We start from the raw sequence: 52,699 nt of genomic DNA on the forward strand, positions 1-52,699 counted from the left end.
ATTGACGCTCGCCGCTCAGAATAGTTGACGCCGGGCACTCCCGGGTTCTTCTGCTCGCAGGAAATCGGGTTGACGGCAGCGGTGCGGCGTCGGATGGCAATTAGGAAGCTGTCGGAGCGCGGTCGGAGAGGATGCATAGGCATCGGTGACAAACCGACGCGGACAGTGTGGATGGACGAGATTGACGGGGTGAGCGGTGCTTGGAAAGCTCAACCCGCTCAGCTCCCGTCTACGGCCTACTCCCGCTGACATTCGAAAGGCCGACGTTTCACGACGTCGGCCCTTTTTTTGCCTTGGTGGGCCAGGCTTAACCGAACTGAACGCAACGCATGCTGAGCGTCCCGGATTGAAAGCCTTCGTAGATGGTTTGCGCGCGCTCACCGCCGCCTGCGGCTCCGAGCGGGTACATGAAGGGGTAGTAGTGGTCGGGCGTCGCTACGGCAACCGATGCCCCGTCGAGCTTGCTGAAATTGATGAGGGCCTTGTCGTCCCTTCCGGCGAGTGCAGCCTTCACGGCGTCATCGAACGACTGCGCCCAGGGCCGGCTCGCCGTGAGCGCGTCCGCGACCCCTCGGTCCGTGGCACGAAGGTTGTGCACCACGTTGCCGCTTCCGAGAATGAGAACGCCCTTGTCCCGAAGGGCGGCCAGCTCACGGCCGACTGTGTAATGAAACGAAGCCGGCTTCTCGTAGTCGACGGAGACCTGGAAGACCGGCACGTCCGCCTTGGGGTATAGGTGTTTGAGGACTGTCCACGTGCCATGGTCCAGGCCCCACTGCTGCGTTGGGACCACGCGCCCCTGCTTGACCAAGCCAGCAGCAAGATGAGCCAAGACAGGGTGGCCTGGCACGGGATACTCCATGTCGAAGAGTGCCTGGGGGAAGCCCCCGAAGTCGTGGATGGTCTTTGGACGCTCTTGAACGCCTACGCCCGTGGCGCCTTGGGTGAGCCAGTGCGCGGAGACGCTGAGGATGGCAGTGGGTGTCGGCAGAGCTCGGCCCCACGCAAACATCCGGCGGGTGAACTCGTTGTCGCGAATGGCGTTCATCGGGCTGCCATGCCCAATGAAAACTGTGGGCATGCGAGCAACGGATTTGCCGCGCTTCTCCGCCGCCGCATGGGCGAGGCTCGAGAGCGATGCAAGGGCGGCCGTCGCGCCATGCGCAGACGTTTGGAGCAGAAAGCCGCGGCGGCTTGAGTCGGCAGAGAACATGTTTTCAGGAGACTTGCTCGAAGCAGAGCAGCAGGCGAAGGGGCTCGGAACGGGACGGAATTCGTATAGCCGGACGCTTTGTATGGGCCCGGCCGCCCGCGGGGACAGGGCCGAGGCCCTCCCGCCGATTGTAGGTGCGGACCTGGACTCGCAAGGCCGCGCGTTTTCTTGGGAAGGAAGAAGCCCCGCATCCACGAAGGAATGCGGGGCTCACGAATCAGCTGCTTAGAGCGGTCGGACGGAAAGGACGAACCAGCTCTCAATCCCACCACCGTCGTGCTCGAAAGCCCACGACATAGCCAGGTCATTTGCCCTTGCCCAGGTTGCGAAGCCTTCCAGATTGGGAAATAGGCATGAGCTGGTGCTTCAACCCCGGCCCTTTCTATCTCCGGGCGTAGGCCTCAAGGGGCGAGCACGCGGTGCGGTTTCGACCCTTGCCGGGGCTGGGCCTCGGGCACGACTTCGAGGTCTTTGACGGAGACCTCGAAGAGACGCATCTCCTTGCGGCGACCATCCTTCGGGAAGCTGACGATGGGGGCGACAGCGCCCATGCGGTAGCCAGTGACCTCGCCGGTGCGACCTGAGTAGCGCTTGGACTCCGACGGTCCCTTACGAACTAGGGCTTCAGCCGTGAAGCGCACCTTCGTGCCTTTTTCAAAAAACATGTATTGCTCCTTTGTCCTCTGACGTGTAGCTCGTCATGCCCGCTCAGGCGAAAACGAAGGCGCTATACGAGCGCCTTCGGTGCCGTAATGGCAATCAGCTGATGCGCTTGATTCCAAGCGCGTGGTACAGGTCCGGACGATTGGTCTCCAGCCAGTTGAGGGCTTGAGGGACGTCTAGCCGAAAATCGACGCCGCAGGCAAGGCCCGGTTTACGCTTCCTTGCCAGAAAGTGCTGCTCGTGCGCCGCAAGGGCGTCTGCCTGGCCTCCATCGAGGAGAGACTTCAGCACGAAGGCAGCGGCCTCACCCTGCATCCCATTTCCGACAAGTTCCATGATGGCCTCGTCTCCGGCCTTGACGAACCACGAGGCGGGCGTCTACGTTCACGTCCTGGCTGCCCGGAGTGCCCGGAACTGTGAGGTACCCATTGACGGCAAGGGGAGCGTCCTGGGGAGAAGCGGTGAGCACCGGAATGTCTCGCGCCGCTGCGCAGTCCCATCCTCCTTCGTCATCAACTCCCCGGCCACGCAGCTCCGTAACGAGCTGAGGGAGCAGGTCGGCGAAGCCCTGTCCCCTCTGCAGAGTCATGATTTCCCGAGGGGCATAGCCCATCTCGAGGTCCCGCTGGGCGGTCGCATAGGCGACGTTCCTACAGAGAGCAGGTCAACTCTCTTAGGAAATGCCATGAAATGGCTTGCTCTCGTTCTCTCTTTTGTTTTTTCGCATCTTCATGCTGCCGAGGTAGTCGACATCGCTCTCGATGCACGTTTCGACGTGTCCGTGGCGGAGGTCGGCTCCGTCAAGCCCCAGGAATTCAAGCACTTTGGGGTCTACATGGGCCAGCCGGTCGATGTCAGCAAGGAAGTCGTGCTCTTCGTGCACGGGTCCTCTGGCTCACCTCGAGATTTTGTGGACGTTGCAGGCAAGCTGGACACATCCAAACAGCAAGCCTGGTATGCCTACTACGCAAGTGGTGACGCTGTCGCAGTGAGTGGCGGACGCCTTGCAAAGGAAGTCCTTCGCTTGATGGACGAAGCGGGCATGCAACGTATCCGAGTTGTTGCTCACAGCATGGGCGGCCTTGTGGCTTGGCATCTTGTCAAGGCGCTGGAGCAGCACATGCATGTCGACCAACTCGTCACGGTGGCCACCCCTTGGGGCGGTCACTGGGGCGCGGGTATCGGCTCAATGATGTCGTTTTTGACGCCCTGCCGTGATAGCTGGCACGACCTCTCGCCCGGGAGTCGGACGCTGCAATCCATCTACGGCAGTCAGCTCGAAACGCACTTCACGCTGGTTTACGCAGTTACAGAGGACAGCGCTGAGTCCGACGGCGACGGCACCATCAGCCGTCAAAGTCAGCTTGCGCCTGGCATGCGGCTTCAAGCCGAGCAGGTCATCAGAACTGTCGCGACGCACGCATCCGTTCTTACCGGCTTGCCGGCTGAACGTATCGCATCGTTGCTCAAGGATAAGGCCTAGGCCTCAATCCTCATTCTAGAAGCCCGACCGCATCCGCGGTTGGGCTTTCTTTTGCCTTGGAGAAACGTTTTAGGCTGGTCGCATTCAAGTACCGTATTTTCTATACAGCCTTGTAGGTCAACTCAGGAACAATCAAGATGCAAAACAAAGCTGGCACGCCTCCCACGAGGTCGCCATCCGAGGATGGCTCCACTCTTGAAGTGCGCGTGTATGAGGGACGTTTGCTGCCCCAAATCGTGTGTGTTGTTGCCCATCAGGCAGAGCCTAGGACGCAGGGCGTCAAGGTGACAGGTCTTCGCTACGCGGACCGTCGATTGCGCGGCCCGGGACACGGACGTCCGTGATTCCTCTCAAGCCCCTCACCGGATTCGTTGAGGGGCTTTTTTTTGAGCTCAAGCTTCGCTGCCAAGGCAAAAAAGGGCCCACGAGGGAATCGTGGGCCGAGAATCAGTCCTTGCGCGGGATGGTTTGCATTGCGTAAACGACGCTGACCCCGCCGCGCGTCACCACCTTGAAGTAGTCATCCGCACCGCCCTTAGTGGGGCGGATATCGCAGAGCTGGAACGACTGTTCGCTGCTTCCTGCCAGGAAGGGAACTCCTTCGCCGGTGGAGGCAGCCAGCGCTTCGGTCGCGGCGATAGCCTGGTCGAGGGTGAGCATCGCCGTCGGTTCCGACGAGCGGAGCGCAACGATGACAGGACGCCCGCCCCGGCTGACCCCCTGAAAGGGGTTGACCATCGCAGCTCTGAGCTCCACGATGGTGCAAGCCTGCATTCGGCCGAAGACGGCCGCCTGAACGAGAAATGGACTTGCGCCACCGATTGCGCTCCGGACCTGGTTCATGCGCTTGAGCGCCTGCGTGGCGGATAGCCACGGCTCGTTCTTCTTGGACATTGGTCTTTCCTGGTTGTTTACCTTGTGTGTATAGCGCTCCGCGTCCATTCGATTTGTATGAGCGCCTTCAGGACCGGTGTGACTGGTGCCGCCGTACGGGAACCGATAGCCTAGCACTGGAGAGCGTAAGGAAATGGCCCCGGAGAGGAGCCTTGAGGAAAGAATTTAAAGGGGATGCCTGCCGCTAGGGCCCCCGGCGCACTCGAAGGAAGGCCTCTCGGAATGGAGTGACCTTGTGAATCCACCTTCCGGCTCAGGTACGTCACGGGGTGAAGTCACTCGGCCCGAACGCCGCGGCTGGAGAGCCAGAGTTCCACCTCTGCCAAGCACTCATCGCGGCCGCCGCCGCAGGTTTCGACTCGAGTAGAACATCCAAACTGGGATGCCCGCGGCGAGACGCTGCTTGATTTCAGCTACCAGCGCGCGGAGGATGCCAGAGGCAATGCTGTCGCGGTAGCACGTTGCACGTCGACGACGACGAGGTCCTGATGGTTCGTTGTGTTTTCCTGAGTTGATGTGCCTCGTCTAGCCACCTATAGGGGGGATAAGTCCCGTTGGCTACAGGTGTTGAACGCGCTCGCGGAGCGCACACCAGGAAGGACACATGTCAAACGACAACCAAATGGTCGTGCTCAATGCCGACCAGAAAGCTGTATTCAAGCGCACCCTCACCGAGGTCGTGAGCGGCTTGAACCACCTCCACCAGATGGCCGCGGGCGACCAGCTCTCTCGGGACCATGGACGCAACGTCCTGTACGTCGCCGAATCCAGCCTCGCCGAGGTCGGCAAGTTAACCGGCATCGAAACCGATGCGGCCGCCGTGCGAGAAGAGCGATATGCGGCGCTTCGCGCCGCGAATCAGCGGGTCCTCCAGCTCGAGCGCAGGCTGGGCGAGCAGGTCACCGCTGAAAACGTGGAAGCGGCAGTCAAGCGTCTCGGCGACCGTATCGACCGCTGGTGGGACATTTACGGCTTCGGGCACATCTCCGACATGTCGTTCAGCAAGTACGGCAGTGTCCACCTCAAGTTGAGCGGCAGCCTTTTCGGCACCACCTCGTTGACGTTCTCGGCGACCCCCGTCTCGGACAAGGTTACTCGAGCCACCTGGCTAGCCAGCCTTGTCGAGCGGGGCTTTGTACTTGAAACGTCCGAGGGCTCCGGCCACGAAGGCTTGGTCGATTGCGAGGCGAGTCGGAACGCGCTCATCGAGCTCATCGAGTCACACTTTCCCTCGGCACGGGTCACTGGTTTCGAGAGCCATCGCAATCGCGCCGGCGCGACTGTCCTCCGTACCATCGACGTGCATATCGCGAAGCTGGTGGACATCGAGAATCTCGACCTGCCTCCGATGAGCGTCGACGCAGCAAGCTAGGTGCCGGGAATGTCGAAGCGCTGATTCAAGAAAACGCGGCCCTCGGCCGCGTTTTCGTACGCTGGGGTACCGGCTAACTGGGCCGCGGCCCCTAGCCGAAGAGGTCTACCAACGCCTCGCCAAGCCCTTTTCCGGGACCAGGCTCCGGAGGCGCGTGGCTTCGTGCTGCGCCCCCGGCCCGGCGAATCTCCTGGTTCTCCGCTTCGATGCGCCTAGCACGCTCTTGAGCGCCCGTGGCAATCATTTGTGCCTTCTCAAGGTCCGCTTGGAGCTTGCGGAACTGCTTGTCGCGGGACAGGTCAAGCTCCTGCGTTGCGCGGCTTTCCAGCCTGTTGAGCGCGGCGGCTAGCTCCTCGGAAAGCTTGCCAACCAGCACAGCCAGGTTCGTCGCTTGGCCGATTGCGGGCCCCACAGCCTCGCGGCAAAGAGCTTCGACTGCGTGTCTCCATTCCTCTTGCGCCAGCAGGCTTCGAACCAAGAGCGTCCATTGCGCTTCGGAGAGGGCTGGCACCGGGAGCTTGCAGGTCGCGAACTCAGCTTCGACCTTGGGCCGAGCCTGGACCAGCGCATTTTCCACCGCGCCCATCACTGGTTCCATGCGCTCTTCGAGTGTTCCATAGCCCTCAAGCATGGTATCCAGGGCGGACGCCCGCAGCCTTGCATTGCTCGGGACCCGCATGAAGCCAGACTCGCTGACAAGGTAGATTTGTTCGAGCCCGTCCGTGTGCCGCAGGAATGCAAATGCAAAGGTCAGGTCTCTCGCAGGCGGCCCTCCCACTCTGTAAGGGCATACCCAAAGGGCCACTGCCCGCGTCGCTTCGCTCCTGCGGAGTGCCGATGCCATGCGGGCGCGGATTCCATCAGGGCCTCCTGAAATGAAGCTCGGGTCGCCGGGCTCCACGAGCGACCCCGCCCATCCGCCCTCGTCGCCAAGGCCCGTCAACCGCACGACCTGAATCCGAGGGGGAAATTCTGGCTCAAACTCGGCCTCTGCGACCGCCTGGCGGCAAAGCTGTGGAAAGCAATTCTCTTCCAGGAAAAGCACGTCCTTCGCGGCATCGGAATCGCCGATGCCCATGTTCTGGTCGGACATCAGCTTGTCGGCAAGGCTGCTCACAATGCTTCGCAAGAGGTCGTCCTGGGTGAGCCTCCCGGCAGGCGACTTCGCGCGTCCTGATTTGGTTCGTAGTTTCGCCATGATGTCAGCTGAGACTGTTCGCAAGATGGGCCACGCCGGAGCCGACTACAACGCGACCCGACTCGGCGTCCCAGAAAAAGTACAAGCGCATGCAATAGCGCTCGTCGCGCCCGCCTCCCTTGAGCAAGTGGAGGTCAAGCATCCTGCGACGTCCGTCCCATCGAACGAAGTAGGCGCTTCCCTGTTCACCTGCAATGCTGGCTCCTACGGAGCCTTCCAACTTCAGCCCGTGGATGGACATAGCCGCGTCCAGGTCTTCGGCTTTCGCGAGCCCTAGGCGGGTGTCGCGGTATGTGCCGGCAAGTAGCTCAAACGCCGCGCAAACGACCTCCGGCCGCTCGTAACGCGACTTCTTTACACCGTTAAGCGCACGCGGCAGGACCACGATGCGTTCGCGGTTCTCCGCTGCCCAGGCTGGCAGTGACTCCAAGTCGGGCAGCCTTCCGTCGATGTCCACGACCACCTCGTCGGCTTGCGCATCTGCGTTGCCTGTGGCGGCTTCGAGGCTCCGGAGGCGAGCCCTGTATTGCTTGAGCTGCCGCTTCTGCTCGTCCAGCAGCGTCAGCAGGTAGTTCGCCTCATCCTCTTGGGCGTTGAGACGCGCAAGCAACTCCGGGTTGGTGGATTTGACGCGACCCTCGCCACAAAGCGTCGCCAGAAGTTCTACGAACGTCGGCAGGGTCCCCGTTCCAATAGGCGCTCCCGTCGCAGTTGCTGCCGACCACCAGGCCGGAGTTTCCAGTCGGGTTCCGCCACCATCCGGGGCGTGGACCGGGCTTAGCGGACCCGCGTACCGCCTTATTCGATATCCCGTTCGGGCGGCTATTCCCTTGGGCTGTACGAAGAACGTTTCGTGCTGTGCGAGGCCGTTTTCGTCTACACAGGCCCATCGAGCAGCAACAAAACGCTGGGAGCGTTGCACGGCCAATGAAACCGGCACACCGCCGCTATCCACGTCGCCCACGCCATCCGGCAGGGATTCGCCGGACTCGAGCTGCAAATGCCCCGCGAGCGCCTCGAGGAAGCTCTCGAACACCGCGGCGCTGATACTTTTGTGTAAGGTCTGTGACTGCATAGTGTTAATCCTACGCCTCCCAAGCCCACCTTTCAGGGCAGCGCAGGAAGGCGCGGCTGGCTAGCGAGGAGTTTTGCGCGCTTGAGCAGCTCCCGGCTGGTCACAGCCACGGCTCCCCGAGATGTCGCCACCTGGCGTTGCTCGGCCGTGACGTCGTAGTGCGGGTGGCGCGTACCACGGTGGTACCAGCAGCGGTTGATGCCACACTCGCTGGCGAAAAGATGCAGCTCCTCGAGCGAATCCGCGGTCAGGTGAAAGCGCGGCTTCCCCTTGAAAAGAATCGCAGCGTCATCGACATAGGCTGTCACGGGTTTCGCTGCCTCAGATGGTCGATGGCCAGAAGGCAACCTCCGACGTGGCACAGGCCGATGTACAGCGACGCGAGCTCAACGCCGACGTCGATAAGCCCCCAGTCGAGCTCGCCTGTGAACAGGGCGTAGCCGATTGAGAGCAAATGAAGGGCCATGAGGCCCCCGAATACGGCCACGGTAGCCTGCAACTGCCGGACCGGAACGCCGGACTTTGGGTGTCGATTCAGCGAGAAGACGTACAGGTACGTCCATGCGACCAGGGCGACAGGGTACGTGAGGATGGGCACAGGCGGTTCCGGGGTTGATGAATGCGTTCTGTAGCCACCGTCTTTAGCCGCGGCTAAAACCATCATCGCTATACCGACGGCAAAGGGACTGCCTCTCGAGGGGCACCGGTCTCGTCAACGAACTAGCAATCGCCGAATGACATTTGACCGAATCAAAGGAGTGCTGGATGGCCATTAGTTTCACAACTACTGGAGCCTTCCAATGCACACGATTCCGCCCTATCAACCGGGCGTGACCCTGCGTCATCGCAGCGGCGCAAGCTACGAATATCCGTCGCTCGAGGCAGCGTTCCGAGCCCTTGGATACTGGTGGCTGAGCCAAAACCTAGGGCTGGACTTCACGTCGCCCTTCTACTGCTCCCGCCTGCTGTCCTGGGTGACCGCAGACTGGATGATGGTTACTGACTTCGGCGCGCCTGTAGTGGCCGCGGATTTCGAACGGTTTCGCGGGCCACCCCGACGCCCCTTCTGGGCCTCGAAGCACGACTACTGCGGCTACGGACCCGTCCCAGGGACAGGTCGTCGTCACGGCGGGCACCACTTCCGTCGCGTCCATCACATCAACGAACGCCGCAGTGCCGTGCTCGTCCTTCAGGAGGATGGCGAGGTCGCGCCTCGAGGCAAGCGAGCCGCTGCCAACCTTCCGACCCCGTGGGACGATTACGCGATTGCGGCGCGCGAGGACCGCAGCTGGAAGCTTTGCCGCAAGACCCGGTGGAAAGTCCGGAGTTGAGCGGTGCACCGCTGTATGCCGGCGGTCTCCAGTCACCCGGGCGCCCTGGCCCGGGCCGGTCTGGAAGGACCGGCTATAGGCTTCGACAACGGGGGCGGTAGCTATGCGTAGGACACCACACCTCGCTCACCTCATGCGCAACCTCTCTCCCAAGCTCGGTTTCCCTCACGTCCCTGTGGGGCCAGCGACTTCCGCGACCCGGGAGGCGCTCACGCTGCACCGTTTGGTCGCGGAGGTGCTGCCGTGCAATGCGGTGAACTCGTCGGCTTCGATGCGTCCTTTGCCGGGCACACATGATGGCGAAACAGTCGGCTACTTCCACATCCTGAGCCCTGGGCGGCTGGGCCGGCCCGCAGAGGCAATCGCGCGCACCTTTGCCATGGATGCAGCGCCGTGCGAGATGTTCTGGCATCGCTCATTCTTGTTTGACGAAACCGGCGCACTTGAGGAGTCGCTCCCGCTATTCACAGCGCTGGACGAGCCGGCTTTGCGCAAGCTGGCCGCCGAGGCGCCCCTGGGGGTCGTCAGCAGCCTGGGAGGCAGTCGGCACATCGCATTCGCGCAAGGCACGCAATCCCCAGAGGTGGCGGCCTTTGTCGACTTTTCCCTCGTCATCCGCCCGGAGGTGGACGCGCAAGAGGTTCTTGCGGCCCCCTGTAGAGCCGGCGGTGTCCGGTTTGAGGTCAGCCTCAATCAGCTCGTGACCCGCGCCACCATGCGGGGTGCCGGCGCCGCGGCAGCCCTGGTGGAGTTCGTGGTCGATGTCGTACAGGCAGAACTGGAGGCGGCCCTTGCCCGCCTGAAGCCGGTGGCCGATGCAGCAGGCCTGACTCTCGTCGGAAACGTGTGTGTGAGTACGCGCCGCGACAGCCACGCAACGCTGATGGTTCAATCTCTGCTGGAGGCGGCGCTGACCCACGCCATGCTCGCGCTTGCCCATTCCGCGGAGATGCCGTCCTTCGCTGTCGACATCGAGTTCGACGGCAATACCGTCAACTAGGCTATCCATCCGCGCGGGCCGCTTCGCAAGCGGTGCGGGGCTGAGTCAGGTGCAGTTGTGCCGTCCAGCAGGCGTGCGAGCGGCAAGCCCAGCGCATCAGCGAGCTTAGACACGGACGCCAGGGTCGGGTTGACCACCTGGCGCTCAACCTGGCTCACGTAGGTGCGATGAACTCCGGCCCGGTCTGCCAGCTCCTCCTGCGAGAGACCGGCGCGTGTGCGGAAGGTACGCAAGTTGGCCGCAAGCGTGAAGGAGGCGGACGTCGGATGTCTCGTGGCGGGCATGCGGCCGCAGCTTGCCGTCCTGTGATGAAAAAATCTCTACAGCCAGCCCATCTACCGCCTATACGTCTCGCTCGATGCCCCGGGCCTCGATGCCGCTTAGACTACCTGGCGGAGGTGCAGGCATGGCTCGGTTGATTGTTGATTCGCGTGAGTCCCGCAGTGGGCTGGCTCAGCTGCTCGCGCAGCGGGGCGCAGACGTGGTCGTTGAAGAGCTCGAAGTGGGCGACTACGTGCTGGCGGACGGCCTGGCCGTCGAGCGAAAGGCCGCAAGCGATTTCATCCTATCGATTGAGAATCGTCGCGTCTTCGCCCAACTGGCGACTCTGAAGGCCACCTACGCGCGGGCCTTCATCGTTGTGGAGGGAAACCTCTTTGCCACCAGGTCCTCGATGGCCGAGGACGCTCTTCTGGGAGCCATGTCCTACATCTCGCTGCTCGAGGGCGTTCCTATCCTCACAACTGGCACCACCGCGCAGACGGCAACGCTGCTGCTGACAATGCAGAGGCATGCCCTGGAGGGGCTCGGGTACGAGATTGCATTGCGTGCCGGGAAGCCGCGTGACCGCCTTGCCCAAAGCCAGTACCTTGTGGAAGGACTGCCCGGCGTCGGGCCGACCGCCGCGCGCAAGCTTCTGAGTCATTTTGGTAGTGCGCATTCCGTTTTTACGGCGCAAGCCGAGGAACTACGCCAGGTGGCCGGCGTCGGTCCGAAGACAGTAACGATGGTGCGGGAAGTACTTGAGTTCGATACGCGGGGCGTTTCGATTCCTAAGCCACCGCCCACTTGAGGGGCTCGGCCCCACGGGCGCGACGTGGCTTTATGGAGCCGGGCGTTCGACAGGTCCTCGCTACACGGGAGCAGGACCACTCGAACGGAAAAGACACCATGGAATCTCTCGAACTGAAGTATCGCCGCCTTCCCGCGGACGCCAGCGATAGCTGGGAGCCATTGCCCGGCACCTTCAGAAGCGCCGCAAACAACTGGCTGGTCGTGCACGACCTGTTCCACCACCTTCCCCATGACCGCGGTTCGCTCGCGGAGGAACTCGCGACCCTAGGGGCGGAGTACTACGTCAACTACGAAGGCTCGGGCCTGCTGGGCGCCTACGACACGGCAGCCGCCGGCTTGCCCACGCCGGGCCTCAACGCCCTGACCCGCTCAGCGGCTGGCGTCGTAGGCATGGCCTATGAAGCGGGCGAAGGGCCGGAGGTGTTCGACCTCCGTCCGAGGACCGCGCCCGTGGCGTGCGAACTGGCCGAATCGGTGTTCGTCGCAACGGAACGCTCAGCGGTCGCCGAGCTCGAGCATCTCCTCTGGGGAATGGGCAACGAGCCGGAATGGCAAGCCGCCAAGAATGCGTTTTGCACACCCGGCCTGGTCGCCAGCTGGGTTCGACAGGGCTATCAAGGCGCGAAAGCGCGCTATCCGGACCAGGCGCGCGCTCGCGCAGGCTGGAACGAGGCAGTTGAGTTGCTGTTCACCGTAGGCTCCAAGGCCCAACCTGACGCCGTGCTTGTTGCAAGTCGACGCGGCTACTCGGCCTCCTTCGAGGTCGTTGCCTGACCCACCTTCGCGCCCCGAACTTTCGGGGCGCTTTCTTCTGTCTTCGGCCCTCCACGGCAACCTTAGGAGACACCTTCCCTTCGGGAACGCGCCGGTGGCCTCCAAGAGCACGCCTTGCAGTTCCGGGTGGCGTACGGGCGCTCGCTATACGTGTGCAGGACATTATTTCAAAGGACACCCATGTTCGGAATGAAGCGAGCACTTGCCGCTGTCGTGCTTTCCCTTGCTGCAGGTGCTGCAGCCTGCGCGGTAGACAGCGCGCTCAGACCTAGTCCCGACGAGTGGGCACTGGACTCCACCGTGAGGGGCTGTACGCTGGCCGATATTAGCCATGAAAACGAAGACGTGGTCATGGTGTTTGCATGTGCGGACAAGGCCACTGTGCTGCATCTCTCTGCGAACCTCGGTGGGACGATTCGTCGGACCGCCGAGCACTTCGAGCACCCGTGGATTCGCCAAAGAGAAGTTGCGACCAAGGAGTTGACCGAGCGCCTGGAGGAGCACCTGAGAAGTGTGCGAAATCCCGCCCTTTGACGTCGTGCTCGAGCTTCCTGCCACCAAGTGCGTTTTTTCCCTTCTTCAATCGGCCCGCCATCTGGTGGGCCGATTTTCTTCTTGAGGGTCCACCCGAGGATGTCGTCGTGCGCCATCCCTATAGGCCTTACAGGCAACTGCAAGTTCTAGGAGAACCATGAGGAATAGAGACGATTTTCAAGATGGCGCGCCGTCGCGCCAGGGCTTCTACGAGGTATTGCTGCAGGACGAGACGACCACCATCGCAGAGTGGCGCCAGCGCGACAAGCGTATCGGCAAGACCTGGTGGGAGCACCGTAGCGAGCATCCCTCGATTGCGAAAACTCCGCAACCGCTAACCAGGGTGAAGGGCTACCGGAAGGCATCCGCCCAGGCCATCGAGCAGGCTTTGCATAGGGAGCTTACCGAAGCCGAGCAAGTCGAGGTTGCTTACAGGAAGCTCCGTGGAAGCAATTTGGACCGGCTGGCCGTGCGCATGCCGGTTGTAGAGCGCCGCCGTCTGCGACTTGGCATGGCCGTTACATTCGGCGCCTTGCCAGAATGTGTTGTGGTCGGGCTGCATGAGGACGACGAGTACGTGACGATTCGCTACCGCAACCTCAAGCGTGAAAGCGGGCAAATGGTGGGCGCCGGCTTTGAATACCTGACGTCGCACTGGCTGGAGGTCTTTGAGACGGCCGCCGAAAAGGGTACGTCCGTCTGCCGCCCGTCGCTCCTGGAGCGGACGGTCTTTAGCAATGGCGACCTTCTGGGGTTGGTAAGCCGCGTGGGGCATTTCGGCGTCGATGATTCGCCCGACTACCAACGCGGCTACGCTTGGACCGCTGACGACAAGGACAGGTATCTCGATTCCCTGTTCTGCGGTCGTGACCTTGGCCGATTCATCTTCGTGAACTACGGATACACCAGGCCGGCGGAGGTCTTTGACGGCAAGCAGCGCTTGAGCACGCTCATGGAGCTTGTGCAAAGTCGCAGGGCATACAAGGGCATCTACTGGCACGAAATGCTGAAGCGTGAGCGCAGGCATGTCGAGTCCCGCGTCGTCCAGGTCGCGGAGGTTCCTGCCTCGAAGGCATCGCGCGCGGAGCTACTCCAGATGTTCTTGGACGTGAATGCCGCCGGCGTTCCGCAGACCGAGGAGCATCTGAACCATGTTCGGCGCCTGCTTGAGGCTGAACAGAGGAACGCGTCAGCCAACTGATTGAGCATCGGCCACCGGAGGAAATCTCCGGTGGCCGTTCCTTTGGGTCATCTCGCTAGACAGGAGATGGTCAACGGGCTCGGCTGAAGGCTCGGCCAAAAACAAAGGAACTGAACAATGGGAAGCTTTTACGTAGCTGATATCACCTCTGGGCGCGTACTGACGGGCGACGAGCCTGTCGTGGGATTTCTGGTCGCCTCACGGGGCCACCGGTACCCTCTCGACAAGAATCCGAACGATTCAATCATCTACCCGGCTGCTCGCTTCGAACTTGCATCACTGCCGGTATTCGGCACCTATTACGACTATGGCCGAATGGCTGTCGAAGACGAGGCCCAAGTCGGCGTTCGGCTCGCCCTGGCGATGACCGGAACCACGAAATGGGACGACCTGCTGAAGCGCGGGTTGGACTCTGACGAAGGGGTCCAGGTTGGCGGGGCTAAGCGGGCCTATGGGCTTGCGCTCATGCACCGAGACAGCTACGAGCACTTGGTGGCGAGCGGCGCCGGGCGGGTTGGCAGCAAGGTAGAGCTCGCCGCTCAGAAGGCGGGGGATGTCGAGCGCATGGTCGCTCTAGCCAACCTCTACTTCGGGAAGTTGGCTGAAATGAGGGCCATGGACCCGGCGGCCCGGGGAACCAAAGAGTTCTACGGCTCATTTGATGCCGTGAATGAGTTGGCGGGAATTGCGGGCCTGCACGGCGACTGGGCTGTGGAAGACGTACCTGACATGGCGAACGGGAAAAGCATCCCTGTGCCACCGGTGGCGTCGTACCTCACCAGTGGGCAAGGCGAAGGCCGGGCCGCGGATGAGCTGAAGACAGTCTTGCGTGCCGTGGGGCTGTGGAACCTCGGACAGGCGCAGGAAAAGGAACGCTCAACCCTGGGGGAGGTTCCACGCTATCGCGACTATGTGGCTGCGATGTGGGAGATGCAGCGGTTGATGTCTGCCATGGAAGTCAACGAGCTCTCCTTCGCGCCCAGCATGCTGGCTGGGCAGCAATCGAACCACGACGCGGTTTGTGCACGTGAGCTCGCGAGCGTTCGCAGTCAATCGAAGGCTCAGATTGCGTACTTGCGCGACTACGGAGGTCCGCGGGACGTGGCTGCCGTCTTGTCGCGAATTCGGGCACTCAAGGAGTTGGCGGCTGAGCTGGAGGCGCTGCTCTCTGACGTCTCGGCTGCCGCGGACGTGGACACGGGCGCGTAGCACCCTGCCAACTGATTGAAGGCCCGCGCACTCTGCTGCGCGGGCCTTTTTCTCGCCTGTTCCCTTGGCCGGCTGCAGGAATAAGTCCGTTCGCTAAAGGTGGTTGACTCTGGAGCTGCCCAATGCAAAAACTCTTTCTTACCCTGGCCATCGTGCTTTCCGCGACGGCCGCCCACGCTGACACCCTCGAAGTGAAGGTTGATGGGCTGAACTGCGCGCTTTGCTCGGACCAGATGCGGGCGTCCCTGCTAAAGGCAGCGGACGCGACTGCAATCGAGCCTAAACTGGAGTGCGGCGTCATCTTCCTGGAGACCGAGAAGTCGCCAGTGGCCACGGAAGCGGCGCTTGGCTGGACGCTGACAAGCCACGGGTTCAACTTGAAGAGCGTCGAGCGTTCGCGCAAGACGCTTGAAGAGGTCCGGAACCTAAAATGCTGAACCGTGAAGGCGCTACGGTCGCCTGGCTAACGCTTCTTACCAGCAGCTCGACCCTGGTCTGCTGCGCTCTGCCGGCAGTCCTTGTGAGCCTCGGCGCGGGCGCCAGCCTGGCGTCGCTTTTAACGGTCTTCCCTCAGCTCATCTGGATTTCCAAGCACAAGGCGCTCGTATTTGGCCTTTCGGCTGCGATGCTGCTCGTCGCGGGCTACTTCCAGGCCAAGCCGGCCTCATGCCCGGCTGACAGACGGCTGGCGGCAGCTTGCGTTCGCCAAAAGCTGATTTCGAGGGTGGTGTACGGCCTTGCGGTGGCCGCCTACGCGACCGGCGTGTTCTTCGCTTTCGTCCTGCCGCACCTGTTGTAGTCGACTTCGCCTAGCGGAGCACCGAGTGGTCCGCCTCAGCGGTGGCCATCTCCTGGTCGAACGCGGCATCGAACGTAGGATACAGGCGGTCTCCGACCCGAAAGCCTGCGTGCTCGGTAGACGTGGCTTCGGCCAGCGCCCTCAGCCTGTCATAGCGTGCAGCTTTCGCCAGCAACTCCATCAGCGATGCGTCGGCGAGCAAGCCACCAGCTCCGGTTGCCTCGACTTTCCCGATGAAGGATTCGGCCCTGCTCTGCAGCTCTCGCAGCTCAGGTGTCCAGCGCGGGGCGTGGATGGTTAGCTGGAAAGTCAGCTGTTTGAGCAGGGCCACGGGTGTGTCCGGGCCAGTGCCGGCGGGGAACGAAGCAAGATGGGTCATGCCCCGTGTAGCGCCCGGCCAGGTGCTGTCGCGCGAAGATTCGTGAGCGCAAGGGCAGCCGAGCAAACGGCGAAACGGGCCGCGGGCGGTCCTCCGGCGGGGTCGGCCTTACCCGCCCGGCCTAGGAGAGGGCGCTCCAAACATCAGCGGCCATGGCGCGGCCAAACCCCAAAAAGGCGACCAGAGTAAGTAAACACTTCAATGCAAAGTAAACGGGCCACCAGGACGCGCGCCAAATGATGCCCGGCACGCGGCGCCAAGTTATTCGCAGGCCGTTGACGGTCACGGCTTCGCGGCGGCCTTCCTGGCCCAGAGGGAAACGGCTGCACGACGCTCAGGCGTGTTCGCAATGCGAGCCGCGAGCGTGGTGCTCGATGCCGCGTCCAGCGCGCTTGCCGCGCCCGCAAGGTCCGATGCCTGGGAAGGGGTGGGCCCTTGGCCGCGGGAGCCCGCAATCATGCCTTGGGTGTATTTGGCTGCGTAGGCTGCCGCTTGCGGCCGCGCACCGTCGAAGTTAATAGCGATGAGGCGGTCGATTTCGTCCCGAATGCCATTGGCATTTGCATCCGGTCCCAGAAGCGCACGCTCTGCGGACGTCATCGAACCCAGGGCGGGGTGGTTCGACATTTCCGGCACTACGCCTTTTACGTAGTCGTCGCCGGTGGCGGCACATGCGCTCAGAATGATGGCGGCGCCAAGCGCAAGGAGGATGGTCTTCATTTTCATGCTTCCTAAATTGATTTGCCTAAATAGCATTTTAGCACAAACGCGGCAGTGCCGCACTCTAAAACGGTTTGCCAGTCCGCTCTATAGCAAATCGCTCGCTTCGCTCAAGCATTTGTCGGGTCGGAGAATTGGCCACGAGGCGGCCGCTTTCAAAGGCGGTGAGCAAGGCATCGGGGGCCAGTGCCTTGGAGACAAGCCACCCCTGCCCGTAGTCCCCGCCTAAGCCCGTGAGCACATCGAGCTGCTCTTGGGTTTCGATGCCCTCGGCGACAGTGGCCAAGCCGTTCGCTTTCGCTAGGCCTGTGACGAACTGAACGATAGAGCGGTCCCTAGCGCTTTCCATGATGTGATTGACGAAACTGCGGTCAATTTTGAGCACGGCGAGCGGCAAGCGCTGGAAACTGGCCAGGTTGGATGACCCAGTCCCAAAATCGTCGAGCGCAACCCGGGCTCCGACTCTGGCCAGCCAATTCAGTGCCGCTGCCGCTCGCTCAGCGTCGGCGATGGAAACGCTTTCTGTAATCTCGAGCAGTACACGACCGGGCTCAATTCCGGTATCCGTGATGGCCGCCAGGACGCTGTCCGCGTACGCGTCATCCTGCAGCTGCACCGGGGAGACGTTGACGGAGACGTAGTTGAGGCGCAAGCCTCCCTCATCCCACAGCAGGAGCTGCCTCGCGGCCTCCCGAAGCGCCCAGTCCCCGAGGGTTGTGATGAAGCCTGTGGCTTCCGCGACCGGCAGAAAATCATCAGGCGGGACTAGCCTCTCCGGCTGCTGCCACCTTACCAGCGCCTCCACACCGATGACCCTCCGGGTCGAGAGAACGAAGATGGGCTGGTAGTGGAGAACGAACTGGCCGTTAGCCAAGGCCGCTTCGAGGGCGGCCATATCGGGAGAGGCGGCGCCGGGTGCGGAGGATGCTGTCATTCCCAGTGAAGCGACCGCGTTGGTGTGCGCTCAGTGCGCGAGCGGCAGATAGGGTCCCGGCTCAAGCCGCCTGGGGGAGAGCGGAAAAAAAAGTCCACCGAACGGTGGACTGATGAATCATCTGCAATGGAGGCCGGGAAGCCCTCAATGCAGTATCTGTTGGCGGGCCCACTCCTTGACGACAAAATGGAAGGGCATTTCTTGCCACCCACGCTCGTAGGCGAAGGCCACCATACGGTCGAAGTCGACGCTCGTGAAAGAGGCGGATTCGCGCGGCTGGGCGACCGGACGCGCTTGAACTGCTTGCTGGGTCATGAGGATTCCTATCGGGGAGAGTTGATTGCCTTTCCCGTGTAGGAACAACCGCCCGCCAGGCCAGAAAAAAGCGTCCACTCAATAGAGCGGACGCTTAGCGAATCAGAATGCGAGGCTGAGCTGTGCCTTCGCCGCAGGATGGTCTTCAGTTGCCTTCTTCCGGCCGACGCTTGTGGGCTTTGCCGGCCGGGCGGGCAGCGAAATGCCACCGCGCTTCGCCAACCGCAAGTAGAGGGAGTTGACCTCTTCTGCGAGCTTCAACAACTTCCCGCCCTGGTACTGGACAATGTCGTGATGCTTTGAAAGGAACACCAAGTCATGTTCATGACTTTCCAAGTCGGCACTGTCGTGGCAGTACTCGTGGGTCAGCGTTAGAAGAAGCTCAAAGCAACCCGCGACGCCCCTGGCCATCGCCTTCTGAAGTTCCTTGCGGCCCATCACGATATAGCTGGCGCCGTCGGTCCACGCAAGCGCCACATCCGACTCACCCGACTGAAGCTCGCGCATGCCGGAGCTGCGCTCACCCGTCAGAAACCATTGGTGGAACTTCTCATGCTTCTGGCGCAACGCCGTGAGCATGCAAAGCTCCTCCACCGGCAATTCCTCGTCAGCCGTGACCAGGTACGTTTCGGTGCACCCTAGTGCAAGCGACTCAAGGCTTGCCGTCAGGTGACGGAGGTCCATCTTGGTCCTGTCCTCGATGATGCCAAGCAGGTCGTCCAGCGAATGGACCCTGAAACGCGAGAGCGTCTCTTCCGCCAGCACAAAGGCCTTCCCTTCCCGGTGCAGCTTGTTTCCGATGCGACCGTGGCTGCCGCGGGCGACCGCCAGCCGCGAGGCATTAGAGAGGTCGGTCAACGAGCAGTGGCGGCCAGTCGCATCAGTGAAGAGCTTCACGTCGCGCAGCTCGAGTTCCTTGTCGGGGGGCAGGGTGCCATAGCTCCACTCTCGTGCCAGGAAGTCTCGCTCTTCCTTCGTCAGCGACACCTTGGACGCAACCTTGTTGAGGCCGTACGTCTTCATGTGTTTTGCAATGCGGCGCCAGACTTCGCACTTGTGGCGAAGAATGTCGTTGCGCGCGAAGTTGACTTCAAGGGCCTGCTTCGAAACCACTAGGCCCCCAGTCCCGAACTCGTAGTTCGGAAACTTGCAAACCAGAACGCCCATGTTGTAGACCAGCAGGTCACCGGTCCGGACGATTTTGATGTACGCGTCGTCCGTTTCGGTGTCCCACTTCTGGTCTTTCACGTTGCGGCTGATTTCGCGGCCGTTCAACGTCACGGGAATCTCTGCAAAGCGCACGAGCTCAGAGAACTCGCGCACAACCTCGTCGAGAGCCGCTGCGCTCAGTGCCTCGTAGAGCTTCGCGTCGATGCGGCAGCCCTTCGATGTCGGAAGATTCTCGGTCAATTTGTAGCCGAGGTTCGGCTGCCCGATGATGTCGACCTCCATCTTGAAGGTGCCCGTGCGCCAGGTGTTGACCCCGAATGAATAGAGTTGTCCTCTGCCCATGCGGAAACGGCCGAACCGGGCGTCGCCGTCCTTGTGGGGCGTGCCGAAGGTTTCGAACCACTTGATGATTTCGTCCTTGGACTGAAAGCCGCGGCCGTTGTCCCGAAGCGTGAAGCTTGCTTCGCCGAGCTTGATGCTCACGCGGGTTGCGCCGGCGTCGACAGAGTTCATGACGCCTTCGAGAAGCGCCTTGCCCAGTGTTCCTGCCTGGGATTGGATGACCGATACGAGGATGTTGCGGTCCACCGCGAAGTCACGATTTTCGGAAGTCATGTGTCTTGAGGCCCCGAAGGGCTGTAGTTTGTCCTGGTGCGTGTAGCGAAAAGGACAAGGGCGCCTCAGTAAAAGCGCGTCCCCCGGAGCGGGGTCGGTGAATGCCGCCTGCGCGGCGAGGCCTGCCTTGTTACCGCGACGAGGCGCGGGTACAGCGGGGGGGGAAATATTCGACCGGCCACACAGTTCTTGTGGGGCCGCTTTTCTTATCGAAAGGGCACGCGTGTCCAAAGAAAAAGGGCCCGCGACGGTGTGCGGGCCCTGAAGGAGTGGTTAGCGAATTAGGCCTAGGGCGGACTTTTCGGCATCGGTGAGCTTTTCCAGGCCCCTTTTTCGATGCTCCTGGCGTTCGAGCTCGGCTTGGCGCAGGCGCTCCTGCTCGGCGAGGTATTCGTCGAACCAGGTGATGGCGCGGTCCAGGGCCGCGTCAATCTGCTCGAACTCGCAGGCCGCGGTGCCCGATTCGGCGTGCACGTTCGCGCGGCCGCCGGTCGACTCCAGGTGGAAGGACTGTGCCACGGCATCCACGCGGAAGTCGTCAAACCACCAGCTATACGCGTCGCGAAAGCCGGTGTGGTCGCGTGCCAGGAGGGAAAGCCGCAGGGCCTTCGCCCAGATTCGCAGCCACCAGACTGGGCGCTCGGTCTCGAAGCGCCCGATTCGTTCGGCTTCAGCCGCGGCTTCGGCGGCCTTGCGCTGGACCAGCGCGGCACTCCGTTCTGCAGCCGTGGGCTTGGGCTTTAGGGGCGCCTTGGCCTCGAGGAGAGTCTTGGAGGATGTCATTTGGTCGTTCTTTCGTTGGGTTGTCCTGATGCCCCCTGTAGCTATCGCATGGTCAATGGTGGAGCCGAGATGCACCACGCCTATATCCGCGCCTCCCGTGGCTGACTCGCTACACGCTCCAGGACCTGTTATCAGAAAGAGGCATCAATGGAAGACTACGAACAACCCCCTGAGGAAAAGCTCCTCCTCATCGACGGACTGAACATCGTACGGCGCGTCTACGAAGCCATTCCGGCCGACGATTCGCCTGAGAAGGCCCAAGGCGCACTGCGCTCGTCGCTGGCTTCCTTCAGGCGCGCACTGAGCGAGCACCGGCCAAGCCACGTACTTGCCCCGTTCGATTTCGGCGGTCGCACCTGGCGGCACGACCTGTACCCAGCCTATCGGCAGAAGCGAAAGCCGATGCCCCAGGACCTCCGAGCGGCGCTGCCTGAGTTCCGCGAGCGCATCAAGGACATCGGAATCCATTCAATCTCGGTAGAAGGTGTCGAAGCGGATGACGTCATCGGCACAGTCGGCGGCCTTTGGGCCAAGAGAAAGCCCGGTGCTGAACTCGTGGTCGTGTCCAACGACAAGGACATGACCGTCATGCTCGCACAGGGCGCCCGAATCCGGGACCACTTCAAGCCGGAGTGGCGTGACGCCGCCTGGGTCAAGGCCAAGTTTTTCGTGCCGCCCGAGTTGGTGCACGACGTGCTGGCGTTGACCGGCGACGATTCGGACGATGTGCCAGGCGTCCCCGACGTTGGGGCGACGACGGCGGGCCAATGGATTGCCAAGTACGGTGGCCTGGAGAACCTACTGGCTGCGGCAGGCGAACTGAAAGGCAAGCGCGCCGAGAACCTTCGCGCGCACGTCGACCAGGTTCGCCTGTCCCGGAAGCTCGTTGCGTTCAAGACAGACATCTCGCTCGGCCTGACCTGGAACCAGCTGCGCTACCAAGTTCCGGTAGCGGCCTGAACTTTCCATCATTCCTGCTGCCCCGCTGAAAGTCGGGGCAGCCATTTTTTTTGGCTAAAACGCTTCGCTATTTTTGGAACTACATCTCGCGGAGGAGACAGTGTCGAATCGTCATGCCCAGAGCCGGCGTGCGTTCGTGGAGTTGGCCCGGAATCGCGGCTACGACCTTGAGCGCAACGGGCACAACTACGCTAACAAACTGACGAACGATGCCTTCGCGATGTACGAAGCGGGCTGCCGACAGCAGTCCCCGGTATAAGAAGCCGGCCCCTGGACCGCTGCGCAAGCAAACGACGGCTCGGTATTCATCCAGAGCGACGACTTCACCCATGACGCCCGACTGAGCATCTCTGGAGACTTTGGGCATGACCGGGTTCGATTTGCGTATGCGGAGGAGCTGGCTCGCCGGCTCAATCGCGCCAGCGGCCAAACTGTTCAGCTGGACGGTGAAGTACCGTACGAAAGGCTTCGAGCCTATTTCCTCGCGCTCGCACGCGTGCTCGACGCCCTTGGCTTAGACGAGAGCCAAACCCTCCGCTACGCGCCGGAGTGCATAGCAGCCTCGGTTTCCGCCGCGCTGGAAGCCCGAGGCATCGCGCCAAATCAACGACTTTCCTAGCGGCCCGTCGGACGCTCGGCCTCCTGGAGCTTCGTAGCCTACGGCAAAGTGCCCCCTGCACGTGAGCGAGGGGGCACGGTTCGCAGAGATGTCTGTCAGAGTTGCTCGATACCGGCAAGCTTCCAGGTTCCCCCGCCCGAGGGTTTCAGGAAGTGCCAGACCTCTTCGATGACTTCAGAGGGGCCATCCCCCTCGGCGATTTCCGCCTTGAAGTGGATGCTGCCAGTGAAGGACGCCGCCGAGCTTACGAAGTCGAGCACACGATTGCCCCGGACGCTCACGGCGAGAACTTTGGTACGCGGCGCTTCGTTCCGTTCATTGATGCTCGAGACAAAGTACTGCAGTAAGTCACCATCGTCGCTCAACGCTGCCAGTTCTTCCAGGTCACCTCGGTTGTTGGCGTCCTGCACGCGTCGAAACAGCTCCGGGGCTTCCCGCAGCAGTTCGGACTGTGCGTCGGCCGACGGCGCAGCAGTCGCGCGGGGGCTAGGCGTCGTCGCCAGCGCTGGGTCGCTGCCGGCCTTGTTCGTCCCGGCTTGGCCCGCCGGCTGGTTGCCGCGGTCTCGCTTCACCAGACTGCGCAGGAGGAAGAAAGCGCCAACCACGACCAGCAAGGCCAGGAGCAGGCCACCGAGCATGCTCGCGGGCGCAGGCTTTTCTGTTTGTGACGTGGGTGGGTTGTTCACGGCGGCCGATGCAGCCCGAGGCGCCCGTTCGGAATAGCCCCCCGCCTCGGGGGCCTCGTGCGTCCGGATTCGAGCTTCGTGCACCTGGGGTGTCTGGGTGGGTGTCGACGTGGGAGCGGGGTCTCGGTTGTCCGCCATCGCGTAGCCCGCGACACCGGCAAGGGCGGCGGCGCCCGCAATCTGGGCCCCGCTCCAACCGCGGCGTGGCGCTTCCTGGGTGGCCGGCCGAGCGTAGTTTCCGGCGGAGCCTCCGCCCGCCGAACCGCCACCCGCCGTGAGGGGCGTGCCCTCGCGCCGCGGCACATTGCTTCCGATGATGCTATTCCCGTTGCCCGTCGGCTGTGTAGCAGGCACCTCAGTGGCTCGCGAGTATGAGCGGGCAGGCTCAGCGGGCTGCGAGCGCGCCTCGCGCATGGCTTCGGAGCGCCGCAACCCTACCGACGCTCCGCCACCCGCGCGGACCGGCGCCCTCGCGGGAGTTGCGGTGACACTGCGGGAGGACGTAAATGATGACTTCGAACCGGACGGGCTGCCGGCGCGGGCATCTGCGGGCAGCGAAACTGCCAGCATGGCGAGGGTGGCCAACACGGCGGCCAGAGTTTTCAGCTTCAGCATTTGGAGGCTCCTCGGAATCGAAGCGGGTACGCGTTGTGACTGGAATAGAGACGGCGCTGTAGCCGCATCAGCCCGGAAGAAAACGCCTTCCCGGGCGAGAAGGCACGGGAAGGCGATAGGAATCAGCGGCCTGCCGGTTGGGCTGTCACGCGCTCTACGACGCGGTACGGCTCGGTCAAGAACTCGAGGGCCGTTCTGCCACCGCCAAGACCGCCCAATTGGCTGCAAAGGTGATGGTCATAGACGATGCCCGCAGCGCAGGCCGATGCCGCTTGCTTGAAATCGCGCGCGAGCCACCCGTCCAGAACCCAGCGGATGAAGTGCGGAGCGAGGACGCGGTCCAAGGTCTTTGTGTCGATTTCCGGGCTGAGCGAGCTCAACTCGTCGTAGAACCGTATCGGCGCGCCGTGGTCCTGGCCAGAACGGGGTACGGCCAAGATTGCCTGCTCAAGTTGCGGCGGAGGCTCCCCTGAAAAATCCGGAGAACCTTCCAGCAGGAAGGTAGCGAAGGCAACGTCTGCGGTGTGTTCGACTGCGCAGACGAAGTCGCGAGGGTGCCAGTTGCGCGCAATCCAGTGCGTATACGTCGCATGAAGCTGAATGCCCAGCTCTCGCAATTTCGCTGCCGGGTTGGCCAGGTTGTCGTCGCCGTAAAAGCGCTTTGGGGCTTGGGTGGGCATGGGTTGCCTTGTATGAGTGGTCCTGGCTCGTCTAGCGAGCAGGCTCTGGCCATTCCTTGCGCTCGCCTCAAAGGCCGGCGGAGCTTGCTGCCAACAAAAAGGGGCCGCAAAGGCCCCCATGTTGTGTGAACCGGGATGGCTCAGCGCTGGGTCAGCTGGTCGACCTTTGGCACGGCCCCGATTTCCGGCTGGCCTTCCACGTATTCGACTTTGGCACCCGTTGCCGATTCCACGCTGCGCGCCATGTCGAGGATGGTCTTGTTGGTCCACTCCTCTGGAGAACCAATTGCGCTTGCCACGGCGTCCCGCGCCAGGCCGCTCAGGCCGCCGCTCGCCTTCTGGAACACGGCATACATGTTCAGCTCGTAGCCATCCTTGTATCGATAGATGCAGGTGTACAGGGTCAGGTTGTCGGACCCCGAGACGCTCCGATTGGCACGCGACGTCCAGACGGCGCCGTCGCACTTGGCAACGCGTGGAATGGAGGCGCCGGCGCCCCCTTGTATGGCCATGATTGCGCCGAGCGAGGTCCCGCCAAGTGCCGCGGCAGGGTCGACGAGCTGGAAGCGACCGGCCGTCTCGGGGACCTTGGCGCCCATCTGCAGGGGACGGTTCTGCACCACCGAGTTCGTGTTGCGGGCCAAGCCGTCGGCGGTAGCCTTGATGACGGCGTCCGTGGTTGCGCGGGTCTTCACTTGGAACACGTGGTAGTGCTCCACGGTTTCGTGCCGCTTCGCAAGGGTGGAGTTGACCGAGCCGCAGCCGGCGAGGATGAGGACAGCAGCGGCTGCGACAGCGACACGAATGGACTTTTGCATTTTAGATTGCCTGTTTCTTATGGGAGGTGGTACGCGAGCGCAGCGCCGCGGTTAGAAGCATTTTAGCAGCACCAGTGTCGAGGCGCAAGCAGGCTGTTGCATTTTAGATTATGCCGGCCATGTCGTTTAAGTCGGTCGAGCGCCCCAACGCGATTCCCCCTCGCCGAACAAAACGGTGGCTACACAGGGCAGGACTTACTTTAGGGAGCTACTGCCCATGCCAACGCATTTTCTTGCCTACCACGCGACGGTTGCGCGCGAGGATTTCCTCCGCTTCGAACTCAGCGATGACGTTGGCTACCACTTCGGCTCGAAGGACACGGCTAACCGCCGGTTGGAGCACCTCCTGCAAGGAGGCGACGAGGACGACGTCGAGGGCGCGCGCATTCTCCCGTGCCTCCTCACGATGCAGAACCCTTTGCGGATGCCTGACTGCCATACGTGGACCCTAAACAACCTCATTCCGGCGTTGAGGGACGCAGGTGTCATCTCGGCGGAGCAGAGTGATGCGCTGTGGGACGAAGGCTATCTCGACCAAGCTGGCTTCCAAGCATTGCTCGAAGGCGCCGGCTATGACGCGGTCATCTACCGCAATGAAACCGAGGGCGGCGGGGATTCCTACCTGATGCTTGACGCTGACCGCATCGAGTTCGCCTTAACGAAAGCACCCGAGACCAACCGATGATTCGAGCCCTCCACCGGAGGGCTCTCTTTTTAGGCTGCTCGCCACGGCGCGTACTTGCCCCACACCGCGATGAACTCTCGGGAGCCATTGTGTGCGCGGGAGTACAGCCACGAGGGGTGGAGGAGCGTGTGGGGTAGGGACCAGACGGACTTGGCCCGGTGGACGTGTGTGTTCCCGATGACCACGTAGGTTTCGCAGTTGCGGATGATTTCCTCTTCGACTACGCCGTGCTCGTTTCCGCCGGCTTCGTGGCGGGCCGGGTCGTACTTGTGAGTGACCCATGAGGCAACCACCACCTTCGGCTTGAGCGCGCACACCGCGTCGACGGCGTCGTACTGCCTAACATTTGCCCCGTAGGCGATGACTGGCTGGCGCAGGGCGGCATAGTGCGCTCGGATGTGCGGCCATTGCTGCATGAGGTTGTCAGTGCCGATGATGCCGAGCGCATCGCTGAGGACACCCGTCCCTGCCCCAATCTCCAAGGCAGGCCTGTCACCAATCAACGCCTTCAGCCAAGCCACAAGCTCCAGCGTTGGCAGCCCGTATGCGGCGTGGCGGACGCCAAAAATAGCCCGCTCCTCAACCGTCGTCCCTTCATAAAATGCGGCCGGCATAACTTTGAGTCGGCCGCCTTCGTCAAGCACCAGTGGCGCGATGTCGCGAACTTTCGTCGGGTCCAGGGCGCGAGCCTCAATCATCGGGGTCTTTCAGGGGAGCAGCGGGCGTTGGGCCCAGGATTATCGCAAACCTGCCGGCCTCCGGCGGTGGCATGCGGGCTAAACGCGTGCCCTATCCTGTGAACAAACCCTATAGGCGTGCAGAGCGCCGGTTAAATGCGCGTACTTTCCAAATTCCGGGACTATTACGACAACGCTCAGGCCCTGGGCGCGGATAAGACACGGGTGTTCGTGCGAACGGCCGCACGCCAGCAGTTTGCGGAGGGAGCCGTTCCTGTTCCCTGGAATGGACTCACCGCAGCGGGGATTCCGCGCCGTATCGAAATCGCTGACGGCAGTGTGGTCGCGCTCGACGCACTCCACATCCTCTTTGCCGGCAAGTTGTACCGTGGCCTCCGTGTCCGCCTATACGGGCGCCACCTGCGCGGCTACCGCCCGCCACGGGACCACGACTTGACCGACTGCTACGCCGTCGATGAACATGTCTTTTACGACGCGAGGGGGGCCATTGCCGACCTGAGCCGACATGTGCCGGAGAAGGAGCTGAAGGCAAAGGGGTGGCGCTCCAAGCGCACGCTTGCCGAGAAAGTCGGCGACTTTCTAGGCGAACAGGGTCGCACCGAACTCTTCGACTGGGCGGTCACCCAGCGTGTTGCCATCGCGGTCAACGAGGCTGAGCGCAGGGGAGTTGGCGTTAGCCGGGTAAGCCTGACGCTGAACCCCGCGCTGGAAACGGTGGAGTTCTACCGGCTATTCGATGCCTATCAGGCCTATCAGGAGCTCGACATGTTCTGGGGCGGCGTACTGGCACCGGAATCGCGCCCCATGGTCGGCATTGCGGACAAGTACCGCATTGCGCAAGCTGGCTTCGACCAACTCAGCTTCCGCAAAAGTCCAACCAAGCGACATACGGGATGAGGTGCTCGTCGATGGGTGCCCCGACTTCAGCGCTTTACTTGGCGCCTAGTGCCGCGTGGCCCTGACCTGCGGAAGCAGGCTTGAGAACACGCCGGCCGTGTCCGACGTGGTGCCAGAAAAGAACGTCACTGCGCCAAACGTGTCCCCGCGGACCTTGCGCGGGTTCTTCACCAGAGGGGCGGTCCCAAGCCAGACGCCTTCGTTCGTCTCTACCGTGAAGGCCATCTGGCTCACGCGATAGGGGCTGTTGCCGACTGAGCCGTACTTATCCATGATGGCGTCGAAGTCCTTGAGTTTTCGCTTCGGAAGGCCCCAGGAGTTGACCACGAGAACGACGAAGTCCGCGCTCATCAGCGATGCGACACGTCTGATGTGCTCCGCGGCTTGCGTCTTGGCCTGGTCTTCATCGGTAGGCAGCGGCACTTCAAACACTTCCCGGGACAAGGTGCTGCCCACTATGGCGAACGTCTGAGGTGCATTTCCGGCTTCGACGTCGATTCGTACTTTCTTGATGATTCCGTCGACCAGGTCGGCGAGCTCAGGTGGAAGCGGCTTCATTGTGGGAGGGGACGGGGCATGCAATGCGCCATTGTCGCCTCCGGCGGTGCCTTGGCGGGGGCAGGACTTCGGGCGGCACATCACGAACTCGGCCTTGGCCCAGAATTGCTCCTGCTAGAGGTGTCAGCGCAGCCACGTCTTCCCGAGGCCTCTCTCTAGTGGGCTCCGAAGGTGGGATACACTCGCGCCGCTTGCAACTTCGCTTTAGAAGCTGCGCCGCCATAGGCAACATGGTGAACTATTCCAAGGAAAACTGAAATGAACCGTATCGAACTGGTCGAGAAGATTGCATCCACCCACGATGTGAGCAAGGCAGAGGCTGCGCGCATCGTCGAGACCTTCACCAGCGCCATCATCGGTGCCGTGAAGAAGGGAGAGCCTGTCCAAATCATCGGATTTGGCACGTTCAAGCAAGTCTCCCGCGCTGCTCGCTCTGGATTTAACCCGCGCCTGGGAGAGAAAATCAAGATTGCCGCGCAGAAGGTGCCGAAGTTCGTGCCGGGCGCCGCCTTCAAGGCCGCCATCGACCCGAAGGCCGCCAAGCGCAAGGCCGACAAGGTTGCTGCCACGCCGTTAGCCAAGAAGGCCGCGCCGGCGAAGAAGGCTGCAGCGCCCGCCAAGAAGGCGAAGAAGTAAGCTGAGAGCTTGGCTCTAGGAGGCGGCCCTACGGGGCCGTTTCGCATTTTTTGGGCGGCCGCTGACGGGGGGGGTGGCCCCGTGTCATAAAAAAGCCTGGCATCTCGGAGGGAGAGCCAGGCTTGGAATCAATCAGCTGTGTTCGGCCGTGGCCTTGAGGTTCTCGAACCAGCGAAGGACCGCGGTCCTGCTTCTCGGCGTTCGAGGGCGAAAGCCAACGTCGTCCTTGTGAGCATCCGAGAATGCCGACCAGAGGTCCGTGTCGACCAGGCGGCAGTCTGCCTGCTCTCCGAGCAGCCCGACCAATTCGGTCACTGTCGCCTCGTAGGCTGCGCGCGCGGACACAACTGTCGGATGCTTCCAGTCGTTGTTGACACCCTCGAGAGCGAAGGAGTCGTAGTAGGCGGCCCTAGCACGGTACTGGCGCAGCTGCGCATCTCGCGCCTCGGGCGTTGGCCCGGCAAAGTCTTCAGGTGTCATGGTTTGGGGGGGTGAGTGGTCCTTATTGGTATAGGCGCGCGGCTGAGCGCGCCTGACGTTTAAGGAGGGGAGCTATATCTCATCCAACGAACTGCCACCTTAGGCCATGGAACCGTTTACCTTCCTGCTCGCTTCCGCATTCTTCGCCACCTCGGCTCACGCTGCTCTACCGGCGGCCGAGGTTGTCGCCACCACAGCAACCGTGGTAGCCACTTCAGCTGCCCGCAAAGTCGAGACACTTCCTTCGGGGGTCAGGGTGCAGCACACCTTCAAGGGTGCCGGCGCCCACCCTACGGCCTCGGACACCGTAAAGGTGCACTATCGCGGCACCCTGCCGGACGGTTCGGAATTCGACAGCTCCCACAGGCGGGGCAAGCCCATCGCCCTTCCCTTGAGCCGCGTAGTCAAGTGCTGGACAGACGGCGTACAAACAATGCAGGTCGGAGGCAAGGCGACTCTCACTTGCCCCAGCGACACCGCCTATGGCCAGCGGGGGGTGCCCGGCAGCATTCCGCCAAACAGCGTGCTGAAGTTCGACATCGAGCTGCTCAGCATCGGTTCCGACCAATAGAGGGCGCTCCCAGGCGGGCGTCCTGTGGTGTGCTGGCTCCCCGGGGAATAGGAAAAACCCGCCAGGCGCATGTGCCAGGCGGGTTTCCACAATCAAGCTAGTGCTCGAGCTCTCGGGAGCATGCCGGCAGCGATGAGCGGCTGCACCTTCCGAGCCAGCCGTTGGTTGGTTTCGTCGGGGTCATTTGCGAACTCTGCCAAGTCAAGCCAGCGGCACGAGTGAACTTCCTCGATTTGAGGCACGGGGTCGTACGGCTCATCCACCATACCCAGGTAGACGAAGTCGTGGTGCCAGTGCTTGCCTTCGTTCTTGCGCTGCTGCGCGGCAATCGCGTGGGTGTTGATGTCCAGGGGGATGGGCGCGAGGCTCCAGGCCCCCGGGCAGTTGAGGTCTGTCACCCCAGTCTCTTCCTCAGCTTCGCGCAGCGCCGAGTCGAACAACGAGCAGGGCTGCTCAGCATGCCCGCCTGGCGGCAACCAGCGGTTGTAGGCTTTGTGGTGGATGACCAACACCCTGGCTCGGGTCTCGTCCAGAACGAGCATGCTGGAGGTCAGATGGCCCCGCATGTTCGAGCGAAGGAAAATGTCCCGGTCGTCGGCAAGCTGGGCCTGCAACGCACGGAGGCCGGCTGCTTCGTGCGGATTGCGCGCCAAATAGGCCTTCACCGTCTTCTTCACAGTCTCAATCAAAATCTCTCCTCATCATGTGTGTCCAAATTCGGTCCCCGGTAGAGGCTCTGCGGCGCGGGCGCGCGGGAGGTCCAATACGAGGGTTGAGGGCTTTGCCAGTCCTCGCCTGTGTAGCTAAGTGCCATCGCTAGACCCCCGAACTGAAAGGATTTGTCATGGCCACTGAAATCGAACGAAAGTTTCTTGTGAGGGACCGCTCCGTGCTCTCGGGGCTGGCCGGGACCCATATTGGCCAGGGATATCTGGCTGACAACGGAATGACCGTTCGAGTGCGGGTCGCTGGCGACAAGGGATTTCTGACCCTCAAGAGCAACACCCAAGGGCTATCCCGCGCGGAATTTGAGTACCCCATCCCCCTCAGCGATGCCGAGGACCTCCTGAACGGCCATGCAAGCTTGGGCCGCCTCACGAAGGTGCGCTACCTCATCCCCGTCCGCGATGTGACCTTCGAGGTCGACGTCTTTGAGGGCGAACTGGACGGTTTGGTCGTCGCAGAAGTTGAGCTTGGGTCCGAGGAACAGGACTTTCCGCGGCCGGCATGGCTCGGCGACGAGGTCAGCCACGACCCCAGGTACCGGAATTCGGAGCTGGCGGTAAGTCGCCGGGTCCCAGCCTAGGCCTGATTCTCTACACGAGAGAGGACAACTTCCCTCTACCTCAATGGAACACAACGAAAGCCAGGTCGCGCGAGCTCTCCTGCTGCTGAAGAAGAACGCCGCGGCAGCGATGCTCGAGATGAATGTCATGGCCGACTACGAGCTCCAAAAGGACTTGAAGGCGGTCACCGAGAGCCTGGCCCACCGGCTGATTGGCCCGGCAACCTACCCAAACGCGGCGTTCAACGACCAGCCGGAAGCGCTCGCCCGCTGCTTCTTGTTGGAGGACGAGCAACCCGACGCCTATGCCCACCTGGTGCGAGGCATCTGCGCCGAGGAATCCGAAGGCTTCCTTCAATGCTACGAAGGCTTGAAGCGCCTTGACGTTCTCGTGTGCGGCCTTGGCGACGACCACGACTACGCCTACAACCCTGAACAGGGTACGATTGAGGTGGATGCCCGGACGCCTACGGCGTACTACCTGACCCCCGCGAGATTTCTCACACTCTTGAAATCGAAGTTCAAGGAATCAAGGCAAGCCTGACGCTGGCCGCTCCCCAAAGAACCCCTTTTTTGCAGACAGATATGAAAAGCACACCGACTCCCCGCACCCACACTGCCCGCACGAAGGCCGAAGTCACCACGACGGTCGGTCCTTCGAAATACGAAGTCACGGTCCCCGCTGGGACGCGTTGCGCCAAGCTGGACGGCGGCTCCGAACCCTGGGTGGTCGATGACCTCAGCTTCATTGAGAACAAGCAAGGCATCCTGTATTCGGACGCCGATATTTACGGCATTCGAATCGAGGAGGCCAACCTGGCCGACATCACCCCGATTGCTCGCTGAGCAAGCCTTCTACCGTAGATTCACGAGCCCCGCACTGCGGGGCTTTTTTCTTGGGCAGGTCGCGCGGCTACCTACACACGGCAGGACTACTTTCAGGAGAACCGATGTTCAGAATGCACTTGAGCGAAGAATGCCGCAGCAGGCTAGACCAGGAGGCTTCGGAGGCGAACCGCTTGTACCGGCTTACCAATCAGTGGCTCGCGTCCGCACTGCTGAAGCTGGCGCGTGAAGCCCGGAAAAGTACGACCCTCCGACCCGACGACTGCACCTACGATTCCAGCCTCGTTTGGGGCGTGGTGCCCGAGCTCGCGCGCAGGCTTGGGAGGGTGAAGCTTGAGGTCGCCGAAATCGATTGGGAAGTCAGGGACCTGACCAACTATGAGCTGCGGTGCCGAATTGGCGCCACTCTCGGAAATGTGGCCGAGCGCAGTTCCGCTGCCTGGTTGCTGTTGACCAGAACGCCGGTGAACGGAAATCCCGTGGCGTATGGGGCCGACCGCCTGCAGCCAGGTGTAGTCGGGGACCGGCAAGACCGCCTTACGTGCGCTATCGCTGAGGTTGCTCGCTGTCGAGGCGTCGCCTACAGCGGCGTCTGGTCGCCGGCGCTGACCCCCGGCTGAAGGCCACTCTCGCAACATTCGGCCCCGCGGCATCCGCGGGGCTTTTTCTCGTCGCCCTGACCGCAGGTGTGGACGGTAAAACGCCCGCAGAAGCGGGCAGGGGAATGAGCGTGCTATTCGCGGCGCAATCCGATGAGCTTGGCCTAGTCCAGGGACGCAGTAGGCCCACGTCGCCAAGATGCTCGGTCAAGCCGCGATAAAGGTCGTCGCGCGGGAGCTGTGAGGCCGAGGTGGTATCGCGGCCGTCGTTGGGCAGGCTCGGCCTCCCTAAAGCGCCTGCCTAAAGTGCCTGCCTATACAGGTCTTGCACACACAAAGGACACAAGAATGAGCCACTTCGTCGCCATCCGCCCCCTCTCCGTTCCGATTGCAGCGTTCATGCAAGCGCCTGGGCCGGTGAAGATGGAAGAGGTACTCGCCGGTCCCATCCGCGCCCTCTACGAGGCCGGTCAAATCCGCGGCCCGGCAGAGATTCAGCTCCTCGACCTGACGTCTTCAGATGGCCGGCTCGCAGTAGACCAACTCAGTTTGGCAGCAAACGATGAGCTCGCCGTTCATGACGAGGAGTTTGCGGTGGCTGCGCAGACTGAAGTGCCCCCGAGCCCCAAACTGACGCCCGAGCCGCCCACCGCTGTAGTTCGCAAGCTCTCGTTGGTGCGCTGACAAGCCCTTTCGAAAGCCGACCTCGTGTCGGCTTTTCCCTGAGGCGATAAATGGCAGTGCTATTCCAAAGCTGGCGCGCCACCGTTGATGGCCCCTTTTGAGCAGCACCGCTTTATGAACAGAAATCTCCTCGCAGCAGCACTCCTGGCGATGACAGTCGCCCCAGCATTCGCCATGGGCGCCAATCGAAATGCCATCGTCCTCGTCGAAACCTCCGGCCCGCGATTCGAGGAGGCGAAGGCGCTCTGCAAGCGGGCAGGCCCGAACGTCAAGGACTGCGTACAGGCGAAACTGGTCGCAAGGGATGTGCTCGCGCTGGCCAGGGCACTAGTGCCTCACCCGCGGGCGCGGCAGCACCCCTAGCCCTCGGTCCCCGAGTCCATCGGACACGGAAAAACGCCCCGCTCGAGTTTCTGCGAGCGGGGCGAAATCATTTTGCCAATTCGGAATCGGCGGCGAGTGTTGCCTTAAGGACGTCCGGCTGCAGGCCAAGCGCTTCCAGCAAGCGGGCCGTGTGGTCGTAGGACGACGATTGCTGGCTTTCGAAGCCAAGTCGCTGGTAGTGGTGGAACGCGTCGTAGGCCTCAAGGTGGCGCTCGACCGTTGCGACGCCATCTTTCGCGCTGACCGCGGCAATGCCGAGCTGTCCTGTCTCTGACAACTTGACGTGGAACAGGCCGATGACGTGTCCGTTCTTCCTCATGAAGCTGTAATACTTCCCGAGCAGTTGCTTCCAAGGGCTATCCGCCGGCGCGTCGTAGCAATCCGCACAGAGCACGGTCCGCGAGTTCACGGGGATGTCGACGGCCTCCAGTTGCTGGCAGCGGGCGGCAAGCATTTGGGCCTGCGTCAGTTCCTCGTCTCGGCGTTCAGGCGGGAAGGAATAGTGTTCAACCGCAATGCCCTTCCAGTAGACGTTTCCGTCGGGTGCCTTGGTGAGGTGCGGCGCCAGATACGTCCGCTGCCAGGTTGCGTACGTCCCCTCGGTGACGTTCCTATGCATTGCCTCGAACAGCTCGACGGCTCTGCTGGTCAAACGGCCGTTGACCGCGCCTTCCAGCAGATGAAGGTCTGAAGGGCTCAGGTCGTCGCCGTCGTTGGTCTTCTGAAGAATGGCGATTGCCATGTCTGAGTGGGTCATGGGATGCTCCTGTATTTCCTGCGACGTGTAGGAAAGCGCTTCAGGGGCGGCCCGAAGGTTCGGCATTCAGAGACAAAGAAAAGGCGAGCCCTGGGTCGGGCTAGCTCGAATGATTGTGGTCAACGCCTTGCTGGGGCGCGCTGCTCCACGTCCCAACGGCAAAGGGCGCTCATGGAGATGCAGCCCCTTGGGGCAGAGAAGTTTGCTGGGTCCAGGCGGTCGGCCCACCAGACCCCGTCGAACACATCGAGTTCCTCGACAATGCCGGTCAGCACCATGTCAACCGCCAGGTCATCAGAAACCGCTTGCCCCGTTACTTTGGCGAGGAGCGGGGTGACGACGTCCATCTCGATGAGGTCCGTCGTGATGTTCTCCGCCCATTGCTCGATATCGTCGGCTTCGGCCCTAGCCTTGTCTTCGTCGGCGAAAAGGCAGTACCGCTTGTCGCCCACCTCGGGGTCGGTCCACTGCAACCTGTGCCTGGTTGCCCGTTGTAGCCAGCCGCGGCGGGTACCTTCCTGCGCGAGTTTATGTTGCTGGCTAGGGCCAAGGCGGCGGTAGTCGATGAAGCGGCCGGCGCTTCGGTCCTTGCGGCTCAGCACCCAGAGTGGCAGGCCACCAAGGCGCGCGATTTGCTCCCAGGCATCGGGGTGCCGAGACACGGAGAGCCCGGCGCCTTCGTAGCTCACGCCTCGAACGCCTTTGTCGACAGGGTTGAGGCTGCCTTGGTGCCAAAGCTTGCGGAAGCTCCGGCTCGGATAGGATGAGAGGTTCATTGGTACGGGTAAGTTGTCCTTCCTCCTGTAGCTACGAGTGCGCTGACGCGGCCGCCCCAAGAGAAAGGCCGTCCACAGGGACGGCCCAATCAGGGTGCGGGCGGAGCTAAGCTTTCCATGCAGGAGAAAACTCGACCTCGTGAGCGAGCAGCTTTGCTGCCGTGATACCAACGACGGTTTGCAGGTCGTAGCCTTCCGTGCTGTTCCCGCCCACGTATGCGTGGCAGCTGTACCAGTGGTTGACCACGGTTTCGGATTCAGCGCCTTCACCATAGATGGCGTGAGAGCCCGAGACGAGTCCGACGTTTGCCAGGAGTTCCCCGGTGAGGCGCCAATCGGTCGTCGGGGAATACGGGCCCCACTCGTGGTCGGTCAGCACCCGCGGAGGCTGCTGCGGGGGCACCGCATCAACGTCGATTTGCTTGTGACAAAGCAGCGCGATGGCCAGGTCGAGCTCTGGACCAGTCATGCTGTCCGGTTCAATACGAAGCAGGGCTTCGGCAGCTTGACGACGCTGGGAAAGGCTGAGGATTTCCATGGATTTCCAGGTAGTTGGGTTCTGCCCTGTGTAGAAAACGGGCCCGCTTGCCGTGGGCGCAGGACTCGCCTCGGCTTAAGGGGCTACGGTGGGGAGGTCGTCTTGCGTTCGCGTCACCGCCATGCGCACGGTGCGGACATCAAGGTGCCGAGCCTTCAACTCCTCAAGGAAACTCAGTTGACGTTTTGGCGTGTAGATGCTCTGTCCGTCGCCTTCGGTGTACCGAGGCGTTGAGAAGAATCCCATGAGCATGCTCGAGTCGCACCGACGCGCCGGAAATCCCCAAGAGGTGCAAAGGTCCGGGCAGTCATACTCGACGCGGCCCCACCTGGCCAGCAGCGTTGCTTTCAGCTGTGGCACGGAACGAAGCCTCTTGGGGTGGGCAAACGGTGCGGACCGGAGTTGGACCGAAAAGGAGAACGTAGCGAGGTCGTATCCCCGCTGCGCGAGTTCGACCAAAAGCCCGGGGTCTGGCGACGGGTGCGGCGGGAGGAAGCTGAGAATCGTCACACGGGGTTCAAGTAGCGCACCCTTCAGGAAATCGAAGTCGCCGTCGCATATTCCCGCTCCCCGGTGAAACTCGATGTACGGTGTTCCGTCAGGACGGCGGCGCCTCCCTCGCGCAAGGAATTCACCTGGGCGAGCCCGGCACAAAGCGGGTACCGCGTCACAAGCGCAGATGGCGGGCAGTGTCGTGGCGGGGGCGGGTAGGACGGTCATTGCGTCAAGCGGCAAGCAGGTTTGTTCAGGCATTTCAGGCGAGCGCCGTCAGGCGGTCAGCGCGCAGGTGGGGCGCCACGTCGGCAAGCTCGCACCCAGGTCGTCTAGGTGCCGGATTTAGCGGAGCAGCGCGGCCGCAGGTGCACGACGAAGCACCCGGCGCGAACGGGCGAGGGGTCGGGCTAGTTGCGCTTCGGCTTCGGCGGAAAGCACTCTGCGAACCAGGCTTGCACCGGCTTCGACACCGCGAGCCAGCCCAGGCCGCCCATTGCGGGGCTGAGGACAACCAGAGCCAGCAGGCACCACAGCAGAAACGGCTGAAGGGGCTGCGCCGTTACCGTAGGGTCTCCCTTGGCCAAGAGCCGCAGCACTACGGCACCCGCGGACATTGTGAGCGCGATGACAACGATGAGGAGCGCCGGCACGGCACCCGACATTGCGGCGAACCAGGCGCGCTCTGCGGGCTGCATGGCTCGATTCTCCCGGCGAGCAAAGGTCACGTTGGCGGCACCGGAAAGGACGAAGAGCGACAGCAAGCCGGTGATTGCCCAGAAAACAGGTTTTCCGAAAGAGAGCAGGCCGTTAAGCCAGAAGCATGCGTACAAGACGGACAGCCCCGCGCCCGCTCCGGTCAGGAATGGGACAACCACCGGGGCGTGGGCTTGTAGCGCTCGTGCTGACAGACCCATGCGTTCACAAAGCTTCAGGAAAATAGAGGACATGAAGGCGTATAGCGCCTGGAGCTCAGCTTTTCTCTGTGCCTGAGGCAAAGGAAAGCGCCCTCCATATGGAGGGCGCGGAATGAGGCATGCTAGGCGTAGCCCGGGCTCCTTGTTACAACGCCGGACGTTGCGCGTAGTCGCTTAAATATCTGTCCATCAGCGCCAGGTGCTTGGCAGCAAGAACATAGGATTCATCCTCGGTGCGCGTGGATGGAATCAACTCGGTGCTGCCAGGGAAGCCCATCGGTGTGGCCACGAAAAAGTGCTGCGCGTTTGCATCGCTAGGCAGCAAATCGCCGTACACGGCGCCGAGCTGGTACACAGCGATATCGTAGATGTAGCACAGCAGACGGCTCAGCATTGCTTCTGGGCCGGCGCCCTTGAGCCCATTGAGGGCCCCCAGCAAGTCAGCGGTGCGCTTCGAGAACGCGTCGTCGCGAATCGCTTCCCAGATTTGCAGCAAGTTGGACTCGGCCAGGTTCGGAGGATTTTGGTTCATTGGTCAAAGGGTGGTTGTCCTTTGACGTGTAGCCAGGAGGGCTCCGCTCGCCCCATGTCGCGGCTTTGCAGCCTGCTTACCGGCGGATGCTGCGGGCGTTCTTCTCTGGCGTCCCCGATAGAACGGCCTCGAGCGCGGGCCATTTTTTGCGTGCGGCTATCTCTTCTCTCCACAGTTCATGCACCATTTCTTCGACGGGGCGCAAAAGCAGTTGACGCTGCGGCATCTCGCCGAAGATGCCCCAGTAGCCCGTCTCGAGTACGCGCGTCGTGACAAAGTCCAGGTCGAAGGGTATGCCCACATAGGCGCACTCCTCCGGGTTCTCCCACGTCGGGTCGACGACGGTTCCGTCGTGGGTAACACACCAGGCGTGGGCTGTCGCCATGGCAGATAGCGCATAGCCCTCGACGTAGACAAACCTGTCGGGGAACTCTGTCGCAAGCTGGGCGGCGTTGCAGAAGCACTGCCTCTTCACGGCATTTCGCGCGATATCTCTCGGGTAGGGCGCCGCCTTGAAGACCTTGCCCCGATGCAGCACGTACACATACAGCATCGCACCAAACGTCGCAAAGGACTGCAGCTGAGCGCGCAGAGTGGCCTCGGCTGGCGTGAGGGAGGAGGGCCAGTGCTCGAAGAAGGCTGCGGCAGTTGCATGCCGGCTGGCTACTTCGTCAATCTGCTGGTCGGCATCTGGGGCGGTTTGGTGGGGCATGAAGGGTCGTTGCACTGGACCCCTTATTCTGCCTTGCCTGAATTACGTCGGTCACCGACGCCGAAGGGCGAAGGTGACGATGCCTGCGGCGACAGCGCCCTTGCTCTTTGCCTTCCCTGCATAGGAGTGAAGCCGCGCGAGCGCACTCTCCGCGCCGTCCGGGGATTTCCAGCCCATCATCTCGAACTTGAGGTCAGGAATCGCAGGCGTGCCGTTCGGCGCGGAGCGGACGTAGTCGGGTTTCAGGCCACCAAGGGCTCGCTTGTAGGCCTCGTAGGCTGCTTCAATCTTTGCCGGGTCATCGCTTCGATATTCAAGGGATGCGGCCACGAGGCCCTGCTCGGGGTCGAAATCGACGCCCCGAACCGAGAACTCGAACTCACCTAGGTTCAGCACCCGATGCGTAGGCGACTTGGCCGTCGTCCGCGACTCGAGCTCTTCGCGGGACATGCCGCGCCAAAAGCCAACCTGGGACTGCGTGAGGAGCTCGAACGCCGTCGAGTCGTCAGCCGCTGCGCTTAGGAGGCCTGCTGACGGACCGCCTTGTGCATTCGCAACTGGAATGCCGCACGCGATGACGACGGCGAAGACGAGGGGGAGAAGGGATTTCATCGTTCAGTTCCGAAAGGGGTTGCTGTTGAATAGCGCGCGGCGCTTAAACGAGCGATTGGCATCGGCACTGGCCAGCAAAAAGCCCTGCATCGGCAGGGCTCTGTCGGGCTACGGCCGCTCAGGCGACGTTGAAGCCGACCTTCCGGCTTTGAGCGATTGCCCGCAGACGTTGCACGACACGCACTACGGTCGTTAGCGCGTCCTTGCACAGGTGGAAGGCGTCGCTGAACGTGTAGCCGTCCTTCGTGCCACCTTGCGCGGCTGCCTGGGCAGCGAGCTGGCGCTCAAAATCATCAGTGAACTTCGGGCTGTGCGAGACGGGCATGACGGTTGCTCCAAGTAGTAGAGGAAGGGTTTACCCTACGTATAGCTCAGCGCTCAAAGTTAGCCCTCGCCTATAGAGTCGGAAATGCCGCCGGGGCCCGGGTCGCCAGGCATCGACCCTTTCCTTGCTTCCAACGGGGAGCCGAAGAGGTCGAAGTAGGTCTCTGGTGCCCTCTTTGCACTCGACAAAAGCACTGGCTCCACGTATCCCCGGAACTTCTCGGACGCCCAGATGAACCTGTCAACCGGGTGGGCCTCCTCGCCAGGGAAATCGGCCAGGAAGTCGAGCGGTACTGCAGGAATGCGCTCCACAAGCTCGAAGCGCCCGACCGTGTTTTGGCCGAGCAGTTGGCCGGACTCCAGGCACAGAAGCACGCCGGCGGGCATGCCGACCAACCGGGCTCGTTCATCGGTGGCCACGTTTTGAATCGGGACCACACCGCCGATGAATCCGAAGATGGCGTTCCCCGAGGAGGAAAAGCCGGGCTTGGCTTGGTCGAGCGCGAGGTAGAAGCGAACGAGCTCCGCCTTGATGGCCTTGAAATCTGCGGCGGGTACGAGGGTGGGGTCCAGCGTCCAGGTAAGGGCGGCCCATTGGCCTCCAAATCTGGCGTTGTCCCTTTCGAGCGCGAAAGGATTCGCCTGTGCCAGACCGCGCATGGCTGCGCCGTACTTGCGTACCAACCACTCGTCGTGCCAAAGCTCCTCAACACAAGAGGCGGCCAATCCGATTGGAACGCCGGCGTCCATCAACGGTAATAGGCCCTGCTCCCGCGACAGCCAGGAGCCACCGAAGGCTTCCATGCCGGGGTGGAACACGAAGCACACGTCGGGCGTTGCCTCGCTCTGGGGGCGCTCCGCCCACCAGCTTGAAAGAGCATCCGCGGCGAGCTCTGCCGTAGGCAGGTTGCTCACAGCGTCTGCTCCGGCGCTCGTGATGATGCCGGACCGTTCGTTTGCCGAGCGAATGCTCGCGTTCTCTGTCCCCTGCTTCAGTTCCGGCCCGACTAACGTGACCCGCACCGTCATTTTTGGCCGTCCAAGCAACGTGGGCAGGTATTGGTACCAGCGACCTTCGTCCAGGCTGTCCGGGCCCTTCGCGGCGCCAGCAATCACGACATGGAGATGCGGACGCTCGAGCAAGGCGGGTACTTCCTGCGCAATCCACCGGGCGACCGTGGCGGGCGCCACGAGAACGGTCTGGAGAAATTCCTTCGGGAAGCGCTTCAGGCGCAGCCCAAGCGAGGCCTGCGTCACCTCGCGCAGGAGATGGCGCCAGGTGGAGTGGTCAAGGGCGGGGACGTGTGCGGGCATGTGAAGCGTAGGGAAGTGCTCGTTCGGTCCTGTAGCAAGGCCCTTTAGCCGGAGGCAGGGTTAAGGGGTGCTACGCCCAACAGGGGCGAGGCGGAGGAGCCTCGTACGCAGAAGCTATTTAAAGGGGCTTCGCTAAACGCTTCAGGAACAACCCCCTGGAGCTTTTGATGACCGCTCTTTTTCACAAGGATGTTTTTATGCCGGCGCGCCTGGCTGAGCCATGCCACCGTGGACCTCTGAGGTACACGAGGCACGCCCTCAATGAAGCCAACAGCGACCGGTACGGTAAGGTGACGTTGCTCCATGCCTTTATCCCGGAGCAAGCAACCCTCATCGAAACGGAAGCGGAAGACGGCCCCGACGGTCGAAATAGCCGCGTTGTCAAGCAACTGTGGCGCTGCCCAATGGACGAGTATCGTGACCTAGTCATGGCGCTCCTGCCAGGGGGCGTCGTCAAGACAGTCTGGGTCAACTTGCGCTCTGACAAGCATCGAACCCTCAACAAGGCTCGCTACGCTCGCCGCTGATGTTTTCCTGCTGCCCTCCCCGAGGGCAGCATTTTTTTGCTCGGGCGCAACGGCCTATGGTTGAGCTTGGCCCCAAAACGCGCTTGCAACTGCAGTGAGTGCCGAGGCTCGCCCGGCCCAAAACAAGCGCTCCGGCTCTGCCTCTGCTCGGGCTGCTTGGCAAGCTAGTTCATGCCAGGTTGGCCGCGCGAGGCTTTGCACCGCGCCTGCCAGCTGTTCCGCTTGCTCAGCCGCCCAATGCCACTGTGCAGGGAGCTGAAGCGCATGCTCGCCCGGCGCCTCAGGGACTTGCACGTGAGCCGGTAAGCCCGAATAGTCGTCTTCGAACTCCGAGGCCTCGGCTAAGCCTCCCGAGAGGAATTGGAAGACCAGATTGAGCCCGCTGTCGAAGCCGACGGAGAAAGGGTCAGGGGCTTCGCGCATGCTGATAGCGAGGGCAGAGCGAATCGCCCTGAGCTGGTCTTTACTCAGGCCGATGTCCGAAAGGTAGAGGGCGTATTCGCTGCGGAGCATGACTGCCTAAACCTCGACGACCATGGCAGGGTTGAAGTCGACGTTGAGGCTACGGGGGCCGCCGCGTGGGTTGCAGAGCACGCGTGTCGAGCCGACCATATAGTCGTGCGTTGCGTGCATGTGGCCGTGGACCCAAAGCTTGGCCATCGAGTTGCCCACGTACTCGTCCATGTCAGAGGCATAGGCCCCGTTGAGTGGTGAGTACCGGAAGCCCCGGGTGAGCGAACGTACGGACGGTGCGTGGTGCGTTATGACCACCACCTTCTCCGAGTAGGCGTTGGTCAATCCGCGGTCTAGCGCGCGCAGGCCTCGCTCATGCATCCGCACTGCGTCGTTCAAGCGAAGGTTCCTGGCGCTTCCCGTCCCATCGCCGATGCGGATGTACTGAAAGTCGCCCATGAGGTCCTGGGCGGCATGCTTGGCCAGCACGGACGACGCAGGGCCGTCAATCTGAAAGTCGGACCACAGCGGAGTTCCGACGAATCGCACCCCCTGCAGCTCTACGGACTTGTTGTGCAGCAGGTAGACGTCGCCTGCGCACGCAATGCGGTGCATGTTCAGCAAGCGCTCCGAAATCACCCCGTCGTAGAAATCATGGTTCCCCGGCACGAAGAAGACGGGCTTCCCCGCAGTCTGGGCAAGCTCGACGCACCACACGGCGGAGCGTGCACCATCGTCGAAAAGGTCGCCGGCCACCACGATAGCGTCGGCTTCGGTGAGCGGCGCCGTCCAGGCTGCGCCGTCCATATGGAGGTCGGAGAGGATTTGAAGGTTCATGGCCGAGCTGGGAATCAGCTCTCGTGTAGGGCCGTGACTTATCCCCTGCTGCCCCTTCGGCGCACGGGCATACCGAAAGGCAAGCCAAGGCTTGCCTTGAAAAAGGCGTGAAACCGCCATCACCCAGGATGGGTGGGGGAGGCGACGTGGGCGGGCGCGAGAGGCAGGCGTGAAAAAGGGCACCAAAAGGTGCCCCGTGTTGAATGTTGGAGTACTTCCTGCTTAGTGGCCCGAAAAAAGCTCGCGAACGCCGCCGGACAGCTGCTCGAGATGCACCCGCTCTTGACGGGTCAGCCGGGCAAGGCCACTCGAGTGCGGATTGCGGCGGGCATTGCTGCACAGGCCGCAGTTCGTATTTCCACAGTCCATTGCGTGGTGTTTGCGGAAGCGGCCACGCTGAACAGAAACGCGAGCGTCGTTAACGGCCGTGGCGCGAGACCTGGCGATTGCCACTTGGCGCTGGATGGCGACGGCATCGAGAAAGCGTCGTTGGGCGCGGCTGTTGGTCTGAACTTGCATTAAATCTCCTTGGTGCAAAGCACGGAGGTTGTCCGTGCCACCTATAGCGAACGCCCCTGTCCTCGCGGGACCATGATGCGCGGTAGGAAGCGAGACGCCGAAAACCAAGCGCTGACAGCACTTGTGACCGCCGGGTTAGCCGCAGGGGCCTCATCGGCGATGGCGGCCTAAAGCTTCCGGTCCTCGCGCCGATAACCCATAGGCAACCCCTGAGATATCGAATGCTGGCCCGCCGAATTCCCCTTCAATACGTCTTGGCCCTGTCGGCGTTCGTCGTGACCAGTGTCACCGTGGCCTTTGCCGTCTGGTCGGCCTGTTCCTCCCGTGAGCGCTCCATCGAAGAAGCATACAGGGAAGGGCAGCTCGTGGCCCAAAGCCTCTCCGGTCACCTGTCGGCCTCCTTGCGGGACGTAACGAACACGCTCCACGCCTCGGCTTCGGCCATCCGCGCAGAGGGCGGCTACCGCGCCCTCTCGCCCGCGAGGGTGCATCAAGCCATCGCACGCGAGGTGCTCGATAACGCCGTCATTGCGACCCTTCTGGCGGTGGGCCCGAATGGCGAGGTGGTCGCAAGTTCTGGGCGCGTCACCCCGCCTGACGCCTACTTCAAGGACTGCGAAACACTCGCCTACTTTAAGAAAACGCCCCTGGACCGCGGGACCCACATCGGAGAGCCGCGGCGGGCGCCCGATGGCACCGAGTGGGTGCTGCCAATTTCCAAAGCGATTTACGACGACAAGGGGAAGTTTGGCGGCATGGTCATGGCGTTGGTCGACCTGCGCTACGTGCGGACTTTCTATCGCTCGTTGACCACCCGGCCCCACACGGTCCTTTCCCTGGTGAGCGACCGGGGAATCTTGCTGACACGTGTGCCATACACCGCCAGTACGGTCGGGGACAACCTTGCCGGAACCACCCTGCCTGTGGGCTCGTTCGGCGCCGAGGGCACATTCACCATTCCGGCGGGCGTTGCCAAGGACGGTCGGGCCAAATTCGCGGCATACAGCCGTGTTCCCGGCCATCCGCTTATCGTGGCGGTCGGGCTGGACAGGATTCAGGTGTTCAAAGCCTGGCGAGAGGTCACGCGCGGCGTCATCCTGTTCTGCACTGTGGGTCTGGTCTTCTTTTGGGCCATGTGTGCCGCAATCTTTGCCTGGCTACGCCGCCTGCGAGCCGAGGAGGAGCGTTTCGAACTTGCCGCAAGCGGGCTGCGCGAGGGCGTATTCGACTACAGCACCGAGCCCCGACGGTTCTATCGGTCACGCCAGCTCGCCAATCTTGCGGGCCACCGTGGTCCGACCTGGGGGAGAACGCTTGAAGCCTTCCTTGGCGCCCTCGCGCCTGAGGAAAAGCGCCGCGTCCTGCGACGATTCCTGTGGGCGACCCGAAATCGAGAGGGATTTCGTTTTGACGTGAGCATCGAGCGCAGCCTTGGCGGGGCTGATGTCCTCTTCGTATCGGGGCAGGTCGTCAAGGACGCTGCGGGTCAAATTGTCCGGGTATGCGGCATCGTTTGCGACATCACGGAACTTCGACGTGCCGAGACCGAGGCAAAACGATACGCCCGTCGCTACGGCGTCCTGTTTGAGCAGGCCAATGACGGCATCGCACTGTTTCGGGACGGCAAGTTGATGGAAGCGAACCCGAAGCTGCTTCGGATGCTCCGCATGAGCCGCGCCGATGAGCTTGCCGGATTTGACCCCTGGGACCTCGCCCCTCGGCTGCAACCGGATGGGCAGCTCTCGCGCGAGATGGCCCTGAGCAAGATGCAATCGGCGCTTTCAGGGCTACCCGTGTATTTCACTTGGCGCGTGCGCCGCGTAGACGGCTCGGAATTCACCGTCAGCATCAGCCTGACGCTGGTGGCCGTCGACGGCGCGCCTCAGCTCCTTGCTCATGTGCGAGACGTGCGCCACATGCAAATCGACGAACGAGTCACCGAGCCCGGCGCACTGCTCTCCCTTTAATGCGTCGTTGCAGCGGGCCGTCAGGTCCCTCGCAGACCTTCCTTTTAGACCCGTACCCCCTTTTCATGGGCGGTTGCTAGACCGCGAAGGAACCACATTTTTTGCGACCTCGCGTCGCCAACGAAAAGCCGGCACAGCCGGAACAAGGAAACAGGACGCATGTACCGTTATCGAACGAAATCTCTCTTGGGCTTCGCCGCCGGCCTGGCTGTTGCCGTTGCACTCACCGCTTGCGGGGGTGGCGGTGGCGGTGGTGGCGGTGGAGGCATGATGGCCTTCCCGGAAACGCCCACGACGCCACCCGTCGTGGAAGCGCCCCAAACGCCCGCGCAACCGACCGACTCGCCGTTAGTCGCTGCTTGCACCGGCTGCGGCGCGGTCGACCAGAACACCTACGGGGGTTCGGGTACCGGCGTCTGGCAGGCTTCGAACACCTCCACGATTCCTGTCGACATTCCGGTGTCCATCAAAGGCCTGAACGGTCAATTGGTGACGCTGGTGTTCACTAACGAATCCGCTGAAGCGGTGCCGATGCCGGCGCTGCAAATCTACAACCTCGGCGGCAAGACCCAGCTTCTGAGCAAGTCGGTCATCGGCGACGTCGAGCCGAACAAGGTGGACGTCGCAGCGAAGGCTGAAATCAGCGAGTTCAATCGCGCTGGCTTCGGAAAGCTGCTCGGCGGCAAGGCATCCAAGTCGATGTATGCAGCCAAGCTGACTGCGCCGACGGCGCCTTCGCAGGCTTCTGGCTATGCGGTTGGCCAACAGCGGACCGTGTACCTCAACGACCGCTCGCAGCGCACCGTCAGGCTGGCAGACCAGAAGATGACCGGCGACGGCACGATGGTGAACGTCTGGGTCGAAGCTTCGGAGCTGGCCCCGGCACGCGTCTCTGACGCGCTCGTGACCCGCATGCGGGACACGTTCGCAGGCACCGGCGGCATCTACGACATGTTGGTGAAGGTCGGTGGCCCTCTTTGGGGCCCGCACGCTGAATCCTTCCTCCTGGATGGCACGGCACAGCCGATTGACATCTTCTTCGTGAACTTCGACCAGAACAACCAGGCCTACGGCCTCGGCGGCTACTTCTGGGCGCTGAACAACTTCAAGAAGGACGGCGACCCGCAACTGGCGATGAGCAACGAGTCCCTGAGCTTGTACATGGACACGGAAACGATGTACCTGGACGGCGAGCGTGGTCTCAAGCAAATCGTGACAGCCCTGGCGCACGAAGGCATGCACATGCAGAACTTCTACCGCCGCGGCGTCCAGATGGGCGTTGAATTCACGTTCGACATCTGGCTCGAAGAAATGTCTGCGCTGATGATGGAGGACTGGGCCAGCTTCAAGCTGGACGAGGCTCACAACGCAATTCGTGACGTGCGCTTCCCCTCCTACCTGAACTACCGCGGTGTCGGCAGCTACAACTGCAGCCTGCTGAACTGGACGCCGATGGCAGCAACCTGCGAAAGCTACGCGGTCTCCGGCTCGTTCGGTGGCTTCCTGAATCGCCAGTTTGGCCTCGGCTTCTTCAAGTCGGTGCTGAACAGCACGGGCATCGAGGACTCTGCGGACATCCTGGACGCCGCCATCAAGGCTCAGCGTGCTGGCTCGGGCATTGGCAAAGAACTGCGTCGCTTCTCGGCCGCCTCGGCTGGTCTGGTGCCGGTGAGCTCGGGCGTGCCTGAGTACACGATGCCCGCTCGTAGCGAAGAAGGCTTCAACCTGGTGGACATTGACCCAGCCTTCTTTGGTGAAGTCGAGCGTGGTTTGCCGTCTGCGGTTCCAGCACAGCTGGAGTCCCTGGCGAGCTTCCCTGTCACCCGCTACCACGCGACCGGGACGTACAACGAGACGATTCGCGTCCCGCGAGGCACGACGCTGACGGTCATCGTCAACTAAGACCCTCGACGGTCTGATTTCAAAGCTGCTCCTACACCAAGGAGCAGCTTTTTTCTGCCCCATACTAGGACCGCCAATGCTCAAAAATCCCCGTTTCGCTCTTGCTTCCATGCTTCTGAGTACGCTTGCGCTGTCGGCCTGCGCGGCACCGTCGGTCGGCCAGCACATCGAACTCACCGGAAAACTCGTTTTGCGGGGAACGGCCGAGTTCAACACGCCGGCTGTCGTCACCAAGGATGCAGGCGTTTGGGCGCTCGAGGGCCTTTCGCCCGAAGAGGCAGCCCGCCGGCAGAACACTCGAGTCCGCGTGCACGGCACGGTGACCCGTGCAAGGGAGGCAAAGGCCGTGGGGCCGCGCCTTCGGGTCGACTCGCTCGAGACCCTGAAGCCTGATTGATTCCAAAACAAAGGGGACCGCGATGCGGTCCCCTTTAATCATGAGCTGGGCTGGTCGTTAACCGAGGCCGTAAGCGTCCTGCGGCGAGACTACGCGGGCGTAGCGGGCGTCCCGGCCGAGTGTTCCGTCCTCCCAGGCTTCGTCGGTACTCGGGATGCGCGGCTCGCGCATCTTCGTGTCGTAGTCGAAATAGGTGCCTGCGACGTCGAGGCCTAAGGCCTTCGCGCGCGGAGAGAGCGCGCCTTGATTGTCGGCAGCGGTTTGACTTGCTGGCATCGTGTTCCTTCGGTAGTTGCTTGGAGTATGTGGAGCGCCGGCCCTCCGGTCGGCCTAGGCAGCCAGCGTGAACTGGGTCTTGCCGGTTGCCAGCAGCTCGTCGCCAAAGTTGCGAACAGCGTAGTCGGGGTACCACCAGACGTCGCCGTGTACGCGTCGCGAGCCGTCGTCGAGGTATTCGACATCTGTTGCCAGCATGGGGGCATCTGTAAGGGCGGCGACATCCTCGGGGTTGATGCGGTCGAAGTGCCCGTTGGGTGACCAACCGGTTGCTTCCAAGAGCCAGGAGAGCAGCGTCACGTCGTCGCCACCGTGGGTTTCGAGCAGGTCTGCTACCAGTTCCTTGTCGTCGTCCGACTCGAGGATGAACTGGAGATTGCCGCCAGGGGTGCGAAGATATTTCAAGGGGTTCCTTCAGTTGATGACCTGAAGGGTGTAGCTAGCGAAGGGATGCTGTAGCTAAACACAAGAACCCCCACTGTGGCGAGCCCCATTAGTTTGCGAGCTATTCGACCGAACCAGCCTCCACGAAGGTGCCAGGCCTTCAGCTTCGGCGGCCGTTGGTCCCGGCGAAAGGGAGGCTGCTTCCAAGCATTAGGAGTACGTTGTTCAAGGCGGCGCCGGCAGCACCTTTGCCGAGGTTGTCAAATGCGGCCGATAGCACCAAGCACGAACTATCGACGCTCGGATGAACCGAAACGAAAACACCATCTTCGTCGTTCGTTCCCGTGCAGCGGGCATCTAAGTGGCGCGTATCCGTGTCCACGTCGACGTGGACACGCGTCAGCCTGTAGGCGCCTTGCAGCCGCTCTACGACCTCTTCAAGGCGCAGCCCCAGGGCTGTCAGGTGCAGCGGCACCTGCACCAAGGTTCCTCGGGCATACCCTGCCACGGCTGGCATGAAAACTGGCGTGCTCTTGAGCTGCGCGAACCGCACGATTTCCGGGACGTGCCGGTGGTTGAGGTCGAGCCCGTACAGTCGGTACCCGAACGGGTCCGCCGCGAAGGCTTCAATCATCTTCTTGCCACCAGACGTATACCCGCCCACGGCGGTGACGCTGACGGGGTAATCGGCGTCTGCCAGCTCCTTGGCGAACGGTCGAAGCAGCAAAATCGCCCCCGTCGCGTAGCAGCCCGGGTTGGCCACACGGTCGGCATGTCGGATGGCGCCAGGCTGGTCCTTGGAGAGCTCTGGCAGGCCGTATACCCAGCCCTCGGCGGTTCGGTGAGCTGGACTGGCGTCAAGGATGCGCAGCCCCTTCGGGGCGGAAGCGACTGCGGCGCGCGCGGCTGCTTCGGGCAGGCACAACACCGCTACCGACGCCCGCTCGAGGACTGCCTGTCTCTCGTCGGCCGGCGTTTTGCTGCCAAGGGGAGTGACCTCGATGTCATCCCGGCCGGCGAGGCGTGCCATAAGCGTGAGCCCTACGGTCCCGGATGCGCCGTCTACAGCGACGAGCGGCTTAGCCATGTTTGAGGCCCAGCAGAACGAGGTCAGCCAGGTGCCCGAGCGCCGATTCTCGGTTGTCGCCTGCGTAAAGCGGCCAAGGCTCGCCGGCGGGCTCCGCCAGGAAGGGAATGACCATGTTGTATCGCGTCACAACGTCGTTGGCGAACACAAGTGGCAGCCCATGCTGCTGCGCCATCACAGCAGCACGCTGCACCTGCACCTCCGGAGCCTGCCCCGCGGTCGTCTTGAACCCAACTGCCAACACGTCCGGGCGCAGCTCTTTGACGAGGCCCAAGACCTTTGAGGTTGGCCGCAATTTCATCACGAGCCCGCCCTCCGGGACCTTTCTGGTTTGGAGGCGCTCGGCGTACTTGCCAGACTTCACGTCACCAATCTGGCCGTTCATGTCGCAGAGCGCAACGTTGAACACGATTGCCTGTGTCTCCGGTAGCGCGAGGACCCGGCGGAGCTCTGCCTCGACGTCGTCGTTGGTATCCATCGAACTGTCAGGGTCCGCCATGCCCGTGAGGTGGAGCTCGCAGGAGGCGCCTTTGCCTCTAAGGAGTTCGGCAAGCTTCCTGGCCGTTCCGCCCTTCGCCGGCGCACATAGCGCCATGTGGCTGCGGACATGCATGATGGTTCCGCCGCCGAAGATGTGGATAGTCATGTATGGTGTTAGGGGAAGCGGCAGGGTGTTAAAAAAGGGTCCCTTTGGAAAGAACCCACGCGTAGGCCACGGCTTAGCCATTATAGCATTGATGTTTTAGGCTCGCACCGTTTTAGAGTCGACCTAAACAAGAACGACGCCCGAGCCATCGCTTCGCTTGCTGACTACTCGCCGGAGCAGGAGCGCCCTAGCCGCTTGACGAGCGGCCCGAGGGTCGTCGCCTGGACCAGCAGGCTGAAGACCACGACGATGTAGGTCACGCCTATGATGAGGTCGCGGCCTTCGAACACCGGCAGAGAGAGGGCCAACGCAATCGAAATGCCGCCCCGCAGACCACCCCAGGTCATCACCTTGGCTGCGTGAGGGCTCATGGCGTGAAAGCCCCTCAGCGCCGACAAAGGTGCAGCAACGCTGAGGAATCGCGCCGTGAGAACGACCGGGATGGCGGCGAGGCCCAGGTAGACCACATTTGCCTTGAGCGACACCGCAATCATCTGGAGCCCGATGAGCCCGAAAAGCAACAGGTTCAGCAGCTCATCCAACAGGGACCAGAAGTTGAACAGATGCTCACGCGTCTTTGCAGTCATGCTTTTTGTTGCACCGTGACTGCCAAGCACGAGCCCCATGATGACCACAGCCAGGGGCGCGGAAACATGCAGGAGCTCGGCAAGGCTGTAGCCGGCCGTGGCAACAGCGAGGGTGATGAGGATTTCGACCGGGTAGCTCTCCACGCGGGAGACCATCAAGGAGGCTCCGTATCCCACAGCCACTCCTAGGAGCAGGGCACCGATGACCTCGCGTGCGAGCGTCACTGCAACCTCACCCAACGAGAAATGTGTTGTGCCGGCCGCGAGGCCGAGCAGCGTTACGAACGTCACGACAGCTGTGCCGTCGTTGAAGAGAGCCTCGCCCGCGATTTTTGACTCCAGTGCCGGCGGCGCACCAGCGCTCTTCAACACGCTCAACACAGCAATCGGGTCAGTCGGAGAGATGAGGGCACCGAACACGAGGCACCACAACAAGCTGATGGGGCTACCGAACAGGCTTGCGACCAAGTAAAGGCCGAACCCGACTACGGCCGTGGAGATGACGACTCCGACCGTCGCCAGTAGAAAGACGGGAGCCCTGTGGGCACGCAGGCGCGAGACGTCGACGTGAAGCGCCCCTGCAAACAAAAGCAAGGAGAGCAAGCCGTGGAAGACTACCTCTGAGAAGTCAATCTGGGTCACCAGCTTCTGAGCCTGAGCCACCATCTCAGGGTGGCCCGTCCCAAGAATGGACAGGCCAAGGCAAAGCATCAATCCAACTGCCGTGATGCCCAGAGTGTCGGGCAGCTTCAGGTATCGATGGTTGATGACACCGAAGACGGAGATGACGGTGAAGAGGAGTCCTGCTCCTTGGAAGGCGGTCATGGAAATGGCGCTTGGTCAGAAGGAAGTTTCCACGACCTATAGGGACGAAGCTTTGTGCAACGAGCGTGCGCTGTACGATAAAAAAATCCCGCACAAGGCGGGACGATGAATGAGATTGAAGGGGCGGAGTGCGTCAGCCCGGGACCTTTTTGATGAAGCCAGCTACGTCGAGACGGCTGCGGTCTAACCGGAGCGTCGCGGGAGCTAGAAGCTCGTGCACCAGGCTTAGGGCCATGTCTTCGATTCCGAGGTGGACCGACAAGCTCTCCTGCGAGCAGTTTAGGTAGCTCTCGGCGTGCCAATGGAGCGTCCGGAACGTTTCGCGCATCGTGGCCCGAATTCCGTCGTCGCGCCAAGCGCTGTCATGGGAGCACACGTGGGCCCAGTCCAGCTCGTCATAGCGTGCGATTGGGCGCTTCGTCAGCGCGGCGAAAACCGACATGTAGTTGGCCGGGGCGTGGCATGCGAGGTGCAGGTAGCCACCAACTGTCGGAAGCTCCTTGTCCGTCTGGTAGTTGTTGAAATCCATGCGAATGCTGACTGCATAGGCCTGGTCGGTCCCTTTCGGCAGCAGGTGGTACACGTTTGCGACGATGACGTCGGCGTAGCTGTGGATATCGGGCATATGGCCTTTTGCTGGTTGAGGAACTTTCTCGTGTAGCAACGGGCGCCGGCAACGCCACGCCAAATTGGCAAAAACTTCCAGGGCGTTACCAATTCGAGCGCCGCCACACCGACCGGTTCCGGGGTTTCTTAGGCGGCCCCGGCCACGGGAGCCTTCAGTGGAGTAAAAGCAGCGCACGGGTGTGCGCTGCTTGAGAAAGCTAACAGGAGACCGCCGCGCCAGTCAGGTGACAAACGCGACGCGGCGGCTCATTCCAGGTCAGGTCCAGGGTATCGTGGCTGTCCTTCAGCCAGGCGACATCGAAGAGCCGCATGAGCTTCGGGTTGGATTTCAGATTCAGCGACGAAAATGCCTGCACCCCGTAGTCGCCGAGCGAAGGCTCGTCAAACTGCGAGCATCCCCGCCCTACGACGCCGTGGACGTTCGCGGGGTCGAAAAGGACGGTGGAACCCCTCGAAAGCGGAATCCGGATGCCTGATTCGGGGAACACCAGGTCCCAGGGGTCGGTGTGCTCGAGCCACTGTATACAGAAAAACTCATTCCCGTAGGCCTGCGAGTCCTCGTGGAAAGTGGAGCCTTCGCACGCATTGAGCGTGCCGGCATCGACAAAGTCGGCCTTGCGGATTCCAAACGTGGCGAGCCACGCACGCATGCTTTCCGCAGAGCCCTCGGGCACGATGGTGTCGACGAGCAGCACATCGCCAGGATTCCAGACAGGTCCGTTGACGCGCTCCTCGAGGACCTTGTTGAGCGCCGTCATATCGAGCGGCACGTCGCCGAGGTGGGTCTGGAAGACCTTCTTGCTCACAGCGCGGGCGCGCTTGCCGTGCTTGACGCCACGAGGGCGAGAGATGAAGTTCATGACGGGTTGATTTTAAGTTGGCCTTGCTCGTGTAGGGAGCGGTCGGGGACCGAGGATTTCGCGCCCCGGGCTGCTTCGGAAAGGTGTTCGTCGCGCTTCTCGCGGGAAATGGAGAGCGCCTTTGCCTTGGCCGCGGCGCCCGAACCGCACAGGCCGATGTCCCGCTTCCAGTTGGTTCTGCGCACGACCTCGTCGAGCATGCCCAGGTGCCGCTTGGAGGTCGAGATGAGCCCCAGGCCGGCGTAGTAGAAATAGGAGGCGGTCCCCGCAAGGTCCAGGCGCGTGGACTGCTCAACCTTGTGCTCGGCTTCCCAGGTAAGAAACTCCTCAGCCGCTTCCTCGTCAACGTCAAAGAGTTCCGCCTCGTGGGCGCGCAGGACTTGGCGCCCGTTTT

At 62.2% G+C, this 52,699-nt stretch carries 67 protein-coding genes (1 of these 67 cut by a window edge); 25 read left to right on the forward strand and 42 right to left on the reverse strand.

The genetic code is table 11. From position 1 onward, the window contains the following. Positions 1 to 307: 307 nt before the first annotated feature. The 3 genes from ygiD to APY03_RS12245 all read right to left on the reverse strand — a co-directional run bounded on the left by ygiD (position 308) and on the right by APY03_RS12245 (position 2,212). Positions 308 to 1,180, reverse strand: coding sequence for a 4,5-DOPA dioxygenase extradiol (gene ygiD / locus APY03_RS12235; protein WP_269747377.1), 873 nt, complete (start codon positions 1,178 to 1,180; stop codon positions 308 to 310). A 434-nt stretch (positions 1,181 to 1,614) separates the two neighbouring features. Further along, positions 1,615 to 1,878, reverse strand: coding sequence for a hypothetical protein (locus APY03_RS12240; protein WP_068677180.1), 264 nt, complete (start codon positions 1,876 to 1,878; stop codon positions 1,615 to 1,617). Positions 1,879 to 1,972: 94 nt separating this feature from the next. Further along, the gene (locus APY03_RS12245; RefSeq protein WP_146039490.1) at positions 1,973 to 2,212 is read right to left on the reverse strand and encodes a hypothetical protein; all 240 of its coding nucleotides are present in this window, start codon (positions 2,210 to 2,212) and stop codon (positions 1,973 to 1,975) included. A gap of 349 nt (positions 2,213 to 2,561) precedes the next feature. Between APY03_RS12245 and APY03_RS12250 the strand changes: the two genes are divergently transcribed. After that, positions 2,562 to 3,359 carry an esterase/lipase family protein gene (locus APY03_RS12250; protein ID WP_162487203.1) on the forward strand — a complete coding sequence of 266 codons (798 nt, stop codon included), beginning with the start codon at positions 2,562 to 2,564 and terminating at the stop codon, positions 3,357 to 3,359. 447 nt (positions 3,360 to 3,806) lie between these two features. Here APY03_RS12250 and APY03_RS12255 read toward each other — a convergent pair whose 3' ends face one another. Then, positions 3,807 to 4,253: a hypothetical protein gene (locus APY03_RS12255; RefSeq protein WP_068677183.1), complete on the reverse strand. Its 447-nt coding sequence runs from the start codon at positions 4,251 to 4,253 to the stop codon at positions 3,807 to 3,809. Between the two features lie 604 nt (positions 4,254 to 4,857). On the opposite strand from APY03_RS12255, the gene APY03_RS12260 reads away from it, so the two are divergent. After that, positions 4,858 to 5,625: a hypothetical protein gene (locus APY03_RS12260; protein WP_068677184.1), complete on the forward strand. Its 768-nt coding sequence runs from the start codon at positions 4,858 to 4,860 to the stop codon at positions 5,623 to 5,625. A gap of 91 nt (positions 5,626 to 5,716) precedes the next feature. On the opposite strand, the gene APY03_RS12265 is transcribed toward APY03_RS12260, so the two are convergent. From APY03_RS12265 to APY03_RS12280, 4 genes are read right to left on the reverse strand one after another with little or no spacing between them, the layout of a single operon-like run. Beyond that, the gene (locus APY03_RS12265; RefSeq protein WP_068677188.1) at positions 5,717 to 6,823 is read right to left on the reverse strand and encodes a hypothetical protein; all 1,107 of its coding nucleotides are present in this window, start codon (positions 6,821 to 6,823) and stop codon (positions 5,717 to 5,719) included. A 4-nt stretch (positions 6,824 to 6,827) separates the two neighbouring features. Further along, positions 6,828 to 7,898 carry a hypothetical protein gene (locus APY03_RS12270; RefSeq protein WP_068677190.1) on the reverse strand — a complete coding sequence of 357 codons (1,071 nt, stop codon included), beginning with the start codon at positions 7,896 to 7,898 and terminating at the stop codon, positions 6,828 to 6,830. A 32-nt stretch (positions 7,899 to 7,930) separates the two neighbouring features. Further along, a complete protein-coding gene (locus APY03_RS12275) occupies positions 7,931 to 8,206 on the reverse strand; it encodes a DUF4031 domain-containing protein (RefSeq protein ID WP_068677192.1) in 276 nt (91 codons plus the stop codon). Continuing rightward, positions 8,203 to 8,496: a hypothetical protein gene (locus tag APY03_RS12280; protein ID WP_068677194.1), complete on the reverse strand. Its 294-nt coding sequence runs from the start codon at positions 8,494 to 8,496 to the stop codon at positions 8,203 to 8,205. The genes APY03_RS12275 and APY03_RS12280 overlap by 4 nt, the downstream gene beginning before the upstream one ends. A 202-nt stretch (positions 8,497 to 8,698) precedes the next feature. On the opposite strand from APY03_RS12280, the gene APY03_RS12285 reads away from it, so the two are divergent. Further along, positions 8,699 to 9,229: a hypothetical protein gene (locus APY03_RS12285; RefSeq protein WP_068677195.1), complete on the forward strand. Its 531-nt coding sequence runs from the start codon at positions 8,699 to 8,701 to the stop codon at positions 9,227 to 9,229. Between the two features lie 133 nt (positions 9,230 to 9,362). Then, positions 9,363 to 10,229, forward strand: coding sequence for a hypothetical protein (locus APY03_RS12290; protein ID WP_146039491.1), 867 nt, complete (start codon positions 9,363 to 9,365; stop codon positions 10,227 to 10,229). Here the strand turns inward: APY03_RS12290 and APY03_RS12295 are convergent. Beyond that, entirely contained in the window at positions 10,226 to 10,513 is a 288-nt protein-coding gene (locus APY03_RS12295) for a helix-turn-helix domain-containing protein (RefSeq protein ID WP_068677199.1), read from the reverse strand. The two genes, APY03_RS12290 and APY03_RS12295, sit on opposite strands and share 4 nt — an antisense overlap. A 122-nt stretch (positions 10,514 to 10,635) precedes the next feature. On the opposite strand from APY03_RS12295, the gene APY03_RS12300 reads away from it, so the two are divergent. The 7 genes from APY03_RS12300 to APY03_RS12330 all read left to right on the forward strand — a co-directional run bounded on the left by APY03_RS12300 (position 10,636) and on the right by APY03_RS12330 (position 15,820). After that, positions 10,636 to 11,301 (forward strand): ERCC4 domain-containing protein, encoded by a 666-nt coding sequence (locus APY03_RS12300; RefSeq protein WP_068677201.1) that lies wholly within the window; start codon positions 10,636 to 10,638, stop codon positions 11,299 to 11,301. Between the two features lie 98 nt (positions 11,302 to 11,399). After that, positions 11,400 to 12,077 (forward strand): hypothetical protein, encoded by a 678-nt coding sequence (locus APY03_RS12305; protein WP_068677203.1) that lies wholly within the window; start codon positions 11,400 to 11,402, stop codon positions 12,075 to 12,077. A gap of 180 nt (positions 12,078 to 12,257) precedes the next feature. Next, positions 12,258 to 12,611: a hypothetical protein gene (locus APY03_RS12310; protein WP_068677205.1), complete on the forward strand. Its 354-nt coding sequence runs from the start codon at positions 12,258 to 12,260 to the stop codon at positions 12,609 to 12,611. Between the two features lie 157 nt (positions 12,612 to 12,768). Then, positions 12,769 to 13,812, forward strand: a complete 1,044-nt coding sequence (locus tag APY03_RS12315; protein ID WP_068677207.1) for a DUF262 domain-containing protein — start codon at positions 12,769 to 12,771, stop codon at positions 13,810 to 13,812. A gap of 117 nt (positions 13,813 to 13,929) precedes the next feature. Further along, the gene (locus APY03_RS12320; RefSeq protein WP_068677209.1) at positions 13,930 to 15,021 is read left to right on the forward strand and encodes a hypothetical protein; all 1,092 of its coding nucleotides are present in this window, start codon (positions 13,930 to 13,932) and stop codon (positions 15,019 to 15,021) included. Between the two features lie 122 nt (positions 15,022 to 15,143). Then, positions 15,144 to 15,458, forward strand: coding sequence for a hypothetical protein (locus tag APY03_RS12325; protein WP_068677211.1), 315 nt, complete (start codon positions 15,144 to 15,146; stop codon positions 15,456 to 15,458). Continuing rightward, complete coding sequence (locus APY03_RS12330) at positions 15,452 to 15,820, forward strand: hypothetical protein (protein ID WP_068677213.1); 369 nt, start codon at positions 15,452 to 15,454, stop codon at positions 15,818 to 15,820. Before APY03_RS12325 ends, APY03_RS12330 begins: the two co-directional genes overlap by 7 nt. 10 nt (positions 15,821 to 15,830) lie before the next feature. Here the strand turns inward: APY03_RS12330 and APY03_RS12335 are convergent, their stop codons facing one another. The 6 genes from APY03_RS12335 to APY03_RS12355 all read right to left on the reverse strand — a co-directional run bounded on the left by APY03_RS12335 (position 15,831) and on the right by APY03_RS12355 (position 20,736). Beyond that, positions 15,831 to 16,151 (reverse strand): hypothetical protein, encoded by a 321-nt coding sequence (locus APY03_RS12335; RefSeq protein ID WP_146039492.1) that lies wholly within the window; start codon positions 16,149 to 16,151, stop codon positions 15,831 to 15,833. A 330-nt stretch (positions 16,152 to 16,481) separates the two neighbouring features. Beyond that, a complete protein-coding gene (locus tag APY03_RS12340) occupies positions 16,482 to 16,919 on the reverse strand; it encodes a hypothetical protein (RefSeq protein ID WP_102905917.1) in 438 nt (145 codons plus the stop codon). A 64-nt stretch (positions 16,920 to 16,983) separates the two neighbouring features. Next, complete coding sequence (locus tag APY03_RS12345; protein WP_068677220.1) at positions 16,984 to 17,814, reverse strand: EAL domain-containing protein; 831 nt, start codon at positions 17,812 to 17,814, stop codon at positions 16,984 to 16,986. Positions 17,815 to 17,997: 183 nt separating this feature from the next. Continuing rightward, the gene (locus tag APY03_RS41395; RefSeq protein WP_157103402.1) at positions 17,998 to 18,168 is read right to left on the reverse strand and encodes a hypothetical protein; all 171 of its coding nucleotides are present in this window, start codon (positions 18,166 to 18,168) and stop codon (positions 17,998 to 18,000) included. A 102-nt stretch (positions 18,169 to 18,270) separates the two neighbouring features. Then, on the reverse strand, positions 18,271 to 19,953 hold the full coding sequence (locus APY03_RS12350) for an ATP-binding protein (protein WP_068677222.1): 1,683 nt from the start codon (positions 19,951 to 19,953) through the stop codon (positions 18,271 to 18,273). A 273-nt stretch (positions 19,954 to 20,226) separates the two neighbouring features. Further along, on the reverse strand, positions 20,227 to 20,736 hold the full coding sequence (locus tag APY03_RS12355) for a hypothetical protein (RefSeq protein WP_068677224.1): 510 nt from the start codon (positions 20,734 to 20,736) through the stop codon (positions 20,227 to 20,229). Between the two features lie 147 nt (positions 20,737 to 20,883). Between APY03_RS12355 and APY03_RS12360 the strand changes: the two genes are divergently transcribed. Continuing rightward, on the forward strand, positions 20,884 to 21,696 hold the full coding sequence (locus APY03_RS12360) for a 5'-3' exonuclease (RefSeq protein WP_068677226.1): 813 nt from the start codon (positions 20,884 to 20,886) through the stop codon (positions 21,694 to 21,696). Between the two features lie 79 nt (positions 21,697 to 21,775). Here APY03_RS12360 and APY03_RS43670 read toward each other — a convergent pair whose 3' ends face one another. The 4 genes from APY03_RS43670 to APY03_RS12380 form a co-directional block, all read right to left on the reverse strand. Beyond that, positions 21,776 to 22,063 (reverse strand): hypothetical protein, encoded by a 288-nt coding sequence (locus APY03_RS43670; RefSeq protein ID WP_068677228.1) that lies wholly within the window; start codon positions 22,061 to 22,063, stop codon positions 21,776 to 21,778. A 347-nt stretch (positions 22,064 to 22,410) separates the two neighbouring features. After that, the gene (locus APY03_RS12370) at positions 22,411 to 23,001 is read right to left on the reverse strand and encodes a hypothetical protein (protein WP_146039493.1); all 591 of its coding nucleotides are present in this window, start codon (positions 22,999 to 23,001) and stop codon (positions 22,411 to 22,413) included. 737 nt (positions 23,002 to 23,738) lie between these two features. After that, positions 23,739 to 24,296, reverse strand: coding sequence for a hypothetical protein (locus APY03_RS12375; RefSeq protein ID WP_068677232.1), 558 nt, complete (start codon positions 24,294 to 24,296; stop codon positions 23,739 to 23,741). A gap of 140 nt (positions 24,297 to 24,436) precedes the next feature. Beyond that, a complete protein-coding gene (locus tag APY03_RS12380; RefSeq protein WP_068677234.1) occupies positions 24,437 to 25,114 on the reverse strand; it encodes a hypothetical protein in 678 nt (225 codons plus the stop codon). A 217-nt stretch (positions 25,115 to 25,331) separates the two neighbouring features. On the opposite strand from APY03_RS12380, the gene APY03_RS12385 reads away from it, so the two are divergent. Beyond that, the gene (locus APY03_RS12385) at positions 25,332 to 25,799 is read left to right on the forward strand and encodes a hypothetical protein (protein ID WP_068677235.1); all 468 of its coding nucleotides are present in this window, start codon (positions 25,332 to 25,334) and stop codon (positions 25,797 to 25,799) included. 29 nt (positions 25,800 to 25,828) lie between these two features. Here APY03_RS12385 and APY03_RS12390 read toward each other — a convergent pair whose 3' ends face one another. Continuing rightward, positions 25,829 to 26,497 (reverse strand): hypothetical protein, encoded by a 669-nt coding sequence (locus tag APY03_RS12390; RefSeq protein WP_068677236.1) that lies wholly within the window; start codon positions 26,495 to 26,497, stop codon positions 25,829 to 25,831. Between the two features lie 135 nt (positions 26,498 to 26,632). Between APY03_RS12390 and APY03_RS12395 the strand changes: the two genes are divergently transcribed. Beyond that, a complete protein-coding gene (locus tag APY03_RS12395; RefSeq protein WP_068677238.1) occupies positions 26,633 to 27,394 on the forward strand; it encodes a hypothetical protein in 762 nt (253 codons plus the stop codon). Positions 27,395 to 27,439: 45 nt separating this feature from the next. Here the strand turns inward: APY03_RS12395 and APY03_RS12400 are convergent, their stop codons facing one another. Next, positions 27,440 to 27,952: a hypothetical protein gene (locus tag APY03_RS12400; RefSeq protein WP_068677240.1), complete on the reverse strand. Its 513-nt coding sequence runs from the start codon at positions 27,950 to 27,952 to the stop codon at positions 27,440 to 27,442. Positions 27,953 to 28,210: 258 nt separating this feature from the next. On the opposite strand from APY03_RS12400, the gene APY03_RS12405 reads away from it, so the two are divergent. Next, a complete protein-coding gene (locus tag APY03_RS12405; protein ID WP_068677242.1) occupies positions 28,211 to 28,588 on the forward strand; it encodes an HU family DNA-binding protein in 378 nt (125 codons plus the stop codon). Between the two features lie 132 nt (positions 28,589 to 28,720). Here the strand turns inward: APY03_RS12405 and APY03_RS12410 are convergent, their stop codons facing one another. Further along, complete coding sequence (locus tag APY03_RS12410) at positions 28,721 to 29,068, reverse strand: hypothetical protein (RefSeq protein ID WP_068677244.1); 348 nt, start codon at positions 29,066 to 29,068, stop codon at positions 28,721 to 28,723. 106 nt (positions 29,069 to 29,174) lie between these two features. Here APY03_RS12410 and APY03_RS12415 point away from each other — a divergent pair, with 106 nt between their 5' ends. Further along, positions 29,175 to 29,639, forward strand: coding sequence for an FKBP-type peptidyl-prolyl cis-trans isomerase (locus APY03_RS12415; protein WP_068677245.1), 465 nt, complete (start codon positions 29,175 to 29,177; stop codon positions 29,637 to 29,639). A 92-nt stretch (positions 29,640 to 29,731) separates the two neighbouring features. On the opposite strand, the gene APY03_RS12420 is transcribed toward APY03_RS12415, so the two are convergent. Continuing rightward, a complete protein-coding gene (locus APY03_RS12420) occupies positions 29,732 to 30,328 on the reverse strand; it encodes an NUDIX hydrolase (RefSeq protein ID WP_068677247.1) in 597 nt (198 codons plus the stop codon). A gap of 155 nt (positions 30,329 to 30,483) precedes the next feature. Between APY03_RS12420 and APY03_RS12425 the strand changes: the two genes are divergently transcribed. The 5 genes from APY03_RS12425 to APY03_RS12445 all read left to right on the forward strand — a co-directional run bounded on the left by APY03_RS12425 (position 30,484) and on the right by APY03_RS12445 (position 33,053). Next, complete coding sequence (locus APY03_RS12425) at positions 30,484 to 30,945, forward strand: CYTH domain-containing protein (RefSeq protein WP_068677249.1); 462 nt, start codon at positions 30,484 to 30,486, stop codon at positions 30,943 to 30,945. A 43-nt stretch (positions 30,946 to 30,988) separates the two neighbouring features. Continuing rightward, positions 30,989 to 31,468, forward strand: coding sequence for a hypothetical protein (locus tag APY03_RS12430; RefSeq protein ID WP_068677252.1), 480 nt, complete (start codon positions 30,989 to 30,991; stop codon positions 31,466 to 31,468). Positions 31,469 to 31,509: 41 nt separating this feature from the next. Next, positions 31,510 to 31,770, forward strand: coding sequence for a hypothetical protein (locus tag APY03_RS12435; RefSeq protein ID WP_068677254.1), 261 nt, complete (start codon positions 31,510 to 31,512; stop codon positions 31,768 to 31,770). 104 nt (positions 31,771 to 31,874) lie between these two features. Beyond that, the gene (locus tag APY03_RS12440; protein WP_068677256.1) at positions 31,875 to 32,390 is read left to right on the forward strand and encodes a hypothetical protein; all 516 of its coding nucleotides are present in this window, start codon (positions 31,875 to 31,877) and stop codon (positions 32,388 to 32,390) included. 327 nt (positions 32,391 to 32,717) lie between these two features. Then, positions 32,718 to 33,053, forward strand: a complete 336-nt coding sequence (locus APY03_RS12445) for a hypothetical protein (protein ID WP_068677259.1) — start codon at positions 32,718 to 32,720, stop codon at positions 33,051 to 33,053. Positions 33,054 to 33,483: 430 nt separating this feature from the next. On the opposite strand, the gene APY03_RS12455 is transcribed toward APY03_RS12445, so the two are convergent. From APY03_RS12455 to APY03_RS12500, 9 genes are all read right to left on the reverse strand, one after another. Continuing rightward, positions 33,484 to 34,194, reverse strand: a complete 711-nt coding sequence (locus tag APY03_RS12455; protein ID WP_068677263.1) for a hypothetical protein — start codon at positions 34,192 to 34,194, stop codon at positions 33,484 to 33,486. 119 nt (positions 34,195 to 34,313) lie between these two features. Continuing rightward, a complete protein-coding gene (locus APY03_RS12460; protein WP_068677265.1) occupies positions 34,314 to 34,970 on the reverse strand; it encodes a hypothetical protein in 657 nt (218 codons plus the stop codon). Between the two features lie 106 nt (positions 34,971 to 35,076). After that, the gene (locus tag APY03_RS12465) at positions 35,077 to 35,508 is read right to left on the reverse strand and encodes a hypothetical protein (protein WP_068677267.1); all 432 of its coding nucleotides are present in this window, start codon (positions 35,506 to 35,508) and stop codon (positions 35,077 to 35,079) included. Between the two features lie 902 nt (positions 35,509 to 36,410). Next, positions 36,411 to 36,950: a hypothetical protein gene (locus APY03_RS12475; protein WP_146039496.1), complete on the reverse strand. Its 540-nt coding sequence runs from the start codon at positions 36,948 to 36,950 to the stop codon at positions 36,411 to 36,413. A 112-nt stretch (positions 36,951 to 37,062) separates the two neighbouring features. Then, positions 37,063 to 37,449, reverse strand: coding sequence for a hypothetical protein (locus APY03_RS12480; RefSeq protein ID WP_068677272.1), 387 nt, complete (start codon positions 37,447 to 37,449; stop codon positions 37,063 to 37,065). A 76-nt stretch (positions 37,450 to 37,525) separates the two neighbouring features. Further along, complete coding sequence (locus tag APY03_RS12485) at positions 37,526 to 38,161, reverse strand: hypothetical protein (protein WP_068677274.1); 636 nt, start codon at positions 38,159 to 38,161, stop codon at positions 37,526 to 37,528. Between the two features lie 51 nt (positions 38,162 to 38,212). Beyond that, positions 38,213 to 38,773: a hypothetical protein gene (locus APY03_RS12490; RefSeq protein ID WP_068677276.1), complete on the reverse strand. Its 561-nt coding sequence runs from the start codon at positions 38,771 to 38,773 to the stop codon at positions 38,213 to 38,215. 118 nt (positions 38,774 to 38,891) lie between these two features. Next, entirely contained in the window at positions 38,892 to 39,098 is a 207-nt protein-coding gene (locus tag APY03_RS12495) for a hypothetical protein (RefSeq protein ID WP_068677278.1), read from the reverse strand. A 59-nt stretch (positions 39,099 to 39,157) separates the two neighbouring features. Continuing rightward, positions 39,158 to 40,354, reverse strand: a complete 1,197-nt coding sequence (locus APY03_RS12500) for an MSS51 C-terminal domain-containing protein (protein WP_198161243.1) — start codon at positions 40,352 to 40,354, stop codon at positions 39,158 to 39,160. A 224-nt stretch (positions 40,355 to 40,578) separates the two neighbouring features. Here APY03_RS12500 and APY03_RS12505 point away from each other — a divergent pair, with 224 nt between their 5' ends. Then, positions 40,579 to 40,938 carry a hypothetical protein gene (locus APY03_RS12505; RefSeq protein WP_068677282.1) on the forward strand — a complete coding sequence of 120 codons (360 nt, stop codon included), beginning with the start codon at positions 40,579 to 40,581 and terminating at the stop codon, positions 40,936 to 40,938. A gap of 519 nt (positions 40,939 to 41,457) precedes the next feature. On the opposite strand, the gene APY03_RS12515 is transcribed toward APY03_RS12505, so the two are convergent. Together APY03_RS12515 and APY03_RS41400 are read right to left on the reverse strand one after the other, a co-directional pair. Beyond that, positions 41,458 to 42,228, reverse strand: a complete 771-nt coding sequence (locus APY03_RS12515; RefSeq protein ID WP_068677286.1) for a metallophosphoesterase — start codon at positions 42,226 to 42,228, stop codon at positions 41,458 to 41,460. A gap of 222 nt (positions 42,229 to 42,450) precedes the next feature. Next, entirely contained in the window at positions 42,451 to 42,747 is a 297-nt protein-coding gene (locus APY03_RS41400) for a hypothetical protein (RefSeq protein ID WP_102906933.1), read from the reverse strand. Positions 42,748 to 42,968: 221 nt separating this feature from the next. Here APY03_RS41400 and APY03_RS12525 point away from each other — a divergent pair, with 221 nt between their 5' ends. From APY03_RS12525 to APY03_RS12535, 3 genes are all read left to right on the forward strand, one after another. Next, on the forward strand, positions 42,969 to 44,714 hold the full coding sequence (locus APY03_RS12525) for a cache domain-containing protein (RefSeq protein WP_068677290.1): 1,746 nt from the start codon (positions 42,969 to 42,971) through the stop codon (positions 44,712 to 44,714). A 159-nt stretch (positions 44,715 to 44,873) separates the two neighbouring features. Then, positions 44,874 to 46,616: a M30 family zinc metallopeptidase gene (locus APY03_RS12530; RefSeq protein WP_068677291.1), complete on the forward strand. Its 1,743-nt coding sequence runs from the start codon at positions 44,874 to 44,876 to the stop codon at positions 46,614 to 46,616. Between the two features lie 109 nt (positions 46,617 to 46,725). Next, positions 46,726 to 47,013, forward strand: coding sequence for a hypothetical protein (locus APY03_RS12535; RefSeq protein WP_146039497.1), 288 nt, complete (start codon positions 46,726 to 46,728; stop codon positions 47,011 to 47,013). A 57-nt stretch (positions 47,014 to 47,070) separates the two neighbouring features. Here the strand turns inward: APY03_RS12535 and APY03_RS12540 are convergent, their stop codons facing one another. From APY03_RS12540 to APY03_RS12575, 8 genes are all read right to left on the reverse strand, one after another. After that, entirely contained in the window at positions 47,071 to 47,289 is a 219-nt protein-coding gene (locus APY03_RS12540) for a hypothetical protein (RefSeq protein ID WP_068677295.1), read from the reverse strand. 54 nt (positions 47,290 to 47,343) lie between these two features. After that, complete coding sequence (locus tag APY03_RS12545; RefSeq protein WP_068677297.1) at positions 47,344 to 47,694, reverse strand: hypothetical protein; 351 nt, start codon at positions 47,692 to 47,694, stop codon at positions 47,344 to 47,346. A 139-nt stretch (positions 47,695 to 47,833) separates the two neighbouring features. Continuing rightward, positions 47,834 to 48,760 (reverse strand): N-acetyl-gamma-glutamyl-phosphate reductase, encoded by a 927-nt coding sequence (gene argC / locus APY03_RS12550; protein WP_068677299.1) that lies wholly within the window; start codon positions 48,758 to 48,760, stop codon positions 47,834 to 47,836. Continuing rightward, positions 48,753 to 49,406, reverse strand: a complete 654-nt coding sequence (locus APY03_RS12555; RefSeq protein ID WP_068677301.1) for a phosphopantothenoylcysteine decarboxylase — start codon at positions 49,404 to 49,406, stop codon at positions 48,753 to 48,755. The genes argC and APY03_RS12555 overlap by 8 nt, the downstream gene beginning before the upstream one ends. A gap of 164 nt (positions 49,407 to 49,570) precedes the next feature. After that, a complete protein-coding gene (locus APY03_RS12560; protein WP_068677303.1) occupies positions 49,571 to 50,818 on the reverse strand; it encodes a cation:proton antiporter in 1,248 nt (415 codons plus the stop codon). A gap of 133 nt (positions 50,819 to 50,951) precedes the next feature. Further along, a complete protein-coding gene (locus APY03_RS12565) occupies positions 50,952 to 51,443 on the reverse strand; it encodes a hypothetical protein (protein ID WP_068677305.1) in 492 nt (163 codons plus the stop codon). Positions 51,444 to 51,642: 199 nt separating this feature from the next. After that, entirely contained in the window at positions 51,643 to 52,251 is a 609-nt protein-coding gene (locus APY03_RS12570) for a hypothetical protein (RefSeq protein ID WP_146039499.1), read from the reverse strand. 50 nt (positions 52,252 to 52,301) lie between these two features. Beyond that, on the reverse strand, positions 52,302 to 52,699 hold the 3' portion of the coding sequence (locus APY03_RS12575; RefSeq protein ID WP_162487204.1) for a phosphoadenosine phosphosulfate reductase domain-containing protein. The gene runs 1,342 nt beyond the window's last position; the window shows 398 of its 1,740 coding nt (coding positions 1,343-1,740); its start codon lies beyond the right edge, outside the window; its stop codon occupies positions 52,302 to 52,304.

This window comes from Variovorax sp. WDL1, assembly GCF_001541225.1.
In the GTDB taxonomy this organism is placed as follows: Bacteria; Pseudomonadota; Gammaproteobacteria; order Burkholderiales; family Burkholderiaceae_C; genus Variovorax.

Bases quoted from the DNA above. Each gene is read 5' to 3' on its own strand.
- APY03_RS12240 (WP_068677180.1), bottom strand. From the start codon at position 1,878: ATGTTTTTTGAAAAAGGCACGAAGGTGCGCTTCACGGCTGAAGCCCTA.
- APY03_RS12245 (WP_146039490.1), bottom strand. From the start codon at position 2,212: ATGGAACTTGTCGGAAATGGGATGCAGGGTGAGGCCGCTGCCTTCGTG.
- APY03_RS12250 (WP_162487203.1), top strand. From the start codon at position 2,562: ATGAAATGGCTTGCTCTCGTTCTCTCTTTTGTTTTTTCGCATCTTCAT.
- APY03_RS12255 (WP_068677183.1), bottom strand. From the start codon at position 4,253: ATGTCCAAGAAGAACGAGCCGTGGCTATCCGCCACGCAGGCGCTCAAG.
- APY03_RS12260 (WP_068677184.1), top strand. From the start codon at position 4,858: ATGTCAAACGACAACCAAATGGTCGTGCTCAATGCCGACCAGAAAGCT.
- APY03_RS12265 (WP_068677188.1), bottom strand. From the start codon at position 6,823: ATGGCGAAACTACGAACCAAATCAGGACGCGCGAAGTCGCCTGCCGGG.
- APY03_RS12270 (WP_068677190.1), bottom strand. From the start codon at position 7,898: ATGCAGTCACAGACCTTACACAAAAGTATCAGCGCCGCGGTGTTCGAG.
- APY03_RS12285 (WP_068677195.1), top strand. From the start codon at position 8,699: ATGCACACGATTCCGCCCTATCAACCGGGCGTGACCCTGCGTCATCGC.
- APY03_RS12290 (WP_146039491.1), top strand. From the start codon at position 9,363: ATGCGCAACCTCTCTCCCAAGCTCGGTTTCCCTCACGTCCCTGTGGGG.
- APY03_RS12295 (WP_068677199.1), bottom strand. From the start codon at position 10,513: ATGCCCGCCACGAGACATCCGACGTCCGCCTCCTTCACGCTTGCGGCC.
- APY03_RS12300 (WP_068677201.1), top strand. From the start codon at position 10,636: ATGGCTCGGTTGATTGTTGATTCGCGTGAGTCCCGCAGTGGGCTGGCT.
- APY03_RS12305 (WP_068677203.1), top strand. From the start codon at position 11,400: ATGGAATCTCTCGAACTGAAGTATCGCCGCCTTCCCGCGGACGCCAGC.
- APY03_RS12310 (WP_068677205.1), top strand. From the start codon at position 12,258: ATGTTCGGAATGAAGCGAGCACTTGCCGCTGTCGTGCTTTCCCTTGCT.
- APY03_RS12315 (WP_068677207.1), top strand. From the start codon at position 12,769: ATGAGGAATAGAGACGATTTTCAAGATGGCGCGCCGTCGCGCCAGGGC.
- APY03_RS12320 (WP_068677209.1), top strand. From the start codon at position 13,930: ATGGGAAGCTTTTACGTAGCTGATATCACCTCTGGGCGCGTACTGACG.
- APY03_RS12325 (WP_068677211.1), top strand. From the start codon at position 15,144: ATGCAAAAACTCTTTCTTACCCTGGCCATCGTGCTTTCCGCGACGGCC.
- APY03_RS12330 (WP_068677213.1), top strand. From the start codon at position 15,452: ATGCTGAACCGTGAAGGCGCTACGGTCGCCTGGCTAACGCTTCTTACC.
- APY03_RS12340 (WP_102905917.1), bottom strand. From the start codon at position 16,919: ATGAAGACCATCCTCCTTGCGCTTGGCGCCGCCATCATTCTGAGCGCA.
- APY03_RS12345 (WP_068677220.1), bottom strand. From the start codon at position 17,814: ATGGCCGCCCTCGAAGCGGCCTTGGCTAACGGCCAGTTCGTTCTCCAC.
- APY03_RS41395 (WP_157103402.1), bottom strand. From the start codon at position 18,168: ATGACCCAGCAAGCAGTTCAAGCGCGTCCGGTCGCCCAGCCGCGCGAA.
- APY03_RS12350 (WP_068677222.1), bottom strand. From the start codon at position 19,953: ATGACTTCCGAAAATCGTGACTTCGCGGTGGACCGCAACATCCTCGTA.
- APY03_RS12355 (WP_068677224.1), bottom strand. From the start codon at position 20,736: ATGACATCCTCCAAGACTCTCCTCGAGGCCAAGGCGCCCCTAAAGCCC.
- APY03_RS12360 (WP_068677226.1), top strand. From the start codon at position 20,884: ATGGAAGACTACGAACAACCCCCTGAGGAAAAGCTCCTCCTCATCGAC.
- APY03_RS43670 (WP_068677228.1), bottom strand. From the start codon at position 22,063: ATGCCCAAAGTCTCCAGAGATGCTCAGTCGGGCGTCATGGGTGAAGTC.
- APY03_RS12375 (WP_068677232.1), bottom strand. From the start codon at position 24,296: ATGCCCACCCAAGCCCCAAAGCGCTTTTACGGCGACGACAACCTGGCC.
- APY03_RS12380 (WP_068677234.1), bottom strand. From the start codon at position 25,114: ATGCAAAAGTCCATTCGTGTCGCTGTCGCAGCCGCTGCTGTCCTCATC.
- APY03_RS12385 (WP_068677235.1), top strand. From the start codon at position 25,332: ATGCCAACGCATTTTCTTGCCTACCACGCGACGGTTGCGCGCGAGGAT.
- APY03_RS12390 (WP_068677236.1), bottom strand. From the start codon at position 26,497: ATGATTGAGGCTCGCGCCCTGGACCCGACGAAAGTTCGCGACATCGCG.
- APY03_RS12395 (WP_068677238.1), top strand. From the start codon at position 26,633: ATGCGCGTACTTTCCAAATTCCGGGACTATTACGACAACGCTCAGGCC.
- APY03_RS12400 (WP_068677240.1), bottom strand. From the start codon at position 27,952: ATGAAGCCGCTTCCACCTGAGCTCGCCGACCTGGTCGACGGAATCATC.
- APY03_RS12405 (WP_068677242.1), top strand. From the start codon at position 28,211: ATGAACCGTATCGAACTGGTCGAGAAGATTGCATCCACCCACGATGTG.
- APY03_RS12410 (WP_068677244.1), bottom strand. From the start codon at position 29,068: ATGACACCTGAAGACTTTGCCGGGCCAACGCCCGAGGCGCGAGATGCG.
- APY03_RS12415 (WP_068677245.1), top strand. From the start codon at position 29,175: ATGGAACCGTTTACCTTCCTGCTCGCTTCCGCATTCTTCGCCACCTCG.
- APY03_RS12425 (WP_068677249.1), top strand. From the start codon at position 30,484: ATGGCCACTGAAATCGAACGAAAGTTTCTTGTGAGGGACCGCTCCGTG.
- APY03_RS12430 (WP_068677252.1), top strand. From the start codon at position 30,989: ATGGAACACAACGAAAGCCAGGTCGCGCGAGCTCTCCTGCTGCTGAAG.
- APY03_RS12435 (WP_068677254.1), top strand. From the start codon at position 31,510: ATGAAAAGCACACCGACTCCCCGCACCCACACTGCCCGCACGAAGGCC.
- APY03_RS12440 (WP_068677256.1), top strand. From the start codon at position 31,875: ATGTTCAGAATGCACTTGAGCGAAGAATGCCGCAGCAGGCTAGACCAG.
- APY03_RS12445 (WP_068677259.1), top strand. From the start codon at position 32,718: ATGAGCCACTTCGTCGCCATCCGCCCCCTCTCCGTTCCGATTGCAGCG.
- APY03_RS12455 (WP_068677263.1), bottom strand. From the start codon at position 34,194: ATGACCCACTCAGACATGGCAATCGCCATTCTTCAGAAGACCAACGAC.
- APY03_RS12460 (WP_068677265.1), bottom strand. From the start codon at position 34,970: ATGAACCTCTCATCCTATCCGAGCCGGAGCTTCCGCAAGCTTTGGCAC.
- APY03_RS12465 (WP_068677267.1), bottom strand. From the start codon at position 35,508: ATGGAAATCCTCAGCCTTTCCCAGCGTCGTCAAGCTGCCGAAGCCCTG.
- APY03_RS12475 (WP_146039496.1), bottom strand. From the start codon at position 36,950: ATGTCCTCTATTTTCCTGAAGCTTTGTGAACGCATGGGTCTGTCAGCA.
- APY03_RS12480 (WP_068677272.1), bottom strand. From the start codon at position 37,449: ATGAACCAAAATCCTCCGAACCTGGCCGAGTCCAACTTGCTGCAAATC.
- APY03_RS12485 (WP_068677274.1), bottom strand. From the start codon at position 38,161: ATGCCCCACCAAACCGCCCCAGATGCCGACCAGCAGATTGACGAAGTA.
- APY03_RS12490 (WP_068677276.1), bottom strand. From the start codon at position 38,773: ATGAAATCCCTTCTCCCCCTCGTCTTCGCCGTCGTCATCGCGTGCGGC.
- APY03_RS12495 (WP_068677278.1), bottom strand. From the start codon at position 39,098: ATGCCCGTCTCGCACAGCCCGAAGTTCACTGATGATTTTGAGCGCCAG.
- APY03_RS12505 (WP_068677282.1), top strand. From the start codon at position 40,579: ATGACCGCTCTTTTTCACAAGGATGTTTTTATGCCGGCGCGCCTGGCT.
- APY03_RS12515 (WP_068677286.1), bottom strand. From the start codon at position 42,228: ATGAACCTTCAAATCCTCTCCGACCTCCATATGGACGGCGCAGCCTGG.
- APY03_RS41400 (WP_102906933.1), bottom strand. From the start codon at position 42,747: ATGCAAGTTCAGACCAACAGCCGCGCCCAACGACGCTTTCTCGATGCC.
- APY03_RS12525 (WP_068677290.1), top strand. From the start codon at position 42,969: ATGCTGGCCCGCCGAATTCCCCTTCAATACGTCTTGGCCCTGTCGGCG.
- APY03_RS12530 (WP_068677291.1), top strand. From the start codon at position 44,874: ATGTACCGTTATCGAACGAAATCTCTCTTGGGCTTCGCCGCCGGCCTG.
- APY03_RS12535 (WP_146039497.1), top strand. From the start codon at position 46,726: ATGCTTCTGAGTACGCTTGCGCTGTCGGCCTGCGCGGCACCGTCGGTC.
- APY03_RS12540 (WP_068677295.1), bottom strand. From the start codon at position 47,289: ATGCCAGCAAGTCAAACCGCTGCCGACAATCAAGGCGCGCTCTCTCCG.
- argC (WP_068677299.1), bottom strand. From the start codon at position 48,760: ATGGCTAAGCCGCTCGTCGCTGTAGACGGCGCATCCGGGACCGTAGGG.
- APY03_RS12555 (WP_068677301.1), bottom strand. From the start codon at position 49,406: ATGACTATCCACATCTTCGGCGGCGGAACCATCATGCATGTCCGCAGC.
- APY03_RS12560 (WP_068677303.1), bottom strand. From the start codon at position 50,818: ATGACCGCCTTCCAAGGAGCAGGACTCCTCTTCACCGTCATCTCCGTC.
- APY03_RS12565 (WP_068677305.1), bottom strand. From the start codon at position 51,443: ATGCCCGATATCCACAGCTACGCCGACGTCATCGTCGCAAACGTGTAC.